General features: G+C 61.5%; 35 protein-coding genes and 3 pseudogenes. 15 read left to right on the top strand and 23 right to left on the bottom strand.

The features are described 5' to 3' along the window. The 14 genes and pseudogenes from FSO04_RS47815 to urtA all read right to left on the bottom strand — a co-directional run. Positions 1 to 82, bottom strand: a pseudogene (locus FSO04_RS47815) (IS5/IS1182 family transposase); the annotation flags it as partial. Between the two features lie 42 nt (positions 83 to 124). After that, complete coding sequence (gene ureG / locus FSO04_RS34055; RefSeq protein ID WP_097391600.1) at positions 125 to 778, bottom strand: urease accessory protein UreG; 654 nt, start codon at positions 776 to 778, stop codon at positions 125 to 127. A gap of 11 nt (positions 779 to 789) precedes the next feature. Continuing rightward, positions 790 to 1,470 (bottom strand): urease accessory protein UreF, encoded by a 681-nt coding sequence (locus FSO04_RS34050; RefSeq protein WP_154565946.1) that lies wholly within the window; start codon positions 1,468 to 1,470, stop codon positions 790 to 792. Continuing rightward, positions 1,457 to 2,188 (bottom strand): urease accessory protein UreE, encoded by a 732-nt coding sequence (gene ureE / locus FSO04_RS34045; RefSeq protein ID WP_154565943.1) that lies wholly within the window; start codon positions 2,186 to 2,188, stop codon positions 1,457 to 1,459. Before ureE ends, FSO04_RS34050 begins: the two co-directional genes overlap by 14 nt. A gap of 3 nt (positions 2,189 to 2,191) precedes the next feature. Beyond that, positions 2,192 to 3,898 (bottom strand): urease subunit alpha, encoded by a 1,707-nt coding sequence (ureC, locus tag FSO04_RS34040; protein ID WP_154565942.1) that lies wholly within the window; start codon positions 3,896 to 3,898, stop codon positions 2,192 to 2,194. A 55-nt stretch (positions 3,899 to 3,953) separates the two neighbouring features. Continuing rightward, complete coding sequence (locus FSO04_RS34035) at positions 3,954 to 4,259, bottom strand: urease subunit beta (RefSeq protein ID WP_154565941.1); 306 nt, start codon at positions 4,257 to 4,259, stop codon at positions 3,954 to 3,956. A 17-nt stretch (positions 4,260 to 4,276) separates the two neighbouring features. Further along, entirely contained in the window at positions 4,277 to 4,579 is a 303-nt protein-coding gene (gene ureA / locus FSO04_RS34030; RefSeq protein ID WP_154565940.1) for an urease subunit gamma, read from the bottom strand. A 171-nt stretch (positions 4,580 to 4,750) separates the two neighbouring features. Beyond that, positions 4,751 to 5,554: a transporter substrate-binding domain-containing protein gene (locus tag FSO04_RS34025; RefSeq protein ID WP_154565939.1), complete on the bottom strand. Its 804-nt coding sequence runs from the start codon at positions 5,552 to 5,554 to the stop codon at positions 4,751 to 4,753. 223 nt (positions 5,555 to 5,777) lie between these two features. Beyond that, positions 5,778 to 6,659: an urease accessory protein UreD gene (locus FSO04_RS34020; protein WP_154565938.1), complete on the bottom strand. Its 882-nt coding sequence runs from the start codon at positions 6,657 to 6,659 to the stop codon at positions 5,778 to 5,780. 194 nt (positions 6,660 to 6,853) lie between these two features. After that, a complete protein-coding gene (gene urtE, locus FSO04_RS34015) occupies positions 6,854 to 7,546 on the bottom strand; it encodes an urea ABC transporter ATP-binding subunit UrtE (protein WP_154565937.1) in 693 nt (230 codons plus the stop codon). 56 nt (positions 7,547 to 7,602) lie between these two features. Beyond that, positions 7,603 to 8,466, bottom strand: coding sequence for an urea ABC transporter ATP-binding protein UrtD (urtD, locus tag FSO04_RS34010; RefSeq protein WP_154565936.1), 864 nt, complete (start codon positions 8,464 to 8,466; stop codon positions 7,603 to 7,605). Then, positions 8,463 to 9,647: an urea ABC transporter permease subunit UrtC gene (gene urtC / locus FSO04_RS34005; protein WP_154565935.1), complete on the bottom strand. Its 1,185-nt coding sequence runs from the start codon at positions 9,645 to 9,647 to the stop codon at positions 8,463 to 8,465. Before urtC ends, urtD begins: the two co-directional genes overlap by 4 nt. 1 nt (position 9,648) lies before the next feature. Beyond that, positions 9,649 to 11,274 carry an urea ABC transporter permease subunit UrtB gene (gene urtB / locus FSO04_RS34000; RefSeq protein WP_233465066.1) on the bottom strand — a complete coding sequence of 542 codons (1,626 nt, stop codon included), beginning with the start codon at positions 11,272 to 11,274 and terminating at the stop codon, positions 9,649 to 9,651. A gap of 135 nt (positions 11,275 to 11,409) precedes the next feature. Next, positions 11,410 to 12,708 (bottom strand): urea ABC transporter substrate-binding protein, encoded by a 1,299-nt coding sequence (gene urtA / locus FSO04_RS33995; protein ID WP_154565934.1) that lies wholly within the window; start codon positions 12,706 to 12,708, stop codon positions 11,410 to 11,412. 350 nt (positions 12,709 to 13,058) lie between these two features. Between urtA and FSO04_RS47810 the strand changes: the two are divergent. After that, positions 13,059 to 13,954: pseudogene (locus FSO04_RS47810) on the top strand (aminotransferase class III-fold pyridoxal phosphate-dependent enzyme); the annotation flags it as partial. 40 nt (positions 13,955 to 13,994) lie between these two features. Here the strand turns inward: FSO04_RS47810 and FSO04_RS47805 are convergent. The 3 genes and pseudogenes from FSO04_RS47805 to FSO04_RS33970 form a co-directional block, all read right to left on the bottom strand. After that, positions 13,995 to 15,128: pseudogene (locus FSO04_RS47805) on the bottom strand (TolC family protein); the annotation flags it as partial. Between the two features lie 13 nt (positions 15,129 to 15,141). After that, the gene (locus tag FSO04_RS33975) at positions 15,142 to 15,465 is read right to left on the bottom strand and encodes a rhodanese-like domain-containing protein (RefSeq protein WP_054042884.1); all 324 of its coding nucleotides are present in this window, start codon (positions 15,463 to 15,465) and stop codon (positions 15,142 to 15,144) included. Between the two features lie 59 nt (positions 15,466 to 15,524). Then, positions 15,525 to 16,178: a protein-L-isoaspartate O-methyltransferase family protein gene (locus FSO04_RS33970; protein WP_154565931.1), complete on the bottom strand. Its 654-nt coding sequence runs from the start codon at positions 16,176 to 16,178 to the stop codon at positions 15,525 to 15,527. 298 nt (positions 16,179 to 16,476) lie between these two features. Here FSO04_RS33970 and FSO04_RS33965 point away from each other — a divergent pair, with 298 nt between their 5' ends. From FSO04_RS33965 to FSO04_RS33940, 6 genes are all read left to right on the top strand, one after another. Beyond that, a complete protein-coding gene (locus FSO04_RS33965) occupies positions 16,477 to 17,562 on the top strand; it encodes a LacI family DNA-binding transcriptional regulator (protein ID WP_154565930.1) in 1,086 nt (361 codons plus the stop codon). A 3-nt stretch (positions 17,563 to 17,565) separates the two neighbouring features. Continuing rightward, positions 17,566 to 19,053, top strand: a complete 1,488-nt coding sequence (locus FSO04_RS33960; protein ID WP_154565929.1) for a sugar ABC transporter ATP-binding protein — start codon at positions 17,566 to 17,568, stop codon at positions 19,051 to 19,053. Next, a complete protein-coding gene (locus FSO04_RS33955) occupies positions 19,034 to 20,047 on the top strand; it encodes an ABC transporter permease (protein ID WP_154565928.1) in 1,014 nt (337 codons plus the stop codon). Before FSO04_RS33960 ends, FSO04_RS33955 begins: the two co-directional genes overlap by 20 nt. An 83-nt stretch (positions 20,048 to 20,130) precedes the next feature. Continuing rightward, on the top strand, positions 20,131 to 21,093 hold the full coding sequence (locus FSO04_RS33950) for a substrate-binding domain-containing protein (protein WP_154565927.1): 963 nt from the start codon (positions 20,131 to 20,133) through the stop codon (positions 21,091 to 21,093). A 79-nt stretch (positions 21,094 to 21,172) separates the two neighbouring features. Then, positions 21,173 to 22,222, top strand: coding sequence for a sugar phosphate isomerase/epimerase family protein (locus FSO04_RS33945; RefSeq protein ID WP_154565926.1), 1,050 nt, complete (start codon positions 21,173 to 21,175; stop codon positions 22,220 to 22,222). Positions 22,223 to 22,284: 62 nt separating this feature from the next. Continuing rightward, positions 22,285 to 23,436 (top strand): Gfo/Idh/MocA family protein, encoded by a 1,152-nt coding sequence (locus FSO04_RS33940; protein ID WP_154565925.1) that lies wholly within the window; start codon positions 22,285 to 22,287, stop codon positions 23,434 to 23,436. 43 nt (positions 23,437 to 23,479) lie between these two features. Here FSO04_RS33940 and FSO04_RS33935 read toward each other — a convergent pair whose 3' ends face one another. Continuing rightward, the gene (locus tag FSO04_RS33935; RefSeq protein WP_233465065.1) at positions 23,480 to 24,409 is read right to left on the bottom strand and encodes a J domain-containing protein; all 930 of its coding nucleotides are present in this window, start codon (positions 24,407 to 24,409) and stop codon (positions 23,480 to 23,482) included. A 205-nt stretch (positions 24,410 to 24,614) separates the two neighbouring features. Next, entirely contained in the window at positions 24,615 to 24,875 is a 261-nt protein-coding gene (locus FSO04_RS33930) for a hypothetical protein (RefSeq protein ID WP_154565923.1), read from the bottom strand. Positions 24,876 to 25,141: 266 nt separating this feature from the next. Between FSO04_RS33930 and FSO04_RS33925 the strand changes: the two genes are divergently transcribed. Continuing rightward, positions 25,142 to 26,206 (top strand): type IV toxin-antitoxin system AbiEi family antitoxin, encoded by a 1,065-nt coding sequence (locus tag FSO04_RS33925; protein WP_154565922.1) that lies wholly within the window; start codon positions 25,142 to 25,144, stop codon positions 26,204 to 26,206. Positions 26,207 to 26,225: 19 nt separating this feature from the next. Beyond that, positions 26,226 to 27,011 carry a nucleotidyl transferase AbiEii/AbiGii toxin family protein gene (locus FSO04_RS33920; protein WP_233465064.1) on the top strand — a complete coding sequence of 262 codons (786 nt, stop codon included), beginning with the start codon at positions 26,226 to 26,228 and terminating at the stop codon, positions 27,009 to 27,011. A 57-nt stretch (positions 27,012 to 27,068) separates the two neighbouring features. On the opposite strand, the gene FSO04_RS33915 is transcribed toward FSO04_RS33920, so the two are convergent. The 4 genes from FSO04_RS33915 to FSO04_RS33900 all read right to left on the bottom strand — a co-directional run bounded on the left by FSO04_RS33915 (position 27,069) and on the right by FSO04_RS33900 (position 33,898). Further along, a complete protein-coding gene (locus FSO04_RS33915; RefSeq protein WP_154565921.1) occupies positions 27,069 to 30,278 on the bottom strand; it encodes an efflux RND transporter permease subunit in 3,210 nt (1,069 codons plus the stop codon). 15 nt (positions 30,279 to 30,293) lie between these two features. Then, positions 30,294 to 31,475, bottom strand: coding sequence for an efflux RND transporter periplasmic adaptor subunit (locus tag FSO04_RS33910; protein ID WP_154565920.1), 1,182 nt, complete (start codon positions 31,473 to 31,475; stop codon positions 30,294 to 30,296). Positions 31,476 to 31,763: 288 nt separating this feature from the next. Further along, positions 31,764 to 32,924: an ABC transporter substrate-binding protein gene (locus tag FSO04_RS33905; protein ID WP_154565919.1), complete on the bottom strand. Its 1,161-nt coding sequence runs from the start codon at positions 32,922 to 32,924 to the stop codon at positions 31,764 to 31,766. A gap of 32 nt (positions 32,925 to 32,956) precedes the next feature. Then, positions 32,957 to 33,898, bottom strand: a complete 942-nt coding sequence (locus tag FSO04_RS33900) for a CysB family HTH-type transcriptional regulator (RefSeq protein WP_154565918.1) — start codon at positions 33,896 to 33,898, stop codon at positions 32,957 to 32,959. Positions 33,899 to 34,117: 219 nt separating this feature from the next. Here FSO04_RS33900 and FSO04_RS33895 point away from each other — a divergent pair, with 219 nt between their 5' ends. From FSO04_RS33895 to cobA, 6 genes are all read left to right on the top strand, one after another. Next, positions 34,118 to 35,797, top strand: coding sequence for a nitrite/sulfite reductase (locus FSO04_RS33895; protein ID WP_154565917.1), 1,680 nt, complete (start codon positions 34,118 to 34,120; stop codon positions 35,795 to 35,797). Positions 35,798 to 35,819: 22 nt separating this feature from the next. Next, on the top strand, positions 35,820 to 36,359 hold the full coding sequence (locus FSO04_RS33890) for a DUF934 domain-containing protein (protein ID WP_154565916.1): 540 nt from the start codon (positions 35,820 to 35,822) through the stop codon (positions 36,357 to 36,359). Continuing rightward, on the top strand, positions 36,356 to 37,099 hold the full coding sequence (locus FSO04_RS33885) for a phosphoadenylyl-sulfate reductase (protein ID WP_154565915.1): 744 nt from the start codon (positions 36,356 to 36,358) through the stop codon (positions 37,097 to 37,099). Before FSO04_RS33890 ends, FSO04_RS33885 begins: the two co-directional genes overlap by 4 nt. A 113-nt stretch (positions 37,100 to 37,212) precedes the next feature. After that, complete coding sequence (gene cysD / locus FSO04_RS33880) at positions 37,213 to 38,175, top strand: sulfate adenylyltransferase subunit CysD (RefSeq protein WP_054042851.1); 963 nt, start codon at positions 37,213 to 37,215, stop codon at positions 38,173 to 38,175. Between the two features lie 111 nt (positions 38,176 to 38,286). Beyond that, entirely contained in the window at positions 38,287 to 39,603 is a 1,317-nt protein-coding gene (locus FSO04_RS33875) for a sulfate adenylyltransferase subunit 1 (RefSeq protein ID WP_154565914.1), read from the top strand. Positions 39,604 to 39,677: 74 nt separating this feature from the next. Further along, positions 39,678 to 40,430: a uroporphyrinogen-III C-methyltransferase gene (gene cobA / locus FSO04_RS33870; RefSeq protein ID WP_154565944.1), complete on the top strand. Its 753-nt coding sequence runs from the start codon at positions 39,678 to 39,680 to the stop codon at positions 40,428 to 40,430. Positions 40,431 to 40,593 lie beyond the last annotated feature (163 nt).

The raw sequence follows: 40,593 nt of genomic DNA, 5'->3' as shown, positions 1-40,593 counted from the left end.
TCAGCGTCAGATACGGTGCCGCGAAGCTCCATTCTTCGTCGGATACATCGCTCGGATACCCTTTGCGGTCTGCTCTTTTCATCCCACCAGGATACCAGGTCTCACACAAAGTGCCTAACACGCTCTAGGCCTTCAACAACCCCTTCTTTTCGATAAACTTCACCACCACATCCAGTCCGTCGAGCGCCTTCAGATTGCACATCACGAACGGGCGCTCGCCGCGCATCTTCTTCGCGTCTGAAGCCATTACCTCCAGATTCGCGCCGACCATCGGTGCGAGATCGGTCTTGTTGATCACCAGCAGATCCGATTTCGTAATGCCTGGGCCGCCTTTGCGCGGAATCTTTTCGCCGCCAGCTACGTCGATTACGTAGATCGTCAGGTCTGACAGTTCTGGACTGAAGGTCGCCGCGAGGTTGTCGCCGCCCGATTCGATGAACACGATGTCTGCATCGGGAAAACGCGTCAGCATGCGGTCGACGGCTTCGAGGTTGATCGACGCGTCTTCACGAATCGCCGTGTGCGGGCAGCCGCCCGTTTCCACGCCCATGATCCGCTCGGCCGGCAGCGCGCCTGCTACGGTCAACAGACGCTGGTCTTCCTTCGTATAGATGTCGTTGGTGATCGCGACGAGGTCGTACTGCTCGCGCATCGCCTTGCAGAGCATTTCGAGCAACGTGGTCTTGCCCGAGCCGACCGGGCCGCCGACGCCCACGCGCAGCGGCGGCAGTTTCTTCGTGCGGACAGGCGGGTGAGCGGGGTGATGAGGTGCGTTCATGATGGGTCGTTTTAAGAGCGAAAGAGCCGCGAATACTGCGACTCGTGACGCGCCGACAGAATGCCTAATTGCGGCGCGAAGGTGTTGATGTTGTCGGGTGGCGTGGCCAAGGCTCGTGTGACGGCTGCGTCGATCGGCTCACGCATCGCGACGATGATGCGCTGGCCGGCGAGCTGGCCGAGTGGCACGGCCTTCAATGCGGCGGCGGCCTGGTTTTCCACCCAGCTGAATGCGTAGGCGGCGAGCGCGGCGTCAGGCGCTGTATCGTGGGCGAAAGCGGCGAAGGCGAAAGCCGTGGGTTGGGCCAAGGGCTTGAGCGATGCCAGCGTTGTACGCCGTTCTGCGTCGCCCCATTCGAGCGAGACGCACAACTGTCGTAGTGACCAGCCCATCTGTTCCGTCTCGCGCTTGAGTTCAGCGGACTCACGGCTTGCAAGGAATTCGCTGTTTGCTTCCTTCAGACCATCTGCATCGTGCGCTCGCCAGCGCTCCATCTGATGCGCAAGAAACGGCAACTCGCCTCGCGCAAGCACGTCGGTTAGACCGCTCGCGATCCAATCGCGTGCGGAATCGGCGTCGGTGATGAGTTGCGCTTCGATCGCGGCTTCGAGACCCTGCGAGTAGCTGAACGCGCCGATCGGCAATGCCGGCGACGCGAGATGCAGTAGCGCTGTGAGTTCAGCGATGCGCATGGTGATGACGGTGCCCGTGGCCGCACGATTCGTCGTGGATGTGATCGTCGTCTTTGGAATCGTGCGAATGGTTGTGGCCGTGGTCATGTTCTTGCGAGTGACCGTGCGCGTGGCTGTGACTGTGACCGTGTTCATGATCCGAGTGATCATGCTCGTGCGAGTGGTCGTGGCCATGCTCATGATCGTTCGAATGCTCATGCCCATGATGCTCGCCGAACACCTGCTGAGCTAACGCATAGTCTTCAGCAAAGGTCTCATCGTGACCATGCTTGTGACCACCGCCATACGCGCCGGATTCCGGCTGGAACGGCATCGACACCTGATCGACGCTTGCGCCGATGCGCTTGAGCATATCGGCCAGCACCGGATCGTATTCAAGCTTCAGATAATCCACGCCGACTTCCACCGGCGTGTGACGATTGCCGAGGTGATAAGCGGCGCGCGTCAAAGTCAGGGCATCTTTCGCGCGGACAACCAGCACGGTTTCAGGAGCAGCGACCACGCGCACCAAACCACCATCATCAGCGACCAGAACATCCCCATCGCGCAGCACCGTACCGCGCGGCAACAGAAGCGCAACTTCCTCACCGTTATCGAGCGTTGCCGCGAGACGACTCTTGCGACGGTCATCAAAAGCAAGCGTCAAAGTCGGCGCGCGCTTCACCAGAACAGGTGCCAGCTTCAGATGCGGTGCAATCAGTTTGTCGATAGTGCGCATGGCTTAGAACAAAAAGTAACGCTGCGCCATCGGCAGCACGGTTGCCGGCTCGCAAGTCAGCAACTGCCCGTCGGCGATGACCTGATACGTCTCAGGATCGACGCTGATCGCCGGACGCCACGCGTTGTGAATCATGTCCGCCTTCGTGATCTTGCGGCAGTTCTTCACAGCAACGATACGCTTATTCAGGCCATAACGTTCACCGACGCCCGCATCGGCAGCCATCTGCGAAACGAAGGTCAGGGAAGTACGTCCCAACGCACCGCCACGCGTCGCGAACATCTCGCGATAGTGGACCGGCTGCGGCGTCGGGATCGACGCGTTCGGATCACCCATCTGCGCCATCGCGATCATGCCGCCCTTCAGGATCAGCGACGGTTTGATGCCGAAAAACGCCGGTTCCCAGAACACCAGATCGGCCCATTTGCCCGGCTCGATCGAGCCGACTTCATGCGAGATACCGTGCGTGATGGCCGGGTTGATCGTGTACTTGGCAACGTAACGCTTCGCGCGGAAATTGTCGTGCCGTGCGTTATCTTCAGGCAGCGCCCCGCGTTGCACCTTCATCTTGTGCGCGGTCTGCCACGTGCGGATGATCACTTCGCCCACACGTCCCATCGCCTGCGAATCCGACGACAGCATCGACAACGCGCCGAGGTCGTGCAGAATGTCTTCGGCAGCAATCGTCTCGCGACGAATGCGCGATTCGGCAAAGGCGATATCTTCCGCAATCGACGGGTCCAGGTGGTGGCACACCATCAGCATGTCGAGATGCTCTTCGAGCGTGTTGACGGTGTACGGGCGCGTCGGATTGGTCGACGAGGGCAGCACGTTCGCTTCGCCGCACACCTTGATGATGTCCGGAGCGTGGCCGCCGCCCGCGCCTTCCGTGTGATAGGTGTGGATCGTGCGGCCCTTGAACGCAGCCACGGTCGCTTCAACGAAACCGGCTTCGTTCAGCGTATCCGTGTGGATCGCGACCTGCGTGTCGGTGTCGTCGGCGACGGAAAGACAGTTGTCGATTGCAGCCGGCGTCGTGCCCCAGTCTTCGTGCAGCTTCAAACCGATCGCACCCGCGGCGATCTGTTCAAGCGCCGGTTGCGGCTGGCTCACATTGCCCTTGCCGAGAAAGCCGAGATTCATCGGATAACCATCGGCCGCTTGCAGCATGCGTTCGAGATGCCACGGACCCGGCGTGCAAGTCGTCGCGTTCGTGCCCGTTGCCGGACCCGTGCCGCCGCCAAGCATTGTCGTCACGCCGCTCGCGAGTGCTTCTTCGATCTGCTGCGGGCTGATGAAGTGGATGTGCGTATCGATGCCACCCGCCGTCACGATCAGACCTTCACCCGCGATCACTTCAGTGGACGCGCCGATCGCGATCGTCACGTTCGGCTGAATGTCGGGATTACCTGCTTTGCCGATCGCAGCGATGCGGCCGTTCTTGATGCCGATGTCGGCCTTGACGATGCCCCAGTGATCGAGAATCAGCGCGTTCGTCACGACGGTATCGACCACGTCGGCATGCACGCGTTGCGACTGGCCCATGCCGTCGCGAATAACTTTGCCGCCGCCGAATTTCACTTCTTCGCCGTAAGTCGTGAAGTCGCGCTCGACTTCGATCAGCAACTCGGTATCGGCGAGGCGCACGCGGTCGCCAGTGGTGGGGCCGAACATTTCCGCGTATGCGCGGCGGCCGATGCGTAATGTCATAGTGAGGGTCCGGAAATGAGCAGGGTGGTCAGAGCAAGCGTGCGCGGGTCGCGCATCAGAGCTTGCCCATCACCTTGCCGTTGAAGCCGTAGACGACGCGGTCGCCCGCCAGTTCGACCAGTTCGACGGTGCGTTCCTGCCCGGGCTCGAAGCGTACGGCGGTGCCTGCCGCGATGTTGAGCCGGAAGCCGCGCGCCGCTTCACGATCGAAGGAGAGCGACTCGTTCACTTCATAGAAGTGATAGTGCGAGCCGATTTGCACCGGACGATCGCCGGTATTCGACACGACCACCGTGACGGTGGCGCGGCCCGCGTTGAGTTCGTGTTCGCCGTCGTCGATGAGGAGTTCGCCGGGAATCATGGGGCTGCCTTGCGTGATTAGGGGATCGGGTGATGAACGGTGACGAGCTTGGTGCCGTCGGGGAACGTGGCTTCGACCTGGATGTCGGGGATCATTTCCGGCACGCCTTCCATCACATCGGCGCGCGTCAGCAGCGTGGTGCCGTAGTGCATGACCTCGGCGACGGTCTTGCCGTCACGGGCCGCTTCCATCAGCGCAGCGGTGATGAAAGCGACGGCTTCCGGGTAATTCAGTTTGAGGCCGCGAGCGCGGCGCCGTTCGGCGAGCAGCGCGGCGGTGAAGATCAGCAGCTTGTCCTTCTCGCGAGGTGTCAGCTTCATCGGATGTCAGGTTGGGTTACGCCTGTCCCAGCCAGGACAGGCGTTGGATGCGTTCGGGGTCGCGCTTCGTTGTGCGCCATCGCGGTCGCTCGAAATGCGACGCGAAACAAACCGCGACAAGCTTACTGCCAGATCAGCTTACAAAGATATCAAGCTGAATTAACGACCCGCTTACAGGTTGGTCGGCAAGGGCGCGCCGAACCACTTCTTCGACATCGTGTTGAGCGTGCCGTCCGCCTTCGCTTGGGCGATAGCGGCGTTGACCTTCGCCTGGAGCCGGCTTTCATTCTTGTTCATGCCGACGAAACATGGTGAATCCTTTATAACGAACTTAGGTTCCGGACGGCGCGGCGGATTCTTCGCATTAATCGCGGCGGCGACGATATTGCCGGCAGCGATCAACTGCACCTGACCTGAGAGAAACGCAGCGATGGTCGCGTTGTTATCTTCGAAGCGCTTGATGGTGGCGTTCGGCGCCATTTGCGTGAGGCCGATTTCTTCGAGCGCGCCGCGCGTGGCGCCGACCGTCTTGCCGGTGAGATCGGCGGGACCGGTGACCTTGATGTCGGCGGGACCGAACACGCCCTGGTAATACGGCGCGTAGGCCGCCGAGAAATCGATGACCTTGTCGCGCTCAGGCGTTTTGCCGAGCGACGAAATCACCAGATCGACCTTACCCGTTTGCAGATACGGAATGCGGTTCGCGCTATTGACCGGGACGAGTTCGAGCTTCACGTTCATCGACTTAGCGAGCATCGCGGCGGTATCGATGTCATAGCCTTGCGGCTTCATATCCGCGCCGACCGAGCCAAAGGGCGGATAGTCTTCGGGAACTGCGACCTTCAGCACGCCGGCTTTGGCGATGTTGTCGAGCGTATCCGCGTGGGCGGCGGGCGCATTGATGGCGAGAACGGGCGAGAGCAGCAGTGCGGCGAGCCAGGCGCGGCGCGCAGGGCGAAGGGTCGATCGGGTCATGTTAGGCGAGCGGTGGTAGCGGGTGGTCGGCTGCCGTCAGGACGCGGCAGCATCGTGGGGGATTTCGACGCAAGGTATGTGCCATGGCGGTGCAGCATGGCTTGGCGGGACGAAAGACGTCGAGAGCACCGATTTGGAGCAGGCGGGCGCGCCAGATTGGTGCTCTCGACGTCTTACGAAGGTGAAAGGCGCGCTGCGCTGCTAGGCGCCAATGCTCAGCGAATCAGGTCGACCAGATTCGAAGTGGCACAGCGTCGACACCATGCACGACCGGGCGCAACTGAAGCCAGCATTGAGTCAAAGCACGCTGCAGCGTCTCCATTGACCGCGACACCGCCCGCACGAGTAAAACCCCTTCAGTGACACAGGAAGCCGCTGCCCGCAACGAGTCATCAAATGGCAACTGGGCAGTGAGCGCTTCAGCGAGTGCATCATCGCAGGCCGCCCCGACAGCCCATAGCGTTCCATACGCAGGAAACCCCGCAAGGCCTTGCGCGGCATCCCGCAATGAATCTTCCGCGCTGAGGCTCGCACGCTCGAGCCAAAGCGCCTCACCGTTCGCGCCAGCGATCCGCGATACGGCTCGCAACTGCCCGTTTGACCACCGCTCACCAGCCGCTTGCCGGCCAAGCTGAGTCGCATCCCACCCAATTGCGGTAGCGCCTTCGCCAAGCGTCAGCGAAAAATCCAGCATTGCGTTGGCGTGATCGAAAACGATATTGTTCTGCGGCAGCCAGTCGAGCTTCGCCTGCGGGCCGACGCGCACCGCAATATTCTGCCGTGCCGCACGGCCGTTGGACTTGTACCACTTGGTTGCGCCGGGCGTGGTGATGACGGCATGGGCGCTGTCGCCGACATCCACGTCGATATCGAGTTGATCGCCGCCCGCGATCCCGCCCGGCGGATGCACGATTACTGCGTGGCAGATCGCATGGCCTTCCGGATAGAGCGGCCGTTGCACGCGTAACGGCCCATCATGCAGCCGATGCTTGAGGGTGGTCCGTTCGCCGTCTTTGACGAAGCCGAGTTCGAGGCGCGCGCGCCATTGTGAGTGCGCACTGAGTTGCGCGGTGGCGAGTGCAGTGTGGTTTTCGTGAAGCGACATGCGAGCGGACTTGCGAATGAATGAGCGGCTGGGCGCGTATTGGGCACAGTAACGGACGCGGCAACAGACGCGGCAACAGACGCGTCAATGCGCAGCGTGCCCGCACGCGTTAGGCAACGACGAGCCGCGTTGCCACAGGATGCGGCGAGAATAGCACGCCGTGCTGATTGTGCGGTTTGCGCTGCTTGTGCCGCTCAGACGGCGATCAGTGCACGTACGCCATCGGTATCCATGTTCGCGCCTTCACCGCCCGCGACGATTTCCCCGCGGCTCATCACCCAATACCGATCAGCGATTTCCTTGGCGAAGTCGTAATACTGTTCGACGAGCAGCACGGTCATGCCCATTTCTTCGACCAGTTGACGCAGCGTGCGGCCAATGTCCTGAATGATCGAGGGCTGGATACCTTCGGTGGGTTCATCGAGGATCAGCAATTGCGGATCGCACATCAACGCTCGGCCGATCGCGAGCTGTTGCTGTTGACCGCCGGAGAGGTCGCCACCGCGGCGGCTGCGCATGTCCTTCAGGACGGGGAAGAGTTCGTAGATACGGTCCGGGATTTTCTTCGGGGCTTTTTTGCTGGCAGCGCCGACCAGCAGATTTTCTTCGACGGTCAGCCTCGGGAAGATGTCGCGGCCTTGCGGGACGTAGGCGAGGCCTTTTTCTACACGCGAGTAAGTCGGCAGCTTGGTGATCGGTGCGCCGCGCCAGGCGATCGAGCCGCTCTTGGTCTGGACGACACCCATCAGGCATCGAAGCAAGGTTGTCTTGCCCACGCCGTTGCGACCCAGTAGGACAGTGAGCTTGCCGTCGGGCACGGTGAGTTTCACATCACGAAGAATGTGGCTGCCGCCGTAGTACTGGTTGAGGTTTTCCACTTCTAGCATGTCGGTCGATCCTTGAATTCTGGTGGCTTGTTGCGGCCGTGGTTTGATTGCGGCCATTACCGCCCGAGATAAGACTCGATCACCGTCTCATCTCTCTTCACCTCATCAAGCGTGCCGTGGGCGAGCACTCGCCCTTCGGCCATCACCGTGACCTTCCCCTTCTCACCCGATAGCGCCGCGACAAACTCCATGTCGTGTTCGACAACCATCATCGAGCAACTCCCACGCAAGTGATTGAGCAGCTCGGCCAATTGCATGGTCTCGTCATCGGTCATGCCCGCGGCAGGCTCGTCGAGCAACAGAAGCGCCGGTTGCTGCATCAGCAACATCCCGATCTCGAGCCGCTGTTTCTGTCCATGCGACAACTCACCGGCAAGCCGCCGCGCTTCGCTCTCCAAGCCAATCAAAGACAACGTCTCTTCAATCCGCGCTTGCGCCTCACGATCCAGTCGCGCACGCAACGAAGCCCACCATCCCTTGTCAGCCTTCATAGCCAACTCAAGGTTTTCCCACACAGGATGCTGTTCAAAAACAGTAGGTTTCTGAAACTTGCGCCCAATCCCGGCGCGCGCAATAGAAGGCTCATTCATCCGCGTCAGATCAATCGACTGCCCCAGAAAAACCTTGCCAGAATCCGGTTCGGTCTTCCCGGTGATGACATCCATCATCGTCGTCTTGCCGGCGCCATTCGGTCCGATGATGCAACGCAACTCTCCCGCGTTGATCGATAAAGTCAGCGCATTCAATGCGCGAAACCCATCGAAACTCACGGTCACGTCTTCAAGGTAAAGAATCGTTCCGTGTGAAATATCGATCTCGCCCGGCACCACCGCGTGCCCCATGCTCATGACACCGCTTAACGACCGTTCAGCAGGCTCTTCAGGTAATGCAAGATCAGGGACCATCGGGTTTTCGTTCATACGCGATCCCTCTTGCGCGTCACCATTTCGATCAACCCCATGATGCCGTTGGGCAACAACAGCGGGACCAGCACGAAAATCAGCCCAAGAAAGAACAGCCAGTATTCAGGGAAGTTCGCCGTAAAAAAGCTCTTCGCGCCGTTCACCGCGAACGCGCCGATGATCGGTCCGATCAAGGTGCCGCGTCCACCCACCGCAACCCAGATCGCCATCTCGATCGAGTTGCCCGGCGACATCTCGCCCGGGTTGATGATGCCGACCTGCGGCACATACAATGCGCCAGCAACCCCGCACAAAATGGCGGAGACGGTCCAGACGAACAACTTGTACGCGAGCGGGCTGTAGCCGAGGAACATCAAACGCGTTTCGCCATCGCGCACCGCAGTGACCACGCGGCCGAGCTTCGACGTGACGATTGCCCGCGCGCCGATGAAGGCCAGGATCAACACCGCAAACGTGATCAGCAGGAGGGCAGTGCGCGTGCCCGGATGCGTAATCGGAAAACCACCGATACGCTTGAAGTCGGTAAAGCCGTTGTTGCCGCCGAATCCCGTTTCGTTGCGGTAGAACAGCAGCATGGCGGCAAACGTCATCGCCTGCGTGATGATCGACAGGTACACGCCTTTCACCCGCGAACGGAACGTGAAGAAGCCGAACACCCACGCGACCACCGCCGGCACCAGCACAACCAGCAGCAGCGCGTAGCCGAGATGCTGCGTGCCTTGCCAGTACCACGGCAGTTGGTGCCAGTCGAGAAACACCATGAAGTCGGGCAGGTCGCTGCCGTATTTGCCTTCGTGGCCGATCGAACGCATCAGGTACATGCCAATCGCGTAACCGCCCAACGCAAAGAACAGCGCGTGTCCGAGACTCAGAATGCCGCAGTAGCCCCACACGAGATCGAGTGCCAGCGCGGCGATCGCGTAGCACATGAACTTGCCGGTGATCGTCATCGCGTACGCGGACAGATGGAACGCGCTCGTTTCCGGGACCACCAGCGTCGCGAACGGCACGCCGAGACCGAACACGATGATCAGTGCGATCAGCGCGAGCCACGCGCGGCGTGACAGCAATGCAGGACGCGGCGGCAAGCCGAGCGCGAAGCCGGACTGCGCCTCGCGTCCGGCAGAAGCGCCACTGCTCGCTGAGCCGACGTGAGCCGAAGAGGTAGCCGATGTCATCTCATGCCTCCGCGCTACGGCCCTTGAGGGCGAACATACCCTGCGGACGCTTCTGGATGAACAGCACGATCAGCACGAGCACCGCGATCTTGGCGAGAACCGCGCCCCAGAACGGCTCGATCGCCTTGCTGATCAACCCGAGACCGAAGCCGCCGATCACCGTGCCGGCGAGTTGGCCGACACCGCCAAGCACCACGGCCATGAACGAATCGATGATGTAGCTCTGGCCGAGATCCGGGCCCACATTGCCGATCTGCGACAGCGCACAGCCACCCAAGCCGGCAATGCCTGCGCCAAACGCGAACGCATACGAATCGACACGCGCGGTTTTTACGCCGACGCATGCTGCCATTCGCCGGTTTTGTGTGACGGCTCGCACGAACAGACCCAGCCGGGTTTTAGTCAGGACAGCCCATGCAATCCCGACGACGATCAGCGAAAACGCCAGAATCGCCAGCCGGTTGTACGGCAGAATCAGATTGGGCAGCACGGTTACGCCGCCGCTCATCCATGCGGGGTTGATCACCTGGACGTTCTGCGCGCCGAACACCATACGTGTCGCCTGAATCAGAATCAGGCTGACGCCAAAGGTGGTCAGCAGGGTCTCGAGCGGACGGCCGTACAGATGCTTCAACACCAGCCGTTCGAGCACGATGCCGACCAGTCCGGCTGCGGCGAATGACGCCGGCACGGCCAGCAGCGGATACCAGTCGAACGCACCGGGCGCAAAGCGCTGGAACAGGTTCTGCACGACGTAGGTCGCGTACGCGCCGATCATCAGGAATTCGCCGTGCGCCATGTTGATGACGCCAATCAAGCCATACGTGATCGCGAGGCCCAATGCAGCGAGCAGCAGCACGCTGCCAAGCGACAAGCCCGCGAACAGTGTGCCGGCGATCTGGCTGCGGCGCTGGATCGAATCGAGTTCATCGATGCCGCTTTGCGCGGCGGAGCGCACGCGATCGTCCGCTTCGTTGAAGGTGCCGTCCGGTTTCTTCGCGACGAGCGGGCGCAGCAGTTCGTTCATGTCGAGATCGTGCCGCGCGGCGACCAGTTGCACGGCTTCGAGCCGCTTGGCCGGGTCGGCGTCGTGCAACGCGGTCATCGCCCACAACGTGTCGAGACGCTTCTTCAGTGCCGGGTCGGTTTCTTTTGCACGCGCCGCATCAACCAGCGGTTTGATCGACGGGTCTGGGTTTTGCAGCAATTCGGTGATGGCGGCGTCGCGCGTGGCGGCATCGGGTGAATCGAGTTGCAGACCCGAGAGTGCGCCCGCCACTTTCGAGCGCAGTAAGTTGTTCAGGGTGACCGGTTGCGCGTCGCCCGCGGCGACCGTTTTACCGGTGATAGCATCGCGTGCCGTGTCGCCGTCTTGCAGCAGCACCGCGCCGGAATCGGTGGCGAGTGCGCTGTCCTCGGAGAGGGCTTTAAGCACCGCGAGTGATTCTTTGTCGTGGTTGGCAATCAGTTTGTCGATTGCCGCGGATTTTGCATCGAAGTCGTCACCGGCGAGCGGCGCGACATCGGCCGGAGTGAGCGCGAAGGCGGCAAGCGGCGCGCTAACGATAAGCGCGAGCGCGAGGCCGCCGATGCTGCGTCGTGCGAATTTCGGAAATGAAAACGCCATGATGGCCTTTGAAGAAAAACCGGCGAGGCGGCGCGGCATCGAGGTGATGCACCGGTGCCACGCCGTTGTCATGCGTCTTGCAGCGTCCTGTCGGGCAGAGCAGCAGTTCAGCCCCGGCTCTGCCCAGGTTCAGGCTCAGGCGACCCGCGAGCGCTTCAGGAATGCGGGAATCGAACTGACCACATCCGGCTTGCTCGAATTGCCGGCGATGAACGGGCTCCACGGCTGCGCGCGAACCGCGGTCTTGGTACGCCACACCACGTTGAACTGGCCGTCGGCACGCACTTCGCCGATCATCACCGGCTTGTGCAGATGGTGATTGCCGTCCATTTCGAGCGTGAAGCCCGACGGCGCCGCAAACGTCTGGCCGACCATCGCCACACGCACCTTGTCCACGTCCGTGCTCTTCGCTTTTTCGACGGCCTGCTTCCACATATGGATGCCGACGAAAGTCGCTTCCATCGGGTCATTGGTCACGCGCTTGGTGCCGCCCGGCAGGTTGTTGTCCTTGACCCAGGCAGCCCATTGCTTCTTGAACTTCTCGTTGGCCGGATTGCGCAGCGACATGAAGTAGTTCCATGCCGCGAGATTGCCGACCAGCGGCTTCGTATCGATGCCGCGCAGTTCTTCTTCGCCGACCGAGAATGCGACCACCGGCACGTCAGACGCCTTTAGTCCCTGGTTGCCGAGTTCCTTGTAGAACGGCACGTTCGAGTCGCCGTTGACGGTCGAGATCACCGCGGTCTTGCCGCCCTGCGAGAACGTCTTGATGTTCGCGACGATGGTCTGATAGTCGCTGTGGCCGAACGGCGTGTAGACCTCCTGGATATCGGCTTCCTGCACGCCTTTCGACTTGAGGAACGCGCGCAGGATCTTGTTGGTCGTGCGGGGGTACACATAGTCGGTGCCCAGCAGGAAGAAGCGCTTGGCGCCGCCGCCTTCCGTGCTCATCAGGTATTCGGTTGCCGGAATTGCTTGCTGATTCGGCGCGGCGCCCGTGTAGAACACGTTGCGCGACATCTCTTCGCCTTCGTACTGCACCGGGTAGAACAGCAGCCCGTTCAGTTCTTCGAACACCGGCAGCACCGACTTGCGCGACACCGACGTCCAGCAGCCGAACACGACGGCGCACTTTTCCTGGGTGATCAGCTGACGCGCTTTTTCGGCAAACAGCGGCCAGTTCGATGCCGGGTCCACAACCACTGGTTGCAGTTGGCGGCCCATGACGCCGCCATTCTTGTTGATGTCCGCGATGGTCATCAGCGCGGTGTCTTTGAGCGATGTTTCCGAGATCGCCATCGTGCCGGAGAGGGAATGTAGAACGCCTACTTTAATCGGACCGCTGCCCGATTGCGCCTGAGCAAACGGAACCTGACCTGCAAGCGCCAATGCGCCCGACATGGAGCCGAACTTCAACAGACTACGACGTTTCATGTATTTCCCCTTGCCATTGATGGTGAATGTTTATGGGCGTCGATTTCAGCCAGCAGGGCTTATCCCGCATGACTTGCCGCTTGTGTACTGCAAGGCACATGCCATGCAGTAATTTCGACTTGAAGTCCACGGATCGCGTGCTGCGACTCGGTGGTTCGCCGCCTAAGTTATGCGCAACGCGGCGCAAAATTGGTGCAGGAGCAGGGCGTGCGCCTCGTTCAGGTGCGTGCCGCGCCGCAACGAAGCGTAGCCGTCGGCCAGCGGGCGTCGGCGGTGCACGGTCGCTGCCCCTTTGTGCTTGCGCCGCGCTCTGCCTGGACTGAAAGACCAGCCACGCGAGGAGACACGACATGAATGAGCGCGCCAGCGTCAATACGCCCGATATGTCTGCGTTCTGGATGCCCTTTACGACGAACCGGCAGTTCAAAAGCGCGTCGCGTCTGCTGGAGAGCGCGAAGGGGATGTACTACACGTCAATCGATGGCCGGCGCATTCTCGACGGCACCGCCGGGCTGTGGTGCGTCAATGCGGGGCACTGCCGGGACGAGATCGTGGCGGCAGTGCAGGCGCAGGCGGCGGAGATGGATTTCGCTCCGACGTTTCAGATGAGGCATCCGAAGGCTTTTGAAGCCGCGACAAAAATCGCGCGGCATACGCCTGGGGATCTGAAGCACATCTTCTTTGTGAACTCGGGTTCGGAGGCGCTGGATACTGCGCTGAAGATTGCGTTGGCTTATCACCGGTCGCGTGGAGAAGGGTAGCGCACCCGGTTTAGTGGGTATCACGGCGTGGGATTCGGCGGGATTTCGGTGGGGGGATTGCGCCGAACTGCAAGGCGTTTTCGGGCGGCCTGTTGCCTGCTGTCGATCATTTGCCGCATACGCTGAATATCAAGGAGGCGGCGTTTTCGAAAGGACAACCGGTGTGGCGTGCGCATCTTGCCGATGAACTGGAGCGGCTCGTTACGTTGCACGATGCGTCGACGATTGCTGCGGTGACTGTTGAGCCAGTGGCTGGGTCGACCGGGGTGCTGATTCCGCCGCAAGGGTATTTGCAACGGTTGCGTGAGATTTGCGACAAGCACGGGATCCTGCTGATCTTCGATGAAGTGATTACCGGCTGGGGGCGTTTGGGTACGCCGTTCGCTGCGCAGTATTTCGGTGTGACGCCGGATCTGCTGACGATGGCCAAGGACACCAACAATGCGGCCGCTCCGATGGGAGCGGTTGCAGCGCGCGCACTTGTGCGAGCCCGCTCACCACACCGAGAAACGCTTGCCGCGCCGATAGCGCCGCATTGCGCCGAGTCGTATCGAGATCGGCAGCAGCCTGGTCTTCGAGCGCGCGCGTCTGACGCACACGGCTTTGCGTCGCGCCCCCCGTAAAGATCGGAATCGTGAGCTGCACGCCGATCGTGCTGTTCGTGTAAGTGGACCCCGGGTTGCCCAGTTCCGCGGCGAGCGCCGGCGTACCGGGCGAGGGCGTATTCGCACCGCTTCCAAAGCCACCACCGAAATTGCCGCCAAAGTTACCCGCACCAGCCGCACCGAGACTGCTGCGCGATCGGCTCGCCACCAGGTCCACGGTCGGCAGATGGCCGGCCTTGGCCTTCGATGTTTCGCGCTGTGCGCTATCCAGCGCGATCTGCTCCAGCACGACCTGGTAGTTCGCGTCGGTGGCCGCGTCGACCCACAGATTGATATCGGCGGGCACCGGCGGCGGCAGCGGCGCGCCGACGGCGAGACCATCCACGCGCTCGACCGGATGCCCGACAATCTGCTGCAACGTGGCGAGCTTCACCGCGAGATCGTTCTGCGCGGCAATTTCCTGCGAAATCGCCTGATCGTATTTAGCCTGGGCTTCGTTGGTATCGGTGATCGTCGTGTTACCGACTTCGAATGAATGCTTGGCCGATTCGAGCTGCTGGGCGATCGACGCCTTCTGCGAACGCACAATGGCGAGGCTGTCCTGTGAGGCGAGCGAGTCGAAATAAGCCTGACCATGCCGCACGATCAGATCCTGCCGCGCCTGTGCAAACGAGGCCTGCGCCGAATCCACCGCGAGCTTGCCCTGCGCTTAGCCGTACCAGCTATCGACGTGAATCAGCGGCTGCGTGAGCGAAATCGTGTAACCGTTGCTATTGCCATACGAGGCAGGAAAGCCGCCGCCGAAATCGGTGTTCTGGCGATTCGCAGTGAGCGACGCGGAGACTTGCGGCAGGAGTTTGGCGCGGGCCAGTGGCAACTCTTCGCTATTGGTGGCAAGCGCCGCACGCGCGCTTTGCAACTGCGCGTCGCTCGAGAGTGCTTCGTCGTAAAGCCGGGAGAAGCCGACGGCGTGTGCCGGGATCGGAAGAAACGCGAGAACCGCGCAATGAAGCGCCAGAGCGGCGGCGTGGACCGGCACCCGCCGACGGATCATCGCGACCGTGCGATCAATAGGTGGGAACGGTCGGATCGACCTGACGTGACCACGCGTCGATCCCGCCTTGCAGATTGAAGACGTTGGTATGACCGCGCGATTCGAGGAACATCGCGACCTGGGCGCTGCGCGCGCCGTGATGGCATACGCAGACGATTTGCACGTCGTCGTCGAGCTCTTCGCTGCGTGCGGGAATCTCACGCATCGGGATCGACACGGCGCCGGCGATCGACGCCGTCTGGATTTCCCACGGTTCGCGCACGTCGAGCAGCACGGGCGCAGGGCGCGATTGATCGGCGAGCCATTCAGCGAGCGCGGGAGCGGTCAGATTTTGCATCAGCAGGACATCCAGTTCAGAGGACGGCGGCGTGCCGGCCGTCCGGAAAAACGTGCGAATTAAAACTTGAAGCGCGGCGGCTGCACGGCGTTGATCAGCGGTTCGACATAGGTTTCGAACACGTCGGCAATGCGGTACTGCTTCTCGTCGATACGCGTGATGATTTGCGCCTTCATGACCGGCGCGGTGCCGACGAACGCCGCCAGGCGGCCACCGACCTTCAGGTGTTCGAGGATGTCCTGCGGCAGCACCGGCAGGCCGCCCGATACACAGATCACGTCGTACGGCGCGGCGTTGGCCCAGCCGCGCGAGGCGTCGCCCGTGACGACTTCGGCGTTCAGCACGCCGTTGGCGATGAGGTTGTTCTTCGCCAGTTCAGCCAGTTCCGGTTCGATGTCGACCGTCAGGACGTGCTGCGCGCGATGCGCGAGCAGGGCGGCCATGTAACCCGAGCCGGCGCCGATTTCGAGCACGCTTTCGTGTTTCTTCACCGCCAGTTCCTGCAGCACGCGCGCTTCGACGCGCGGCGCCAGCATGTGCTGGCCGGCCGGCAGCGGCACTTCGAAGTCGACGAAGGCCAGATCGCGGTAGACGGTGGGGACGAAGTTTTCACGCTTGACGATCGAGAGCAGATTCAGCACGTCCTGGTCGAGCACTTCCCAGGGGCGGATCTGCTGTTCGATCATGTTGAAACGCGCTTGCTCGATGTTCATGGTGGATTCGGCAGTGTGGTTTGGCGAGTTTGCGATTCTTTGCCACTGACCGGCGGCCTCGGGATGCGACTCCGGGGTACAACTCGGTACAAAGCAGGCCACGGCAGGGTAACTGCGGGATTGTACCAAATGGCGGCGCGGATCCACGCCGTCGCGGGCAGTGCGCCGCCGGGCCGAACCCTGGGCGGGCTCTCGCCATGCCTGCTCGACCCCGTGTTAATCCCTAGCGATCCGTCCTTGCGATTCCAGCCTCCATCGCCCAAAAATGTAATCGATTACATTTTCGAGGCGGATCCACTTGTCCAAGCCGGTGTCCAAAGTGGCCCCCGCGACGCCGTCGGCGTCGTCGAAGGCGCGCCCGCAGCCTGAGGCTCAGCCGCCGCGTCCGGCCGAGGGCCTTTCGATTGCTCAGGTGGCGGAGCAGGCGGGGGTCTCGGTGGCGACGGTGTCGCGCGTGCTGAACGGCCACGAGAACGTGCGGCCCGCCACGCGCGACAAGGTATTGGCGGCGGTCGACGCCAGCGGCTACCGCGTCAACGAACTCGCACGCAACCTGCGCACCGCCGAAAGCCGCCTGCTGCTGACGATGGTGCCCGACGTCGGCAACCCCTTCTACGCGGAGATCGTGCGCGGCATCGACAGCGTCGCGCGCCAGCACGGCTATTTCATGCTGCTATGCGATACGGGAGCCGATCCGGGGCGCGAGCGCAGCTATTTCGATCTGCTGCGCCGCCGCCGCGCGGACGGCGCGATCTGCCTCGATCCAGCCACTATCCAGCAGGCGCTCGGTGAGGCATCCAGCGCGCTGCCGTGGGTCGCGTGCTGCGAGTTCGATCCGGCCATGGGCGTGCCGTACGTCGGCATCGACAACTACCGGGCGGCGGGCGACGCAGTGCGGCATCTGCTCGCGCGTGGCCACCGGCGCATCGGCCTCATCAATTCGGATGTCGACTATCTGTACGCGCGGCAGCGTCAGCAAGGCTATCTGGACGCGTTGACCGAAGCGGGCATCGCGCCCGACGAGCGTTGGCGCATGAACCTGAACAGTCTCGACTACGAGGCGGGTGCATCGGCGGCGGCCTTGCTGATGCAGCAGCCTGACGCGCCGAGCGCGATCTTCGCCGTCTCCGACACGCTGGCGATCGGCGTGATCCACGGCTTGCGCAGCGTCGGCAAGCGCGTGCCGGACGATGTCGCGGTGGTCGGCTTCGACGATATCTCGCTCGCCGCACAAGTCGATCCGCCGCTGACCACAATCGCCCAGCCGATGCGCGAACTCGGCGAGACCGCCGCGCGCCTCCTGCTGCAGCGGCTTGCGAATCCGTTAGCGAATGTGCCGGGCGTGCTGCTGCCGCATCGGCTCGTGATCCGCGGGAGCGCTTAAGCCATGAGCCTCGCCGTTCGCTTCGACGATATTCGCAAAGATTTCGGGCCGGTGCGTGTGCTGCACGGGGTGAGCTTCGAGTTGGCACCGGGGCGCATCTACGGTTTGCTCGGCGAGAACGGCGCGGGTAAATCGACGCTGATGAAGATCCTCGCCGGCTACGAAACGGCGACCTCGGGCACCTTGCTGGTCGACGGCCACGTGCAGCAGTTCATCGGTTCGCGGGACGCGGAAGCGGCCGGCATCGTGCTGATTCACCAGGAGTTCAATCTCGCCGAGCATCTGACGATCGCGCAGAACATGTATCTCGGCCATGAAAAAAAGCGCGGCTGGTTCGTCGACGACGCTGCAATGCGCACCGAGGCCGCGCGTTTTCTCGCGCAGGTGGGGCTGGAGAAAGCGCCGGATACGAAAGTGCGCGAGTTGATCGTCGCGGAAAAGCAGATGGTGGAGATCGCAAAAGCGCTGTCACGTCGCGCGCGTTTGCTCATCATGGACGAACCGACTGCCACGCTCACGCCGGCCGAAACCGAGCGCCTCTTCACGCTGATGGCGAAGCTGAAAGCCGACGGCGTGACCATCGTCTACATCTCGCACAAGCTTGATGAAGTCGAGCGCATCACCGACGAAGTGATCGTGATGCGCGATGGCCGCTTCGTCGCACGTAGCGAAACCTCTGGGCTCGCGCGGCAGCAGATGGCGAATCTGATGGTCGGGCGCGACGTGTCCGATATGTTCCCCGACAAGATCACCGTGCCTGCCGACGCGCCGATTGCGTTAAAGGTAGAGGGCCTTGCTGTACCGGACTGGGTCGAAGACCTGAGCTTCGACGTGCGCGCCGGCGAAGTGCTGGGTTTCGCCGGCCTGGTCGGAGCAGGCCGCACCGAAGCATTCGAAGCGCTCATCGGCCTGCGCAAACGCACGGCGGGCCGCATCGAGATCGCCGGCCGCCGCGCCGATCTGAAGAGCCCGCGCGACGCCATGCGCCACGGCATTACGTATCTGAGCGAAGACCGCAAAGGCAAAGGCCTGCATGTGAATTTAAGCCTGCAGGACAACGTCACGCTGATGACGCTCGAACGCTACGCGCATCCCTTGCTCGACATGAAAGCGGGGCGCGCCGCCTTGACCCAGGCCGTGCACGACTTCGGGATTCGCACGGGCGATCTGTCGAGCCGCGCGCGTATGCTCTCCGGCGGCAATCAGCAGAAGCTCGCGCTCGCCAAGTTCCTGCAACCCGATCCTAACGTAATCGTGCTCGACGAGCCGACTCGCGGCGTCGATGTCGGCGCGAAACGCGACATCTATTTCCTGATCCATCGTCTCGCCGCGCAGGGCCGCGCGGTAATCGTCATTTCATCCGAACTGATCGAGCTGATTGGTTTGTGCCATCGCGTAGCGGTGATGCGTGCGGGACGCCTGCAAACCACGCTCACGCTCGAACATCTGACCGAAGAGGAGTTGATCGCCCATGCGACCGGCACCCACTGAAGCCGTCCAATCCGGCCGCGCGTTGCGCTTCGCGCATCGTCTGTATGCGCTCGGGCCGCTCGTTGGGCTGATCCTGCTGTGCATCGTCGGCACGCTGCTCAACCGCGATTTCGCGACGCTCGACAACATGATGAACGTGCTCACACGCACCTCGTTCATCGGCATCATCGCGGTCGGCATGACCTTCGTGATCATTTCGGGCGGCATCGATCTGTCGGTCGGGTCGATGGCGGCGCTGATCGCGGGCAGTATGATCTGGCTGATGAACGGACTTGCTGCGGGTGTCGGCGGTCATGCGTTCGCGCCTTTGCTGATTGTGACGCTCGGCATTGTGCTCGCGCTGGTGCTCGGTAGTTTGTTCGGCTGCGCGCACGGCCTGCTGATCACCAAAGGACGCATCGAGCCGTTCATCGTTACGTTGGGGACGTTGGGCATTTTTCGCGCGGTGCTGACGTGGCTCGCGGATGGCGGCGCGCTGACGTTGGATAACTCGTTGTCCGATCTATACGGACCGGTTTACTACGCGAGCCTCTTTGGTGTGCCCGTCCCGATCTGGGTGTTCCTGGTCGTTGCGGCGGGCGGCGCATTGATCCTCAATCGCACGGCGTTTGGCCACCACGTGCAGGCGATCGGCTCGAACGAACAGGTTGCGCGCTACGCGGCGATTCGCGTTGATACCGTGAAGATCGTGACGTACGTGCTGCTCGGTATCTGCGTCGGCGTTGCGACCGTGCTGTATGTGCCGCGGCTCGGCTCGGCTACACCGACCACCGGTCTGCTTTGGGAACTCGAAGCGATTGCGTCAGTGGTGGTGGGCGGCACTGCGTTAAAGGGCGGCGAAGGGCGCGTGGTCGGCACCGTGATCGGCGCGATCCTGCTTTCGGTGATCGCCAATATTCTGAATCTGACCAGCATCATCAGCGTGTATCTGAACGCGGCGGTGCAGGGCGTCGTGATTATCTTCGTCGCGTTTGTGCAGCGCGGACGGCGGTAGGTGGTGGGCGTTGAGCTTCAAGGGATACAACGGCAAGTTCGAGAATCGGGGCGCATGAACGCCTCATAATTGGAGACACAACCATGAAGCAAATCATTCGAGCGGTCGGCGCCGGCATGCTGGCGTTGGGGATGCTGGGCACGGCAGGCGTCGCGCGTGCCGATGAGAAAGTCACGCTGGGCGTCGCGATTCCGACAGCCGATCACGGCTTTACGGGCGGCATCGTCTGGTGGGCAAACAAGGCGAAAGCCGACCTGGAGAAAGCGCATCCTGATCTGAAGGTGATCGTGAAGACAGCGGCCGGTGCGCCCGAACAGGCGAACCAGTTGCAGGATCTGGTGACGGTGAACAAGATCAACGCACTGGTGATTTTCCCGTTCGAATCGGCCTCGCTCACGCAACCGGTGGCTCAGGTGAAGAAGAAGGGCGTGTACGTAACGGTAGTCGATCGCGGCCTGACGGACACCAGCGCACAGGATGCGTATGTTGCGGGTGACAACACCGCGTTCGGCAAGATTCCCGCCGAGTATTTGGCGAAAGCGCTCGACGGCAAGGGCGACATCGTCGCGCTGCGTGGCATTCCGACGACGCTCGACAACGAACGATGGACCGCGTTTACGGGCGTGCTGAAGGCGTATCCGAACATCAAGATCCTCGACGGCAAATACGCGAACTGGAATCGCGACGACGCCTTCAAGGTGATGCAGGACTACCTCACGCGCTTCAAGCACATCGACGCGGTCTGGGCCGCCGACGACGACATGGCCGTGGGCGTCCTCAAGGCGATCGAGCAGGCCAAGCGTACCGACATCAAGATCGTGTTCGGCGGTGCGGGTTCGAAGGGCATGGTGAAGAACGTGATGGACGGCGCACCGATGATCAAGGCGGACGTGTCGTACTCGCCGAAATTCATCTACGACGCCATCAAGCTCACGGCCGAAGCGCGTCTGAAGGGCGAAAAACTGCCGCCAACCACGATCATCCCGTCGGTGTTGATCACGAAGGAGAACGCGCAGCAGTTTTATTTTCCTGACTCGCCGTTCTGATCCTGGGTATCCGGCGCGCGCTTGCCATGTCTCTGTCGTAGAAGGGTGACAGGCGCGCCATAGTTTGAGGAACCGTACGATGAAAACCATCAAAGGGCCGGCGATCTTTCTCGCTCAATTCATGGGCGACGAGGTGCCGTTCGACAACTTCGCGCATCTGGCGGGCTGGGCCGCGAGTCTCGGCTTCAAGGGGATCCAGGTGCCGTGCGATACGCGTCTGATCGACCTTGAGCAGGCGGCGGCGAGTCAGGCGTATTGCGACGAGCTGCGCGAGGTCGCGGAAGATGCGGGCGTGACGATCACTGAACTGTCGACGCATCTGCAAGGGCAGCTGGTGGCCGTGCATCCGGCCTATGACGTGTTGTTCGACGGCTTTGCCGCGCAGCATGTGCGCGGCGATCCTGCTGCGCGTACGCAGTGGGCAGTCGAGCAGATGAAGCTCGCAGCGAAGGCTTCGCAGCGCTTAGGTCTCGATGCCCACGTGTCGTTTTCCGGCGCACTGGCGTGGCCGTATCTGTACCCATGGCCGCAGCGTCCAGCAGGTTTGATAGAAGCGGCGTTCGAGGAACTCGCGCGCCGCTGGACGCCGATTCTCGATGCGTTCGACGAAGCCGGTGTGAACGTGTGCTACGAATTGCATCCGGGCGAGGACCTGCACGACGGCGTGACCTTCGAGCGCTTTCTGCACGCAGTGAAGCAACACCCACGCGCGAACATCCTCTACGATCCGAGCCATTTCGTTTTGCAGCAACTCGACTACCTTGCGTTTATCGACATCTATCACGAGCGCATCAAGGCGTTCCACGTGAAGGATGCGGAGTTTCGTCCGAACGGCAAGCAAGGTGTGTATGGCGGCTATAGCGGCTGGGTCGAACGCGCGGGGCGTTTCCGATCGCTTGGCGACGGGCAGATCGATTTCGGTGCGATCTTCTCGAAGATGGCGCAATACGATTTTCCCGGCTGGGCGGTGCTGGAATGGGAGTGCGCGCTGAAGCATCCCCAGGACGGCGCGCGTGAAGGCGCGGAGTTTATTCGCCGCCACATCATTCGCGTGGCCGATCATGCGTTCGATGATTTCGCGGGCAGTGGCGTGGATGCAGCGCAGCTAAAACGCGTGCTTGGTATTTGACAGCGATCTGCAGACGAGCTAACCGTGAAGCGAATGAAGAAGATCGCAAAGGAGTGAGTGCGATGGCACAAAGAAGACTCAGGCTCGGCATGGTCGGCGGCGGCCAGGGCGCATTTATCGGCGCAGTGCATCGAATCGCCGCGCGGCTCGACGACCGGTTCGAACTGGTAGCGGGCGCGTTGTCGTCAGATCCGCAGCGCGCGCAAGCGAGCGCCGTTGAGGCCGGCATCGCGCGTAGCTATACCGACTGGCGCGAGATGGCGCGAGCCGAAGCCGCTCGCGACGACGGTATTGACGCAGTCGCGATCGTCACGCCGAATCATCTGCATGCGCCGGTGGCGACGGCTTTTCTCGAAGCGGGCATTCATGTGGTGTGCGACAAACCGCTGGCGATTTCGCTGGCGGAAGGCGAGGCGCTCGCGAAGCTCGCGCGCGAGAGGAACAGGTTGTTCGCGCTGACGCATACCTATTCCGGTTATCCGATGGTGCGCCATGCTCGCGAGCTCGTCGAACAAGGCGAGCTCGGCGAAATACGCGTAGTGCAAGTCGAATACGCGCAGGACTGGCTGGCTGAACCGATAGAAACGAGCGGGACGAACAAGCAGGCAGGCTGGCGCACGAATCCATTGTTGGCGGGTCCTGCCGGTTGTCTGGGTGACATCGGCACGCATGCGTACCACTTGGCCGCGTTCGTTACGGGGATGTTGCCTTTGGAGCTATCGGCCGAGTTGCACACCTTCGTGCCGGGACGCCGTATCGACGACCACGTGCAGGCGATGCTGCGCTATCCGAACGGCGCGCGCGGCATGCTGTGGGCGAGCCAGGTGGCGAGCGGCGCGGAGAATGCGCTGCGTCTGCGGGTGTATGGGACGAAAGCGAGTCTCGCCTTCGATCAGGAGAATCCGAACGAATTGTGGTTCACGCCGCTCGGTGGGTCGGCTGAGCGACTGACGCGCGGACGCGTGAAAAGTGCGATCGCGGCGCACGCGACGCGTGTGCCACAGGGGCATCCTGAGGGTTATCTGGAAGCGTTCGCGCAGTTGTACAAGGATGCGGCGTTACAGATCGAAGCGTTGAATGCAGGTCAACCGTTGCCCGCTGAAAGCCTGTTGCTCACCACGGTGGATGACGGGGTGGCGGGCCTGCGTTTTATCGATGCAGTGCTGGCAAGCAGCGCGGCGGACGGTCAGTGGCAAGAGATAAAACCCGCTTGACCTTGGATACGTGACGCGCACGTCGGGCAGCGAAGGGAGCCTTTCAATTCCAACGCCGCCTGATTTTCAACCAGGCCTTGAGCGTGCCGAGGTCCTGGAACTCCACCAGATCGTACTCGAGCGACTCGATCTGTTCCTGCAGCATAAAAACGTCCGCTGTCAGCCCGTGCATTATCTTCTTCGGCGTGATGGGAGCCATCGGGTCGAGCCCGTAGCGTTCCTTGAACGCCATTTCGACAAACATAATTTCGTCGTCGAGTTCGCCTACCTGCTCCTTCAGTATCTTGTTGTAATGCTTGAGCCGGTCTTCGCTCAGGTTATCGAGCGCGTTCTGGTCGATGTGTTCCAGTTCAAGCTGCAACTCGAGCAAATGCAGCAGGTTGTTCTTGCTGTAGGCCTCGTTGACCCGTTGCATCAGCGCGGTTTTCCGTTTGCGTTCCTCTGGATCGCTTTCGCGATCGGGATGCAACGCGCTGGCCAGCTTACGATACACCTCGCGAATCGAGCGACTCAGTTGGGCTTCTTCTTCCTCGCGGCGCGTTTCGGCCGCCATTTGTTTCGCCGTCTTCTTTTTCGGGGCGCTTTGCGCCTGGCGGGCCTGATGTTCCGCTGCTTGCGCGGCGTCGTCCTGTTCGATATGCGTCTGCAGGCGATCCAGAACTTCATCGGGCGAGTTCATGTCGATGTCGTCTAGCTCGACACCTAATACCGTCTCCAGCATCGATTTCATTTCGTCTAACTCGGACGCTCTTTCCTCGTCGTAGTCGGACCCGCTGTGGCGGTTGTATAGCGCTTTCAACTCCTCGCTATCTTCTTCCCCGAGACACCTCGCCGCCAGATCGACAATCACCGCTGAAAGGGTGCGCCGCTCGGTCTGCGTGATACGTTTTTGATTGCTCTGCTCGTCAAGAAGGTGCGCCATCCGCGCACGCAAATGTTGCATCTTCTGCGTTAGCGGCAGCAGTTCATTCACGTACTTTTGCTGGAAAGCCGGCGTGAACTCCTCCCACGCGCTCAAACTCGCGCGCCGCTTTTCGATCTGTTTGATCAGCGTGTTGAACGCTTTCTGGCCCTTCGACAGGGTGGGTCGATTGTGGTCCGGCGCGATGCTGACGGACCTGGCGCTTGTCCTGGTCATGGAGCGGATATCTTCGATCGCAAATGGGGTGCGGCGCTGCCTAGCTGCCCTTGCTCTTCTTGATCTGCTCTTCAAAAGCAATATCGAGCTTGCTCGCCTTGCGCGGCTTCGGCGGTCCGAAACCGTCGACGAATTTGACGAAATCGTCGAGCGTTAGCGGATCGGAGACTTTCTTGTCGGTACCGCTCGATTTGTCGACCAGATAAAACAGGCCGCCGGACAGGCTGATCGCCGCGAACTGCGGGTTGCCGCTGCGGGTTTTCAGCCGCTCGACGGCGTGGATGGCTCGGGTGGTGCGCATGATGGGGGAACGGCGAATTGAAGGTATGCACTTTAACAGCAATCTGCAGTGGTGCCTGCCTGTCAAGCGGGTGATGACCCGTGCCGGCATTGCATGCGCTACTACGGTGACGGGCGCTGTGGTTTCCCTGAGTCTGATGGCTGAATGCATCTTTGAACCTGGTGCACGCACGGGGGCGGCGACGAGTAGTGAGTTGAGAGCGTGTACGATTTTTGGCGTATGTACGATTTTATGGTACATTCATAAAAATCGTACACGAGTAAGCCATGCCTCGCCCCGCCAATTCGTTCCTTGAAGCACAGATTCTTGGAGAAGCGTGCGACGCATTCGGACGCTCGACCGGCGTCTACAAGGCGAAGCCGGCTCGTACGCTCATTTCGTACGGCGATGCAGCAATCGAATTCGACCTCTCCGGCCGAAAATTCAAAATGCCCGTGTTCATCACCACACGGGCAAGTGCAGTGGATATCGCGAACATTCTTCTCGCGCAAAATCGTCCCCACGCAACGGAACCGCATTCGGCACGACGCCCGCTCATGCTGATCGCGCCTCACGTCGACCCGGACCTCGCCGGCCGTTTGATTGAACAGAACGTGCCGTTTCTGGACGCAGCGGGCAACGCCTTTCTGCGCGAGCCTGAAGGTATGGTCATGATTAGCGGCCGGCCAAAGCCACAGCATGTGCAGAAACCGCAGACAGGACGTGCTACCACACGCAAAGGACTGCAAGTGATGTTCGCCATTGCGACACAGCCTGGCCTCGTGTCGCAACCGTATAGAACTATCGCACAGGCCTCTGGCGTGGCATTGAGCACGGCCAACCAGGTCATCGACGATCTGCAGTTTCGGGGGCTCGTCGCGCTGAAGAGCAGCGGCGAGCGCATCTTTCCCGACTGGCAGAAATTTGTCTTCGAGTGGACTAGCCTCTATCAGACGCGCCTGCGATTCAAACTTGGTGCGCGGCGCTTCGCAAGCACGACACCTGACTGGTGGCGCGTGTTCGACTTTGCAAGTTTCGACACTCGACTTGGTGGCGAGTCGGCGGCTGACATCCTGACACATGAATTGAAGGCCGCGAACGTCACGCTTTACAGCCGTGCTCCACTTGGCAGTCAGTTCATGCTGAGCGCGCGGCTGCGCCCTGATCCACGTGGCGACGTCGAGATTCTTGAATCGTTCTGGCCGGAGTCTCTCGAGCATGCCTGGATCAAGTCTGACCGCCAGCCGCTAGTCCACCCCTTGCTCATCTACGCGGACCTCGTCGCTTCAGGCGACAGTCGAAATCTTTCCGTAGCTACCCAAATCTATGAGCAGTATATTTTCCAGCCTTAAAGTTGCCGAAGAGCGGCCCGTGCACCCAGTCACCGCAGCGCTGCTTGCCCACGTCCAGGAGACTGCGCATCGGCTTGGCGTGAAGTTTGTTGTCGCCGGCGCGACCGCACGGGATCTGATGCTTTGGCATGTGCACGGCATTCGTGCGGAGCGCGCCACGCGCGATGTCGACGTTGCCGTTTGTGCCGTCAGTTGGGATGCGTATGGCGCCCTGATTGCCGGGCTTGAGCGGACAGGCCTGTTCAGGGCGAGTGCCGGCGCACAGCAGACCCTGGTTTTCGATGATCCGGACGTCGGTCGCCCGGTGCCGTTGGATCTGGTTCCGTTCGGAGAACTCGAAGCACCCGAAGGTTCGGTCGCCTGGCCGCCCCGTGGCGAGGTTGTGATGAATGTTCTTGGGTTCCGGGAGGCCATCGATACGTCTGTCGAGATTGATCTTGGTGAACGCCTCATGGTGCCGGTCGTGAGTCTGCCGTCCCTTGTGCTTCTAAAAATTCTTGCATGGCACGACCGGCGTGTTTCCAGGAATACCGACGCTTCGGACCTGCTTCTGATCCTTCGAAACTACTGGGACGCGGGCAATACCGATCGCATCTGGGTGGACGGTGCGGACCTGCTCGAGCTACATGATTTCGATGTGGGTCTTGCGGCTTCGGCGCTGCTCGGCCGCGAATCGCGGCAAATTGCTTTGCCGGTAACCTTCGGTGCCGTCTCGGCGATCCTCTCGGACGATGCCATATACGGACACGCTGAGGCGCGACATGCTGGCACGTGCCGCCGTTCAGATGCTGGACGACTTTGCTGATGGATCCGACCGGACGTTATCAGCTTTCCGGAATGCGTTCCTAGGCATATAGGGCGGTTATTGCTCCAGTTTGGCGGTTCTGACTTTGCTGAATTTATTCCGCAACCAATCCCCCCAATCCTCCAGCACCGTATAGACCACCGGCACCACCACCAGCGTCAGAATCGACGATGTAATCACCCCGCCGATCACCGTTTGCCCGAGCGGCCCGCGTTGCTCCCCGCCTTCACCGAGCGCGGCTGCCAGCGGCAGCATGCCGAAGATCATCGCCAGCGTGGTCATCAGAATCGGACGTAGACGCACGCGCGCCGCTTCGAGCAGCGCTTCACGCCGCTCCATGACGCGCCCTCTGCCGGAAGCATCGAGCAAAGTGCCGCGCCGTGCCTGATTCGCGAAGTCGATCAGCAGAATCGCGTTCTTCGTCACAAGGCCCATGAGCATCACGAAGCCGATGATCGAAAACATGTTCAACGTGCTGCCGAACAGCAGCAGCGCGATCAGCACGCCGATCAAGGTGAGCGGCAGCGACGCCATGATCGCGAGCGGCTGCGCGAAGCTCGCGAACTGAGACGCGAGAATCATGTAGATGAAGATCACCGCGAGCGCCAACGCTTCTACCGCGTACACGAACGATTCGTTCATGCTCTTGGTCGAGCCTTCGAAGCGGTAGTGGTAGCCCGCCGGCAGACGCATCGCGTCGAGCGTTTTCGCGACGTCCGCAGCCACTTCGCCAGGCGAGCGGCCATTCACGTTCGCCGACAGCATCACCTCGCGTTGCAGGTCGCGCCGGTTCAACACGTCGGGACCGGTCGTCTTGACGATATCCGCGATCTGCCGCAGTGGCACCAGCACTGGCGCACCGTTCGCGTCGGTGCGGCTGGTGGCGATCATGACCTTCGCCAGATCGTCGACGTCCTCGCGCTGTGAGCGCGGCAAACGCACGCTGACGTCATAGTCCTGGTCGTCGGGCGCGCGCCATGTGCTGATGGCGTCGCCGGAGAGCAGCGGCCGCAATGCAGTGCCGATATCGGCCACACCTACGCCGAGGTCGGACGCCAGTTCGCGCTTCACATTGATCGCGACAATCGGTTTATCCGCCTTGAGACTCGAATCGAGATCGACGAGGCCCGGGATCTTTGCCATCCGTGCCTGAGCCGCATCCGAAAGCCGGCCCAGTTCGTCGATGTTGTCGCCCTGCAAGCTCAACTGGATCGCTTTCGTGCTGCCGGCGCCGTCGGGCACGCCGATTTCGGTGATCGACACACCCGCCACCGTGGCGAGCCGCGCGCGAAACACCTGGTTCAATTCGACCATGCCGCGCGTGCGGTCGCGCCGGTCTTTCAGGCGCACGGTGATCAGCGCGGTGTTTTTGCCTTGCGTGTTGCCCGAGTTGACCGTCGCGAAACTGAAGCGCACTTCGGGGTAGGTGGCGAGAATCGCCTGCACCTGTTTCACTTTTTCGGAGGTGGCGTCGAGCGAGGTGCCCACCGGCGTGTTCAATCCGATCTGCGTCTCGGAGAAGTCCGCATTCGGCACGAACTCGGTGCCGACGAACGGCACCAGAAACAGGCTGCCAAAAAACGTGGCCGCAGCCACGACCAGCGTGATCGCGCGATGCTTTAGCGACCAGCCGAGCAGGCGCTGGTAGAACGCGGTGAGCTGGTCGATCTGCTTGTCGAACAGATGCAGTGAACGTTCGATGATGCGCCCATAGCGATAGCCTTTGCGGCCCGTGTCCGCGTCATGCAGATCGGGGTCCGGCCAGATGGAGGACAGCATCGGATCGAGCGTGAACGACACGAACATTGAGATCAGCACGGCAGCGGCGACCGTGATACCGAACTGGTGGAAAAAGCGGCCAATGATGCCGCCCATGAAGCCCACCGGCAGAAACACGGCGACGATCGAGAAGGTGGTCGCCAGCACGGCGAGCGCGATTTCCTTGGTGCCGTCGAGCGCGGCCGTGCGATGGTCCGCGCCGAGCTGCACGTGCCGCACGATGTTCTCGCGCACCACAATCGCATCGTCGATCAGCAAGCCGACGCATAAGGAGAGCGCCATCAGCGTGATCACGTTGATCGTGAAGCCGCACGCGTACATCACCGCGAAGGTGCCAATCAGTGCGATCGGTAGGGTGAGGCCGGTGATCACCGTGCTGCGCCACGAGCCGAGGAACAGGAACACGATCAGCACCGTCAGCAGCGCGCCTTCGAGCAGGGTGCGCTTCACTTCGTTGACGCTTTCTTCGATGTTGATCGAGGAATCGTCGGTGATATCGAGTTTGACGCCCGGCGGCAGTTGCGGCTGCAGAAGAGCGACTGCGTCACGCACGCCGTGCGCGACGTCCACAGTGTTCTCGCCCTGCGCCTTGATGATCGACAAGAACAGCGCGCGCTGTCCGTTCAGCAAGGCCATGCTGTCCGGTTCCTGCTGACCGTCCACTACCTCGGCGACCTGGTCGAGCGTGACCGGTTGCGTCGCCGACGAAGCAGTAGGAATCGCCGACTGCGCGCCGCGCCGCGCGACGATGATGCGTTTGAAGTCGTCTGGTTTCTCGAAACGGCCTTTGACCTGCACAGTCTGCTCGACATTGCTCGATGTGAGCGGCCCCGCCGGAATCTCCTGATTCTCGTTCTGTACCGCGCGGATCACCTGATCGACGCCGATCGAAAGCGCCTGCAGCTTCTCCGGATTCACGTCGATCTGCACTTGCCGCTTCACGCCGCCCACCAGCGACACCGAGCCGACGCCGCGCACGGTTTCGAGCCGCTTGCGCACGATCTGATCGGCGACGGTGGTGAGATCGCGCGTGGACAGCGAGGCGCCCGGCGCGTTCGAGATGGCGACCGTGATGATCGGCATATCCGCCGGGTCATAGCGCAGCACGCGCGGGTCCTTCACGCCGTCGCGCAGATCAGGGCGGATCAACGCGATCTTGTCGCGCACGTCCTGGGCGGCCTGCACTGGGTCCACCGAGAGATCGAACTGCACGATCACGATCGACTGCGCATCGTACGAACGCGAAGTGATTTCGTCGATGCCGCTGATCGTGTTGACCGCTTCCTCGATCTTGCGCGTGACGTCGGATTCGACCGATTCCGGCGACGCCCCCGGATACGCGGTCTGCACGACCACGACTGGGAACGCGATGTCCGGGAACTGATCGACCTTGAGCCGCTGATAAGAGAACAGACCGATGACGAGCAGTGCCATCATCATCATCGTGGCGAGCACCGGGTTGCCGATGCTGATGCGGGTGAACCACATAGGCGAGGGCTCCGGTCAGCGTGCGCTGCTTGCGCCCGGCGCGCTGGCCGCTTGCGGGGCAGGCTGAGCGGGCTGCACCACGTGCACGGTGCTGCCGATCCGCAATGAGCCGAGATTGTTCTTCACGATCTGTTGACCGAGCGCCAACGGGCCGCCGACGATTTCGGTCCACGTATCGCCGTCGGCATTACCTGTCGCGCCGGTCTGCACCAGCTGCTCGACCAGCTTGCCGTCGACGAGCGCATAGACGCTGTGACGCGTGCCGTCCGTACGGATGGCGGTGGCGGGGACGACCAGCACGTTCTGCCGGCTGCCGACCGAGATCGTGCCGGTGCCGAACATGCCGACCCGCAGCGTGCCCGACGGGTTGGTGACCTGCACATACACCATAATCGACCGCGAGCCGGCTTGCGCGGCCGGGTTGATGCGCGTGATCGCGCCGTGGATCGGTGTGTCGATACCGTCGAAAGCGATCTGGATCGGCTGGCCGATCCGAACGCGGCCGATCTCGCCGACCGGTACCGGCGCTTCCAGTTCGAGCGTGCGCAGATCAACCACGTCGAACAGTTTGGTATCGACGGCCACCTTCTCGCCCGGTTCGACCGAGCGCGAGGCGATCTGTCCGTCGAGCGGCGAGCGCACGACGGTATCGTCCAAAGACAGATTCGATGACGCCAGCGCCGCCTTTGCCGCATCGAGATTCGCGCGGGCGATTTGATACTGGCTTTGCGCGGTGTCGAAGGCGTTTTTCGAAATGAAGCCCTTTTCGACCAGCACGCGGTTGTTGTCGAGCGTTTGTTTGGCGATGTCGAGCTGGCCGGCCATGGCTGCCATCTGGCCGCGCGTCTGTTCGGCACGGGCGACGTAGTCGCGGGCGTCGATCTTAGCGAGGATCTGGCCGGTTTTGACCGGATCGCCTTCGCGCACCATGACGTTGAGCGCCGAGCCGGCCACTTTCGATTTGACCGCGGCTTGCGTGACGGCGCGCAGCGAGCCGGTCAGCGGCAGCGTTTCGGAGAGGGTGCGGCGGCTGACGGTGGTGAGGTCGTCAGGTGCGAATTCGACGACGGAAGAAGGGGCCTCGACGCCGGCGGCAACGGCGCCGTTGCGCTTCCTGATGGCGTGGCCGATCGCGATGGCGAGGATCACAACAGCTACAACGGCGGCGATGATGATGCGTTTTCTGGTTTTTAGCATGCGCGGTCTGACGGACTTCACGGGCTGGCGAGAGGCGGCGGCCTTGTGGTCTCAAGGCGCCGCACGCTCGCACGGAGTCGGCGAAATTGCCTCAGCTTGCGCTCACTGCAAGCTGGCCGTCAGCATGGTACACGGAGCTTGCATGGCGCGCGCCGCTCGAACGGGGTGTTCGGGCGGCAGGCGCGCATATTGACTAAAAGTGACAAATTCAGACCGGCAGATGGCGGCTATGCGTAGTGGGACACGCGGCTGAACCGTGACGGAACTCTCCGCGCGCACATGCCATGTTCACTGACTCAAATAAACGAACTTACCGTTCCTGATGATGCCCATCACGCTCGCGCGCTGATCCAGCCCAACGTGATCCTTCGGGCTCGTATTGACCACGCCGTTCGGCACGACCAGTTCATGTGCATGTTCCAGTTCGTCACGCAGTGCAGTGCGGAAAGCCGGCGTGCCCGGCTGCGCCGTCTTCAACGCACGCGCGACGGCATCCTGCAAACGCGGGTACACGCCCGCCGCATCACCCGCAAATTGGGTCACGCTGCCCGGGCCGTACTTCGCTTCATATTCGTTGGTGAAGGCGAGCGCCGCCTTCTTCGCCGGATAATCGGCCGGCAACGTGCGCGCCACCACGACCGGCTGCGTCGGGAACAGCGTGCCTTCCACGTCCTTGCCGCCCAGCTTGATGAACTCGGGCGTGGCGATACCGTGCGTCTGATAGATCGGGCCCTTGAAGCCGCGTTCGATCAGCGTGCGCTGCGGTAGCACGGTCGGCGTGCCGGCGCCGGCGATCAGGATCGCGTCGGGCTTCGCGGCCATCAGCTTAAGGATCTGGCCGGTGACGCTCGCGTCGGTGCGGTTATAGCGCTCGGTGGCCACCAGTTGAATATGCCGCAAGGCCGCGAACTTGCTGAACTCGTTGAGCCAGCTTTCGCCGTAGCCGTCCGCGAAACCGATGAAGCCCACCGTCTTCACGTTGTGGTTCGACATGTAGCGTGTCATCACGTCGGCCATCGCGCTGTCGGTCTGCGCCATCTTGTAGGCCCACACCTTCTTGCCTTCCTGCGGCTCGACCACGCTTGCCGAGCCGACGAGCGTAATCATCGGTGTCTGGCTTTCCGCGACCGGATCGAGCGCGGCCATTGCCGCAGGCGTGATATTCGGGCCGACGATCACGTCGACATGGTCCTCATTGATCAGCTTGCGGATGTTGCGCACCGCGTTGCCCGGGTCGGAGCCGTCGTCGAGGAAGATGTAGTCAGCTTTCTGGCCTGCGATCGTGGCCGGCCACATCAGCATCGCGTTCTTGCTCGTGATGCCGATTACGGCTGCGGGGCCGGTGCTCGACAGGTCGATGCCGACCTTGATGTCGGCCTGTGCTGCGGTAGCGAGCAAGAGCGCGCCGAGAGCGGCCAGGCCGCGAAGTTTGTTCTTATGCGACGTCATCAAGGGTCTCCGTAGCGGGAAGCGTGGTCAGTTCAAAGTTCGTAGGTTTCGTGTTCGCCTTTGAGCGCCTGTTCGATCAGCTTGCGGTTCATGCTCGGCGACAGCAGTTCGACGAGCGTATACACATAGCTGCGCAGATAGGCGCCCTGTTTCAGCGCGACCCGCGTCACATTGCTGCCGAACAGGTGGCCGACCGGCATGGCGCGCAGATGGCGGTCGCGCTCAGAGTTGAACGCGATATCCGCCATGATGCCGACGCCCAGACCCAGTTCGACGTAGGTCTTGATCACGTCGGCGTCGATCGCTTCCAGCACGATGTCCGGATGCAGCCCGCGCAGGCGGAATGCCTCGTTGATCTTGGTGCGGCCGGCGAACGCGTTGTCGTACGTAATCAGCGGATATTGGGTCAGATCATCCAGCGACAAAAGTTTGCGGTCGAGCAGCGGATGATCCGGTTGCATCACGGCGACGTGATGCCACTGGAAGCAGGGCAGCGAAACCAGCTCCTTATAGTTAGCGATCGCTTCGGTGGCGATGCAGAGGTCGGCCTGGTCGTGGATCACCATTTCGGCTACCTGGGTCGGGCTTCCTTGCAGAATTGAAAGGTGAACTTTCGGGAAGCGCTTCTTGAATTCGGCGATTGCGGCCGGAAGTGAGTAGCGCGCCTGCGTGTGGGTGGCGGCTATCACCAGGTTGCCCTGATCCTGGGCCGCGTAATCTTTACCGACCCGCTTGAGGCTCTCCACTTCCTGCAGAATCTTCTCAACCGACTGAAGAATGATGCGCCCCGGCTCGGTCAGCGAGCGCACGCGCTTGCCGTGTCGTGTGAAGATTTCGACGCCCAGCTCGTCTTCCAGCTCGATGATCGCCTTGGAGACGCCCGGCTGGCTTGTAAACAGTGCTTTGGCCGCTTCGGTCAGGTTGAAATTCTGCCGCACAGCCTCGCGGACGAAGCGGAATTGATGCAGGTTCATATATAACCTCTCCGCATATCAAAAGAATTTTTTAGTCGTTTGAAATATAAGGCGAGTTTATTACGATCTGTCCATCTTTTTCAATATGGATATCTGTATTTGTCATAAGCAAATGAGAGATGGGTCTAAACCCTGACTCGGCTGGACTGACAAATAGAGATATCTAGGGCGCGGCAGAACCGGACTGCCGTGTGTCACGCAAAAAATTGGGGTCCCCGAATGTACCAATACGATCAGTACGACCAGACCATCGTCGATGAGCGGGTCGCGCAATACGCCGATCAGGTTCGCCGCCGCTTGTCGGGCGAATTGAGCGAAGAGGAGTTCCGTCCGCTGCGCCTGCAGAACGGCCTGTACATGCAACGTCACGCGTACATGCACCGCATCGCGATTCCGTACGGCAACCTGCGCAGCGACCAGATGCGCGTGCTGGCCCAGATCGCGCGCGAGCACGACCGCGGCTACGGTCACTTTTCGACGCGCTCGAACATCCAGTACAACTGGATCAAGCTCGAAGAAACGCCGGAAATCCTGCGCAAGCTCGCGGCCGTCCAGATGCACGGCATCCAGACCTCGGGCAACTGTATCCGCAACATCACGGCCGACCAGTTTGCCGGCGTAGCGCCGGACGAAGTGGTCGATCCGCGTCCGTGGGCAGAAATCCTGCGCCAATGGTCGACGTTCCACCCGGAATTCGCCTGGCTGCCGCGTAAGTTCAAGATCGCCGTGTCGGGTTCGAAGGAAGACCGTGCTGCCGTGCAGATTCACGACATGGGCGTGTATCTGAGGAAGAACGAGCAGGGCGAGCTGGTGGCCGACATCCTGGCCGGCGGCGGCATGGGCCGTACGCCGATCATCGGCGCAATCATACGTACCGATCTGCCGTGGCAACACCTGTTGACATACTGCGAAGCCGTGCTGCGCGTGTACAACCGCTATGGCCGCCGCGACAACATGTACAAGGCGCGCATCAAGATTCTCGTGAAGGCACTGAGCCCGGAGAAATTCTCGGCGCAGGTCGAAGAAGAATGGCAACACCTGAAGGACGGTCCTTCGACGCTGACGCAGGCTGAAGTCGACCGCGTGTCGCAATACTTCCAGCCGCCGGTGTACGAAAAGCTGCCGGATACGGATGCTTCGTTCGAGAACCATCTGCTGGAAAACCGTGCGTTCGCCCGTTGGGTCGAACGTAACGTGCGTCCGCACAAGGTCGAGGGTTATTCGTCCGTCACGTTGTCGCTGAAGCCGACGACGATCGCGCCGGGCGATGCAACCGACGTGCAGATGGAAGCGGTCGCCGATTGGGCCGACGAATACTCGCTCGGCGAAATCCGCGTGTCGCACGAACAGAACCTGATTCTCGCGAACGTGAAGAAGCGCGACCTGTTCGCGCTGTGGGAAAAGGCCAAGGCGCAAGGTTTCGCGACGCCGAACATCGGCTTGCTGACCGACATCATCGCGTGCCCGGGCGGCGATTTCTGCTCGCTCGCGAATGCCAAGTCGATTCCGATTGCGCTGGCGATTCAGGAACGCTTCAACGATCTCGACTACGTGTATGACCTCGGCGACGTATCGCTGAACATCTCGGGCTGTATCAATGCCTGCGGTCACCACCACGTCGGCAACATCGGCATTCTGGGCGTCGATAAGGACGGCTCGGAGTGGTACCAGGTGACGCTCGGTGGCGAGCAGGGCACGGGTGCAACCGGCGCGCATCTCGGCCGCGTGATCGGCCCGTCGTTCTCGGCGGAAGAAATGCCGGACGTGATGAGCAAAGTGATCGACACGTTCGTGGAGAATCGCCACGAAGGCGAGCGCTTCATCGAAACGTACAACCGCATCGGCATGGCCCCGTTCAAGGAACGTGTGTACGCCTCGCGTCAACCGGCTCACGCGTAACCGCGAAAAGGATACTGAACAGATGGCTTCTATTATCAAGAATCGCGCGATCGTCAACGACGACTGGACGGTGGTGCGCGCCGCTGAAGACGGCACGCTGCCCGCAGTCGACGCCTTGCCGGCCGGCAAGGTGCTGGTGCCGCTCGCGTTGTGGCAGGCTTCGCGCGACGCGCTGATCGCTTCGCGCAGCACCGCTGAAATCGGCGTGTGGCTCGCGCCGGAAAGCGAACCGGCGGATATCGTCGGCGACTTCGACACGATCGCGCTGATCGGCGTGGACTTCCCGGTGTTCCGCGACGGCCGCGGCTACAGCATCGGCCGCCTGCTGCGTGAGCGCTATGGCTACAAGGGCGAACTGCGCGCGATCGGCGACGTGCTGCGCGATCAGTTGACGTTCATGTTCCGCTGCGGCTTCGACGCTTACGCATTGCGTGAAGACAAAGACTTCGACGACGCGCTCAAGGCGTTCGACGAATTCAGCTTTAACTATCAGGGTGCGGTGAACTCGTCGCCGCTGTTCCGCCGCCGCGAAGCGGGCGAACTGGCAAAGGTCTCGGCATGAGCGGCGCACAACTGCTCACGCCGGAACTCGCCGCGAAGGTCGAGCGCCTTAATGCGCTGCTCGACTCGATCGCCGCGCGTCACGCGAATGTGAAGCTCGCCAGCAGCCTCGCAGCGGAAGACATGCTGCTCACGCACGCGATTCTGTCGCGCGGCGTGAAGATCGGCATCTTCTCGCTGAACACGGGCCGTCTGCATGCTGAAACGCTCGGCATGCTCGATCGCGTGAAAGAGCGCTACGGCTACGATATCGAGCAGTTTCACCCGCAAGCCGCCGCGGTTGAAGAGTATGTCGGCTCGCATGGCCTGAACGCGTTTTATGAAAGCGTCGATCTGCGCAAGCGCTGCTGCGAAATCCGCAAGGTCGAGCCGTTGAACCGCGCGCTGTCGGATGTCAGCGCATGGGTGACGGGCCAACGCCGCGAGCAGTCGGTGACGCGTGCTGAACTGCACGAGGAAGAACACGACGCCGCTCGCAACATCGCCAAGTTCAATCCGCTGACGGACTGGACCGAAGCTGAGGTGTGGGACTACCTCAAAGCGTTGGACGTGCCGGTCAATCCGCTGCATGCGCGCGGTTATCCGAGCATTGGCTGCGAGCCTTGTACCCGCGCGATCCGTCCCGGTGAAGACAGCCGGGCAGGGCGCTGGTGGTGGGAGTCGCGCGATACGAAGGAATGCGGACTGCACATCACGACGATTACGCCGATCCCAGTCAGCAGCGAGAACGCTTCGGCATAAAGCATTCAGGCCGTTCAGGCCTTGGTTTTTGACCTGAACGCCGCACATACCGATTTGAATACTTCCGCGACGCAGGCAACCGCTTGCGACGCGAATCAACGAAGGACCCAAACATGAGCACCACGCTCGATTCCACTGTGAATGCACCGCTTACCAACACGGCGAACCGGATGGACCACCTCGATTGGCTCGAAGCCGAGTCGATCCACATCCTGCGCGAACTGGTCGCCGAATGCAGCAAGCCTGCGTTGCTGTTTTCGGGCGGCAAGGATTCGGTCGTGGTGCTGCATCTCGCGCTGAAAGCCTTCGGCATCGGCGCGAATCGCAAGACTGTACTGCCGTTCCCGCTCGTGCATATCGACACCGGTCACAACTACGACGAAGTGATCGACTTCCGCGATCGCCGCGCGAAAGAAATCGGCGCTGAACTGGTGGTGGGTCACGTCGAAGATTCGATCAAGCGCGGCACGGTGCGTCTGCGCCGCGAACTGGATTCGCGCAATGCCGCGCAAGCCGTGACGCTGCTCGAAACGATCGCTGAACACGAGTACACCGCGCTGATCGGCGGTGCGCGCCGCGACGAAGAAAAGGCCCGTGCAAAAGAACGCATCTTCTCGTTCCGCGACGAATTCGGCCAATGGGATCCGAAGGCGCAGCGCCCGGAACTGTGGAGCCTGTATAACGCGCGTCTGCATAACGGTGAACACCTGCGCGTGTTCCCGATTTCGAATTGGACCGAACTCGACGTGTGGCAGTACATCGCCCGCGAACAGCTCGAACTGCCGTCGATCTATTACGCGCATCAACGCGAGATCGTGCGCCGCAACGGCCTGCTCGTGCCGGTTACGCCGCTTACGCCGATGCGTGAAGGCGAGACCAGCGAAACCGCGCTGGTCCGTTTTCGCACCGTGGGCGATATCAGCTGCACGTGCCCGGTGGAAAGCGATGCGGACGATCTCGAGAAAATCATCGCCGAAACGGCCGTGACCGAAATCACGGAACGCGGCGCGACGCGGATGGACGATCAAGTCTCCGAAGCCGCGATGGAACAGCGTAAGAAGCAAGGTTATTTCTAATATGGGACTGGAGTTAGTGCTTCGCCCTAACTCCGATCGACCGCAACAAGTTGCATGGGATCGGAGTAAGCGCTAAAGCGCTAACTCCGATCGACAGAGGGTAAGACAATCATGAGCGGTATTCACCAACCAGAAGACCTCGGCGTGCTGCGTTTCATTACTGCGGGTAGCGTCGACGATGGCAAGAGCACGTTGATCGGCCGCCTGCTGTACGACAGCAAGGCCGTGCTGAGCGACCAGCTCTCGGCACTGTCGCGCGCAAAAAATAAGCGTACCGTTGGCGACGAAATCGATTTGTCGCTGCTGACGGACGGCCTCGAAGCCGAACGTGAGCAGGGCATCACGATCGACGTTGCCTACCGTTACTTCGCAACGGCCAAGCGCAAGTTCATCATCGCCGACACGCCGGGCCACGAACAGTACACGCGCAATATGGTGACGGGTGCATCGACCGCGCATGCAGCGATCATCCTGGTCGACGCAACGCGTGTAACGTTCATCGACGGCGTTGCGCAACTGCTGCCGCAAACCAAGCGCCACAGCGCGCTGGTGAAGTTGCTGGGCTTGCAGCATGCGATCGTCGCGATCAACAAGATGGACCTCGTCGACTACAGCGAAACGCGCTTCAACGAGATTCGCGATGCGTATGTCGAACTCGCGCGTCAACTCGGTCTGAACGATGTGCGCTTCGTGCCGGTGTCGGCGCTGAAGGGCGACAACATCGTGACGGCTAGCGAAAGCATGCCGTGGTACGCGGGCGAGCCGCTGCTCGATTTGCTCGAAGCGTTGCCGGTGGAAGTTCCGACGGGCCAGGCGCTGCGTTTCCCGGTGCAATGGGTCGCGCGTCAGGACGGCAGCCAGGCCGACGATTTCCGCGGCTACATGGGCCGTGTCGAAGCGGGCGAGGTGAAGGTCGGCGATACCATCGTCGTGCTGCCGGCGAACCGTGAAGCGACGGTTGCCGAGATCATCGCACCGGTGACGGGCGGAACGGCAGCGGTGGACCGCGCGTTTGCCGGCCAAACCGTGACGATTCGCCTGGCGGAAGACGTCGACGTATCGCGCGGCGACACCTTCGTGCTGCGCGAAGCGGCGCCGGAACCGGCCAAGAAGCTGGAAGCCGACTTGTGCTGGTTCGACGACACGCCGCTGTCGACGCAACGCAAGTACTTGCTGAAGCAGACCACCAACACGGTGTTCGCTCGGATTGGCGTGATCAAGGAAGTGCTCGACGTGCATACGTTGTCGCAGGCAACCGATCGCAAGGACCTGACGATGAACGACATCGGCCGTGTGTCGCTGACGTTGCAAAAGCCGCTGGTGTGCGACGTGTACGACTCGCATCAGGGCACGGGCGCATTCGTGCTGATCGACGAAGCGACGCATCACACCGTCGCGGCTGGGATGATCCGGTCGTTTTCGGCTTGAGTCACCGACTGGGTAACTAACGGGCGCTCGCGGCTTTGGGTTTCGCACGAACTGGACGAATGGGGTTAAGGCGAATGGGTAAGGTGTATCTGATCGGTGCAGGGCCAGGGGCCGCGGATCTCATCACGGTGCGCGGCGCGCGGCTGCTCGGCGCGGCGGATGTCGTGTTGCATGACGCGCTTGTCGAGCCGGCAATGCTCGACTACGCACCTTCCCACGCGCGGCGGATTGCGGTTGGCAAGCGGTGCGGGCAGCTGTCGACGGCGCAGCAGTTCATCAACAAGCAGATTGTGGATGCTGCGCTTGAGCACGATGTGGTGGTGCGTTTGAAGGGCGGCGATCCGATGTTGTTTGGGCGCGCGGATGAGGAGATGCGGGCGCTTGAGGCGGCTGGTATCGAGTATGAGGTGGTGCCTGGGATTACGGCTGCGCTGGCTAGTGCGGCTTCTTTGAAGCGTTCGTTGACGCTTCGCGGCGTGTCTCGTAGCGTTGCGTTGGCTACGCATAGCCGGGCGGCGGATACTGCGGCGATTCGTGAGCAGGTGAATGCTGATTCGCTCGTGTTTTACATGGGGCGGGATAGTGGGCCTGAGATAGCACAGGAGTTGATTGATGCTGGGCGCGATGGGGCGACTCCGGTGGCGATTGTCGAGGCTTGTAGTACGCCTCGTGAGCGGATGCTTACTCTTACGCTTTCGGGGCTCGCGTGCGGTGAGGCTCAGCAGTGGCTTGATGCTTCGCAGCCTAGTCTTCTGATGATTGGGGAGGCTTTTGCTGCTCGGCAGCAGGTGGTTCGCTCCGCGGATGGGATGTTGGTGGCTGCTTGAGGTTTTCTGCCTTTTGCGGCGCTTGTTTGTCAGTGCTCTTAGGGCCAGCCCTTTCAAGGTCTTTGCGCGGCAAACCTGGTAACCTGGCGACCTGTTCAAGGACGACGGGTACGAAGGGATGTTTGACGAGGTGATGAAGCGTTTCGAGCAGCAGGCACCGGTA

The sequence above is a fragment of the Paraburkholderia madseniana genome (genome assembly GCF_009690905.1).
Taxonomy (GTDB): Bacteria; Pseudomonadota; Gammaproteobacteria; order Burkholderiales; family Burkholderiaceae; genus Paraburkholderia; species Paraburkholderia madseniana.
Note: the sequence above shows the minus strand (reverse complement) of the source record. Positions and strands in the feature narration are given on the sequence as shown.

Bases quoted from the DNA above. Each gene is read 5' to 3' on its own strand.
- FSO04_RS33885 (WP_154565915.1), top strand. From the start codon at position 36,356: ATGAGCGGCGCACAACTGCTCACGCCGGAACTCGCCGCGAAGGTCGAG.
- FSO04_RS33960 (WP_154565929.1), top strand. From the start codon at position 17,566: ATGAGCCTCGCCGTTCGCTTCGACGATATTCGCAAAGATTTCGGGCCG.
- FSO04_RS33940 (WP_154565925.1), top strand. From the start codon at position 22,285: ATGGCACAAAGAAGACTCAGGCTCGGCATGGTCGGCGGCGGCCAGGGC.
- FSO04_RS33915 (WP_154565921.1), bottom strand. From the start codon at position 30,278: ATGTGGTTCACCCGCATCAGCATCGGCAACCCGGTGCTCGCCACGATG.
- FSO04_RS34020 (WP_154565938.1), bottom strand. From the start codon at position 6,659: ATGTCGCTTCACGAAAACCACACTGCACTCGCCACCGCGCAACTCAGT.
- FSO04_RS34035 (WP_154565941.1), bottom strand. From the start codon at position 4,259: ATGATTCCCGGCGAACTCCTCATCGACGACGGCGAACACGAACTCAAC.
- FSO04_RS33950 (WP_154565927.1), top strand. From the start codon at position 20,131: ATGAAGCAAATCATTCGAGCGGTCGGCGCCGGCATGCTGGCGTTGGGG.
- ureG (WP_097391600.1), bottom strand. From the start codon at position 778: ATGAACGCACCTCATCACCCCGCTCACCCGCCTGTCCGCACGAAGAAA.
- cysD (WP_054042851.1), top strand. From the start codon at position 37,213: ATGAGCACCACGCTCGATTCCACTGTGAATGCACCGCTTACCAACACG.
- cobA (WP_154565944.1), top strand. From the start codon at position 39,678: ATGGGTAAGGTGTATCTGATCGGTGCAGGGCCAGGGGCCGCGGATCTC.
- ureC (WP_154565942.1), bottom strand. From the start codon at position 3,898: ATGACATTACGCATCGGCCGCCGCGCATACGCGGAAATGTTCGGCCCC.
- FSO04_RS33930 (WP_154565923.1), bottom strand. From the start codon at position 24,875: ATGCGCACCACCCGAGCCATCCACGCCGTCGAGCGGCTGAAAACCCGC.
- FSO04_RS33890 (WP_154565916.1), top strand. From the start codon at position 35,820: ATGGCTTCTATTATCAAGAATCGCGCGATCGTCAACGACGACTGGACG.
- urtD (WP_154565936.1), bottom strand. From the start codon at position 8,466: ATGAACGAAAACCCGATGGTCCCTGATCTTGCATTACCTGAAGAGCCT.
- FSO04_RS33975 (WP_054042884.1), bottom strand. From the start codon at position 15,465: ATGCAAAATCTGACCGCTCCCGCGCTCGCTGAATGGCTCGCCGATCAA.
- FSO04_RS33910 (WP_154565920.1), bottom strand. From the start codon at position 31,475: ATGCTAAAAACCAGAAAACGCATCATCATCGCCGCCGTTGTAGCTGTT.
- FSO04_RS34050 (WP_154565946.1), bottom strand. From the start codon at position 1,470: ATGCGCATCGCTGAACTCACAGCGCTACTGCATCTCGCGTCGCCGGCA.
- FSO04_RS34025 (WP_154565939.1), bottom strand. From the start codon at position 5,554: ATGACCCGATCGACCCTTCGCCCTGCGCGCCGCGCCTGGCTCGCCGCA.
- urtA (WP_154565934.1), bottom strand. From the start codon at position 12,708: ATGAAACGTCGTAGTCTGTTGAAGTTCGGCTCCATGTCGGGCGCATTG.
- ureE (WP_154565943.1), bottom strand. From the start codon at position 2,188: ATGCGCACTATCGACAAACTGATTGCACCGCATCTGAAGCTGGCACCT.
- urtB (WP_233465066.1), bottom strand. From the start codon at position 11,274: ATGGCGTTTTCATTTCCGAAATTCGCACGACGCAGCATCGGCGGCCTC.
- FSO04_RS33905 (WP_154565919.1), bottom strand. From the start codon at position 32,924: ATGACGTCGCATAAGAACAAACTTCGCGGCCTGGCCGCTCTCGGCGCG.
- FSO04_RS33970 (WP_154565931.1), bottom strand. From the start codon at position 16,178: ATGAACATCGAGCAAGCGCGTTTCAACATGATCGAACAGCAGATCCGC.
- FSO04_RS33900 (WP_154565918.1), bottom strand. From the start codon at position 33,898: ATGAACCTGCATCAATTCCGCTTCGTCCGCGAGGCTGTGCGGCAGAAT.
- FSO04_RS33955 (WP_154565928.1), top strand. From the start codon at position 19,034: ATGCGACCGGCACCCACTGAAGCCGTCCAATCCGGCCGCGCGTTGCGC.
- FSO04_RS33925 (WP_154565922.1), top strand. From the start codon at position 25,142: ATGCCTCGCCCCGCCAATTCGTTCCTTGAAGCACAGATTCTTGGAGAA.
- FSO04_RS33875 (WP_154565914.1), top strand. From the start codon at position 38,287: ATGAGCGGTATTCACCAACCAGAAGACCTCGGCGTGCTGCGTTTCATT.
- urtE (WP_154565937.1), bottom strand. From the start codon at position 7,546: ATGCTAGAAGTGGAAAACCTCAACCAGTACTACGGCGGCAGCCACATT.
- urtC (WP_154565935.1), bottom strand. From the start codon at position 9,647: ATGACATCGGCTACCTCTTCGGCTCACGTCGGCTCAGCGAGCAGTGGC.
- FSO04_RS33895 (WP_154565917.1), top strand. From the start codon at position 34,118: ATGTACCAATACGATCAGTACGACCAGACCATCGTCGATGAGCGGGTC.
- ureA (WP_154565940.1), bottom strand. From the start codon at position 4,579: ATGAAGCTGACACCTCGCGAGAAGGACAAGCTGCTGATCTTCACCGCC.
- FSO04_RS33945 (WP_154565926.1), top strand. From the start codon at position 21,173: ATGAAAACCATCAAAGGGCCGGCGATCTTTCTCGCTCAATTCATGGGC.